Source organism: Aldersonia sp. NBC_00410 (genome assembly GCF_026342035.1).
In the GTDB taxonomy this organism is placed as follows: Bacteria; Actinomycetota; Actinomycetes; order Mycobacteriales; family Mycobacteriaceae; genus Aldersonia.
Window position 1 is genome coordinate 114,700 of sequence record NZ_JAPENM010000012.1, and the last position, 43,055, is coordinate 157,754.

General features: G+C 67.6%; 49 protein-coding genes (1 of these 49 running past the window's edge). 36 read left to right on the forward strand and 13 right to left on the reverse strand.

From position 1 onward, the window contains the following. The 4 genes from OG921_RS23685 to OG921_RS23700 form a co-directional block, all read left to right on the forward strand. Nucleotides 1-1,375 carry the 3' portion of a [protein-PII] uridylyltransferase gene (locus OG921_RS23685; RefSeq protein ID WP_266115007.1) on the forward strand. It extends 1,178 nt beyond the left edge of the window, so only the last 1,375 of its 2,553 coding nucleotides appear in the window; its start codon lies off the left edge, out of view; it ends in the stop codon at nucleotides 1,373-1,375. Between the two features lie 82 nt (nucleotides 1,376-1,457). Further along, complete coding sequence (ffh, locus tag OG921_RS23690; RefSeq protein WP_266115008.1) at nucleotides 1,458-3,038, forward strand: signal recognition particle protein; 1,581 nt, start codon at nucleotides 1,458-1,460, stop codon at nucleotides 3,036-3,038. 24 nt (nucleotides 3,039-3,062) lie between these two features. Next, on the forward strand, nucleotides 3,063-4,136 hold the full coding sequence (locus tag OG921_RS23695; protein ID WP_266115010.1) for an amidohydrolase family protein: 1,074 nt from the start codon (nucleotides 3,063-3,065) through the stop codon (nucleotides 4,134-4,136). Between the two features lie 122 nt (nucleotides 4,137-4,258). Next, nucleotides 4,259-5,242 (forward strand): LLM class F420-dependent oxidoreductase, encoded by a 984-nt coding sequence (locus tag OG921_RS23700; protein WP_266115011.1) that lies wholly within the window; start codon nucleotides 4,259-4,261, stop codon nucleotides 5,240-5,242. On the opposite strand, the gene OG921_RS23705 is transcribed toward OG921_RS23700, so the two are convergent. After that, entirely contained in the window at nucleotides 5,178-6,743 is a 1,566-nt protein-coding gene (locus OG921_RS23705) for an NAD(P)/FAD-dependent oxidoreductase (protein ID WP_266115013.1), read from the reverse strand. The genes OG921_RS23700 and OG921_RS23705 overlap by 65 nt on opposite strands. Then, nucleotides 6,740-7,657 carry a ferritin-like domain-containing protein gene (locus OG921_RS23710; RefSeq protein ID WP_266115014.1) on the reverse strand — a complete coding sequence of 306 codons (918 nt, stop codon included), beginning with the start codon at nucleotides 7,655-7,657 and terminating at the stop codon, nucleotides 6,740-6,742. Before OG921_RS23710 ends, OG921_RS23705 begins: the two co-directional genes overlap by 4 nt. A gap of 268 nt (nucleotides 7,658-7,925) precedes the next feature. On the opposite strand from OG921_RS23710, the gene OG921_RS23715 reads away from it, so the two are divergent. Then, the gene (locus OG921_RS23715) at nucleotides 7,926-8,837 is read left to right on the forward strand and encodes a MerR family transcriptional regulator (RefSeq protein WP_266115015.1); all 912 of its coding nucleotides are present in this window, start codon (nucleotides 7,926-7,928) and stop codon (nucleotides 8,835-8,837) included. 63 nt (nucleotides 8,838-8,900) lie between these two features. On the opposite strand, the gene OG921_RS23720 is transcribed toward OG921_RS23715, so the two are convergent. Together OG921_RS23720 and OG921_RS23725 are read right to left on the reverse strand one after the other, a co-directional pair. After that, complete coding sequence (locus OG921_RS23720) at nucleotides 8,901-9,614, reverse strand: response regulator (RefSeq protein ID WP_266115016.1); 714 nt, start codon at nucleotides 9,612-9,614, stop codon at nucleotides 8,901-8,903. Nucleotides 9,615-9,625: 11 nt separating this feature from the next. Further along, nucleotides 9,626-11,203, reverse strand: a complete 1,578-nt coding sequence (locus OG921_RS23725; protein WP_266115017.1) for an ATP-binding protein — start codon at nucleotides 11,201-11,203, stop codon at nucleotides 9,626-9,628. Nucleotides 11,204-11,325: 122 nt separating this feature from the next. Here OG921_RS23725 and OG921_RS23730 point away from each other — a divergent pair, with 122 nt between their 5' ends. The 14 genes from OG921_RS23730 to OG921_RS23795 all read left to right on the forward strand — a co-directional run bounded on the left by OG921_RS23730 (nucleotide 11,326) and on the right by OG921_RS23795 (nucleotide 22,654). After that, entirely contained in the window at nucleotides 11,326-12,312 is a 987-nt protein-coding gene (locus tag OG921_RS23730; protein ID WP_266115018.1) for a tripartite tricarboxylate transporter substrate binding protein, read from the forward strand. Next, nucleotides 12,309-12,842 (forward strand): tripartite tricarboxylate transporter TctB family protein, encoded by a 534-nt coding sequence (locus OG921_RS23735; protein ID WP_266115019.1) that lies wholly within the window; start codon nucleotides 12,309-12,311, stop codon nucleotides 12,840-12,842. Before OG921_RS23730 ends, OG921_RS23735 begins: the two co-directional genes overlap by 4 nt. A 1-nt stretch (nucleotide 12,843) precedes the next feature. Beyond that, nucleotides 12,844-14,376: a tripartite tricarboxylate transporter permease gene (locus OG921_RS23740; RefSeq protein ID WP_266115020.1), complete on the forward strand. Its 1,533-nt coding sequence runs from the start codon at nucleotides 12,844-12,846 to the stop codon at nucleotides 14,374-14,376. Then, entirely contained in the window at nucleotides 14,373-14,762 is a 390-nt protein-coding gene (locus tag OG921_RS23745; RefSeq protein ID WP_266115021.1) for a universal stress protein, read from the forward strand. The genes OG921_RS23740 and OG921_RS23745 overlap by 4 nt, the downstream gene beginning before the upstream one ends. Before the next feature lie 172 nt (nucleotides 14,763-14,934). Then, complete coding sequence (rpsP, locus tag OG921_RS23750; protein ID WP_266115022.1) at nucleotides 14,935-15,366, forward strand: 30S ribosomal protein S16; 432 nt, start codon at nucleotides 14,935-14,937, stop codon at nucleotides 15,364-15,366. After that, nucleotides 15,363-15,605 (forward strand): RNA-binding protein, encoded by a 243-nt coding sequence (locus tag OG921_RS23755; RefSeq protein ID WP_266115023.1) that lies wholly within the window; start codon nucleotides 15,363-15,365, stop codon nucleotides 15,603-15,605. Before rpsP ends, OG921_RS23755 begins: the two co-directional genes overlap by 4 nt. A 49-nt stretch (nucleotides 15,606-15,654) precedes the next feature. Next, nucleotides 15,655-16,173, forward strand: a complete 519-nt coding sequence (gene rimM / locus OG921_RS23760) for a ribosome maturation factor RimM (protein WP_266115024.1) — start codon at nucleotides 15,655-15,657, stop codon at nucleotides 16,171-16,173. Next, complete coding sequence (trmD, locus tag OG921_RS23765; protein WP_266115026.1) at nucleotides 16,173-16,883, forward strand: tRNA (guanosine(37)-N1)-methyltransferase TrmD; 711 nt, start codon at nucleotides 16,173-16,175, stop codon at nucleotides 16,881-16,883. Before rimM ends, trmD begins: the two co-directional genes overlap by 1 nt. Before the next feature lie 56 nt (nucleotides 16,884-16,939). Next, on the forward strand, nucleotides 16,940-19,282 hold the full coding sequence (locus OG921_RS23770; RefSeq protein ID WP_266115027.1) for a Tex family protein: 2,343 nt from the start codon (nucleotides 16,940-16,942) through the stop codon (nucleotides 19,280-19,282). Nucleotides 19,283-19,311: 29 nt separating this feature from the next. Further along, on the forward strand, nucleotides 19,312-20,178 hold the full coding sequence (locus OG921_RS23775; protein ID WP_266115029.1) for a hypothetical protein: 867 nt from the start codon (nucleotides 19,312-19,314) through the stop codon (nucleotides 20,176-20,178). 164 nt (nucleotides 20,179-20,342) lie between these two features. Beyond that, a complete protein-coding gene (rplS, locus tag OG921_RS23780) occupies nucleotides 20,343-20,684 on the forward strand; it encodes a 50S ribosomal protein L19 (RefSeq protein WP_266115072.1) in 342 nt (113 codons plus the stop codon). 114 nt (nucleotides 20,685-20,798) lie between these two features. Further along, entirely contained in the window at nucleotides 20,799-21,563 is a 765-nt protein-coding gene (gene lepB / locus OG921_RS23785) for a signal peptidase I (protein WP_266115030.1), read from the forward strand. A 9-nt stretch (nucleotides 21,564-21,572) separates the two neighbouring features. Then, nucleotides 21,573-22,352: a ribonuclease HII gene (locus OG921_RS23790; RefSeq protein WP_266115031.1), complete on the forward strand. Its 780-nt coding sequence runs from the start codon at nucleotides 21,573-21,575 to the stop codon at nucleotides 22,350-22,352. Further along, nucleotides 22,349-22,654 carry a DUF2469 domain-containing protein gene (locus OG921_RS23795; protein WP_266115032.1) on the forward strand — a complete coding sequence of 102 codons (306 nt, stop codon included), beginning with the start codon at nucleotides 22,349-22,351 and terminating at the stop codon, nucleotides 22,652-22,654. The genes OG921_RS23790 and OG921_RS23795 overlap by 4 nt, the downstream gene beginning before the upstream one ends. On the opposite strand, the gene OG921_RS23800 is transcribed toward OG921_RS23795, so the two are convergent. Next, a complete protein-coding gene (locus OG921_RS23800) occupies nucleotides 22,643-23,362 on the reverse strand; it encodes a DUF427 domain-containing protein (RefSeq protein ID WP_266115033.1) in 720 nt (239 codons plus the stop codon). The genes OG921_RS23795 and OG921_RS23800 overlap by 12 nt on opposite strands. Before the next feature lie 89 nt (nucleotides 23,363-23,451). Next, on the reverse strand, nucleotides 23,452-24,642 hold the full coding sequence (locus OG921_RS23805; protein WP_266115034.1) for an amidohydrolase family protein: 1,191 nt from the start codon (nucleotides 24,640-24,642) through the stop codon (nucleotides 23,452-23,454). A 107-nt stretch (nucleotides 24,643-24,749) separates the two neighbouring features. On the opposite strand from OG921_RS23805, the gene OG921_RS23810 reads away from it, so the two are divergent. From OG921_RS23810 to dprA, 5 genes are all read left to right on the forward strand, one after another. Next, nucleotides 24,750-25,640: an acyl-CoA thioesterase II gene (locus OG921_RS23810; RefSeq protein ID WP_266115036.1), complete on the forward strand. Its 891-nt coding sequence runs from the start codon at nucleotides 24,750-24,752 to the stop codon at nucleotides 25,638-25,640. A gap of 95 nt (nucleotides 25,641-25,735) precedes the next feature. After that, complete coding sequence (locus OG921_RS23815) at nucleotides 25,736-26,248, forward strand: DnaA/Hda family protein (protein ID WP_266115038.1); 513 nt, start codon at nucleotides 25,736-25,738, stop codon at nucleotides 26,246-26,248. Nucleotides 26,249-26,311: 63 nt separating this feature from the next. After that, nucleotides 26,312-26,677 (forward strand): YraN family protein, encoded by a 366-nt coding sequence (locus OG921_RS23820; RefSeq protein WP_266115039.1) that lies wholly within the window; start codon nucleotides 26,312-26,314, stop codon nucleotides 26,675-26,677. Beyond that, the gene (locus OG921_RS23825) at nucleotides 26,677-28,185 is read left to right on the forward strand and encodes a YifB family Mg chelatase-like AAA ATPase (protein WP_266115041.1); all 1,509 of its coding nucleotides are present in this window, start codon (nucleotides 26,677-26,679) and stop codon (nucleotides 28,183-28,185) included. Before OG921_RS23820 ends, OG921_RS23825 begins: the two co-directional genes overlap by 1 nt. Continuing rightward, nucleotides 28,182-29,330 carry a DNA-processing protein DprA gene (dprA, locus tag OG921_RS23830; RefSeq protein ID WP_266115042.1) on the forward strand — a complete coding sequence of 383 codons (1,149 nt, stop codon included), beginning with the start codon at nucleotides 28,182-28,184 and terminating at the stop codon, nucleotides 29,328-29,330. Before OG921_RS23825 ends, dprA begins: the two co-directional genes overlap by 4 nt. Nucleotides 29,331-29,509: 179 nt before the next feature. On the opposite strand, the gene OG921_RS23835 is transcribed toward dprA, so the two are convergent. Together OG921_RS23835 and OG921_RS23840 are read right to left on the reverse strand one after the other, a co-directional pair. Beyond that, nucleotides 29,510-29,842, reverse strand: coding sequence for a YnfA family protein (locus OG921_RS23835; RefSeq protein WP_266115043.1), 333 nt, complete (start codon nucleotides 29,840-29,842; stop codon nucleotides 29,510-29,512). Further along, complete coding sequence (locus OG921_RS23840) at nucleotides 29,839-30,540, reverse strand: Clp protease N-terminal domain-containing protein (RefSeq protein ID WP_266115044.1); 702 nt, start codon at nucleotides 30,538-30,540, stop codon at nucleotides 29,839-29,841. The genes OG921_RS23835 and OG921_RS23840 overlap by 4 nt, the downstream gene beginning before the upstream one ends. A gap of 152 nt (nucleotides 30,541-30,692) precedes the next feature. On the opposite strand from OG921_RS23840, the gene OG921_RS23845 reads away from it, so the two are divergent. The 3 genes from OG921_RS23845 (at nucleotide 30,693) to OG921_RS23855 (ending at nucleotide 32,601) form a co-directional block, all read left to right on the forward strand. Further along, a complete protein-coding gene (locus tag OG921_RS23845) occupies nucleotides 30,693-31,196 on the forward strand; it encodes a hypothetical protein (protein WP_266115045.1) in 504 nt (167 codons plus the stop codon). A gap of 78 nt (nucleotides 31,197-31,274) precedes the next feature. After that, nucleotides 31,275-32,198, forward strand: coding sequence for a tyrosine recombinase XerC (locus tag OG921_RS23850; RefSeq protein WP_266115046.1), 924 nt, complete (start codon nucleotides 31,275-31,277; stop codon nucleotides 32,196-32,198). Nucleotides 32,199-32,241: 43 nt separating this feature from the next. After that, entirely contained in the window at nucleotides 32,242-32,601 is a 360-nt protein-coding gene (locus OG921_RS23855) for a GatB/YqeY domain-containing protein (protein ID WP_266115047.1), read from the forward strand. A gap of 1 nt (nucleotide 32,602) precedes the next feature. Here the strand turns inward: OG921_RS23855 and OG921_RS23860 are convergent, their stop codons facing one another. From OG921_RS23860 to OG921_RS23870, 3 genes are all read right to left on the reverse strand, one after another. Then, complete coding sequence (locus OG921_RS23860; protein WP_266115048.1) at nucleotides 32,603-33,097, reverse strand: M23 family metallopeptidase; 495 nt, start codon at nucleotides 33,095-33,097, stop codon at nucleotides 32,603-32,605. Between the two features lie 113 nt (nucleotides 33,098-33,210). Next, nucleotides 33,211-33,534, reverse strand: a complete 324-nt coding sequence (locus OG921_RS23865; protein WP_266115049.1) for a DUF202 domain-containing protein — start codon at nucleotides 33,532-33,534, stop codon at nucleotides 33,211-33,213. Nucleotides 33,535-33,563: 29 nt separating this feature from the next. Then, nucleotides 33,564-33,923, reverse strand: a complete 360-nt coding sequence (locus tag OG921_RS23870) for a YidH family protein (protein ID WP_266115050.1) — start codon at nucleotides 33,921-33,923, stop codon at nucleotides 33,564-33,566. Nucleotides 33,924-33,985: 62 nt separating this feature from the next. Between OG921_RS23870 and OG921_RS23875 the strand changes: the two genes are divergently transcribed. From OG921_RS23875 to OG921_RS23905, 7 genes are all read left to right on the forward strand, one after another. Beyond that, complete coding sequence (locus OG921_RS23875) at nucleotides 33,986-34,861, forward strand: siderophore-interacting protein (RefSeq protein ID WP_266115051.1); 876 nt, start codon at nucleotides 33,986-33,988, stop codon at nucleotides 34,859-34,861. Nucleotides 34,862-35,101: 240 nt separating this feature from the next. Next, a complete protein-coding gene (gene rpsB / locus OG921_RS23880; protein ID WP_266115052.1) occupies nucleotides 35,102-36,022 on the forward strand; it encodes a 30S ribosomal protein S2 in 921 nt (306 codons plus the stop codon). Nucleotides 36,023-36,061: 39 nt separating this feature from the next. After that, entirely contained in the window at nucleotides 36,062-36,886 is an 825-nt protein-coding gene (gene tsf / locus OG921_RS23885; protein ID WP_266115053.1) for a translation elongation factor Ts, read from the forward strand. 163 nt (nucleotides 36,887-37,049) lie between these two features. Further along, the gene (gene pyrH, locus OG921_RS23890) at nucleotides 37,050-37,778 is read left to right on the forward strand and encodes a UMP kinase (RefSeq protein ID WP_266115054.1); all 729 of its coding nucleotides are present in this window, start codon (nucleotides 37,050-37,052) and stop codon (nucleotides 37,776-37,778) included. Between the two features lie 90 nt (nucleotides 37,779-37,868). Then, complete coding sequence (gene frr, locus OG921_RS23895; protein ID WP_266115055.1) at nucleotides 37,869-38,426, forward strand: ribosome recycling factor; 558 nt, start codon at nucleotides 37,869-37,871, stop codon at nucleotides 38,424-38,426. 171 nt (nucleotides 38,427-38,597) lie between these two features. Next, a complete protein-coding gene (locus OG921_RS23900) occupies nucleotides 38,598-39,488 on the forward strand; it encodes a phosphatidate cytidylyltransferase (RefSeq protein ID WP_266115073.1) in 891 nt (296 codons plus the stop codon). Nucleotides 39,489-39,553: 65 nt separating this feature from the next. After that, the gene (locus OG921_RS23905) at nucleotides 39,554-40,225 is read left to right on the forward strand and encodes a class I SAM-dependent methyltransferase (protein ID WP_266115056.1); all 672 of its coding nucleotides are present in this window, start codon (nucleotides 39,554-39,556) and stop codon (nucleotides 40,223-40,225) included. Here OG921_RS23905 and OG921_RS23910 read toward each other — a convergent pair. Then, nucleotides 40,179-40,544: a lipopolysaccharide assembly LapA domain-containing protein gene (locus OG921_RS23910; protein ID WP_266115057.1), complete on the reverse strand. Its 366-nt coding sequence runs from the start codon at nucleotides 40,542-40,544 to the stop codon at nucleotides 40,179-40,181. The genes OG921_RS23905 and OG921_RS23910 overlap by 47 nt on opposite strands. 92 nt (nucleotides 40,545-40,636) lie before the next feature. Here OG921_RS23910 and rlmN point away from each other — a divergent pair, with 92 nt between their 5' ends. Further along, entirely contained in the window at nucleotides 40,637-41,749 is a 1,113-nt protein-coding gene (gene rlmN / locus OG921_RS23915; RefSeq protein ID WP_266115058.1) for a 23S rRNA (adenine(2503)-C(2))-methyltransferase RlmN, read from the forward strand. 33 nt (nucleotides 41,750-41,782) lie between these two features. Here rlmN and OG921_RS23920 read toward each other — a convergent pair whose 3' ends face one another. After that, nucleotides 41,783-42,052 (reverse strand): DUF2631 domain-containing protein, encoded by a 270-nt coding sequence (locus OG921_RS23920; protein WP_266115059.1) that lies wholly within the window; start codon nucleotides 42,050-42,052, stop codon nucleotides 41,783-41,785. A gap of 126 nt (nucleotides 42,053-42,178) precedes the next feature. Here OG921_RS23920 and dxr point away from each other — a divergent pair. Then, a partial coding sequence (gene dxr, locus OG921_RS23925; RefSeq protein ID WP_266115060.1) for a 1-deoxy-D-xylulose-5-phosphate reductoisomerase occupies nucleotides 42,179-43,055 on the forward strand: 877 nt, incomplete at its 3' end.

The following is a 43,055-nucleotide window of genomic DNA, read 5'->3' on the forward strand; positions in this document are numbered from 1 at the left end:
CGCGCAGACCGCGCTGCCGATGTCGGCCATGACGTTGAACAGGCTTTCCGAGGCTGCGCCGGAACTGCGTGAGCCGTGGCCGAAGGAAGCGGTCAACGATCTACTCGTCATGCTCGGCTCGGGGCGTGGACTCGTGGCGGCCGTCGAGGCGCTGGACCGGACCGGGCTGTGGGGACGGTTGATCCCGGAGTGGGGCGCGGTCCGTGACCTCCCCCCGCGCGATGCGGTGCACACGTGGACGGTCGACCGGCACATCGTGGAAACGGTCGCGAACGCCAGCACGCTCACCACCCGGGTTGCCCGGCCCGACATGCTGATGCTCGGGGCGTTGCTGCACGACATCGGTAAGGGCAGGGGCGGAGACCATTCGGTCGTCGGCGCCGACCTTGCCACCCAAATCGGCAATCGGCTCGGATTGTGGCCCACGGATGTCGCGCTGCTGTCCGCGATCGTCCGCTACCACCTGCTGTTACCCGAGACTGCGACCAAGCGTGACCTCGACGACCCGGCCACCGTGCAGCGTGTCGTCGATGTGCTCGGCGGGGACTATGTGCTGCTCGAACTGCTGCACGCGCTGTCCGAGGCGGACTCGCTCGCCACCGGGCCAGGGGTGTGGGGCGAGTGGAAGTCGTCGCTGATCGGTGAACTGGTGCGCCGCTGCCGGTTGCTGATGGCCGGGGACTCGCTGCCCGAACCGGATCCGGTCGATCCGGCGTTGCTGAAGCTGGCCGCCGACGGTGAAGTGCACGTCGAACTGACGGCCGACGGGCAGCACACCCATCGCGTCACCGTCGTCGCGCCGGATGGGGCAGGCGTGCTGTCCGATGCCGCCGGGGTGCTCGCATTGCATTCGCTGCGGGTGCTGTCCGCGTCGGTGCGCAGTGAGCGCGGGTTCGCGGTGAACTCGTTCCTGGTGTCGCCGCGCTTCGGTTCGCCGCCGGATGTCGGACTGTTGCGCCAGGACATCATCCGCGCGACGGCCGGGCAGCTGAACCTGGAGAAGGCGCTGGTCAAGAAGGAGCGCGATCTCGCTGCGTTGCGGCCCGAGTCGACCGGCGAGAAGGGCATGCCGATCACCTACTCGCAGGCTCCGCCGAAGCTGATCTGGTTCGAGGGCACGCAGCCCGGCGAAGTACTGCTCGAGGTGCGTGCCGAGGACCGGTTGGGCCTGCTCAGCCGGGTCGCCGCCGCCCTCGAACGAGTCGGCGCGGATGTGCGCTGGGCCAAGGTGGTCACCCTCGGGTCCGCGGTGATCGACTCGTTCGGGCTGCGGATCGACAGCGGCGACAGCGCTGCCGGGCGTGCTCGCGTCGAAGCAGCGGTACTCGAAGTACTGCCGCACACCGCCCCGAAGGCGCCGCCGGACAGTGCCTGATCGGTGCTCGCGCGATGGCTGCACGACGATGCCATTACCCTGGTAGCGACGTGCGTACATAACGAGCTCAGGAGCGCGATCGGTGTTCGAATCCCTTTCCGACCGGTTGACCGGTGCCCTCAAGGATCTGCGTGGCAAGGGTCGACTGTCGCCAGCGGACATCGACGCGACCTGCCGCGAGATCCGGCTCGCGCTGCTCGAGGCCGATGTCGCGCTGCCCGTGGTGCGCAGCTTCATCGCGCGCATCAAGGAGCGCGCCAAGGGCGCGGAGGTCTCCGGCGCGCTCAACCCGGCGCAGCAGGTCGTCAAGATCGTCAACGAGGAACTCGTCGGCATCCTCGGCGGTGAGACCCGCCGAGTCAGCCTGGCGAAGACCCCGCCGACGGTGATCATGCTTGCCGGCCTGCAGGGTTCCGGTAAGACCACGCTGGCGGGCAAGCTGGCGCGCTGGTTCAAGAACCAGGGTCACACGCCGCTGCTCGTGGCCTGCGACCTGCAGCGCCCGGGCGCGGTCAGCCAGCTGCAGATCGTCGGTGAGCGAGCAGAATCAGCCGTTTTCGCGCCGCATCCCGGCACCTCCATCGGCGGTGGCGAGAACGCGCTCGGCGTCACCGCAGCCGATCCGATCGAGGTCGCGCGGGCCGGTGTCGCCGAGGCGCGGTCGAAGCACTACGACGTGGTCATCGTCGATACTGCCGGTCGTCTCGGCATCGACGAGGAGCTGATGCGCCAAGCCGCGGGCATCCGTGACGCGGTGGAACCGGACGAGACACTGTTCGTGCTCGACGCGATGATCGGTCAGGACGCGGTCAGCACCGCGGAGGCCTTCCGTGACGGTGTCGGATTCACCGGCGTGGTACTCACCAAGCTCGACGGCGATGCCCGTGGTGGTGCCGCACTTTCGGTCCGCGAGGTCACCGGGCAGCCGATCATGTTCGCCTCCAGCGGTGAGAAGCTCGAGGACTTCGACGTCTTCCACCCGGACCGGATGGCGAGCCGGATCCTCGGCATGGGCGATGTGCTGACGCTGATCGAGCAGGCCGAGCAGGTCTACGACGAGCAGCAGGCGCAGGCAGCCGCAGCCAAGATCAGCTCGGGCGAGCTGACGCTCGAGGACTTCCTCGAGCAGATGATGGCGATCCGGAAGATGGGTCCGATCGGCAATCTGCTCGGGATGCTGCCCGGTGCGGGCCAGATGAAGGACGCGCTCGCGCAGGTCGACGACAAGCAGCTCGACCGAGTCCAGGCCATCATCCGCGGCATGACGCCGGCCGAACGCGATAACCCGAAGATCATCAACGCGTCCCGCCGGCTGCGCATCGCCAATGGCTCGGGTGTCAAGGTGTCCGAGGTGAATCAGCTCGTCGACCGGTTCTTCGAGGCGCGCAAGATGATGGCGTCGATGAGCCGACAGATGGGCTTCCCCGGTTCCAAGCGGGGGCAGCAGCGCTCGAAGAAGGGCAAGAAGGGCAAGAAGGGCGGACGCGGTCCGACGCCGCCGAAGGTGCGCGGCGGAATGCCCGGAATGCCGGGGATGCCCGCCGGGATGGGCGGGATGCCGGCCGGTATGCCCGATCTGTCGAAGATGCCCCCGGGGCTCAACGAGTTGCCGCCGGGTCTCGAGGGCTTCGATCTGTCGAAGTTCAAACGACCCGAGAAGTAGCCGCCCGGCACTAGCGTTGGTGTGGTGGAGTCACTGCATCTGCGCGGCATCGGACTGCCGGACGAGGAGCCGCTCGAACTCTGGATCCACGACGGACTGATCTCGTTCGAGCCCGTCGCGTCGGCGACCACGATTCGCGATTCCGGCTGGATCGTGCCGGGCCTGGTTGATGCGCACTGCCATGTCGGGATCACCTACGGCGGGGGACACGAAACTGCGGCCGGGGCGGTCGGGCAGGCCGAGACCGAGCGCGAGGTCGGGGCGTTGTTACTGCGTGACGCGGGCTCGCCGATCGACACCCGGTTCATCGACGACCGCGAGGACCTGCCGAAGATCATCCGGGCCGGCCGGCACATCGCCCGGCCCAAGCGATACATCCGTGAGCTGGGCATCGAGCTCGACGACGAGCGGACCCTGCCGGAAATCGTTGCCGAGCAAGCAGAATTCGGCGACGGCTGGGTGAAGCTCGTGGGGGACTGGATCGACCGGTCGGTGGGTGACCTCGCGCCGCTGTGGAGCGACGACGTGCTGAAGCAGGCGATCGACGCCGCACATGCGCACGGTGCGCGGGTGACCGCGCATGTTTTCGGGGAGGAAGCGTTGCCGGGCTTGATCGAGGCGGGCATCGATTGCATCGAGCACGGCACGGGACTGACCGACGAGACTGTCGAGCTGATGGTTCGGCACGGTACTGCGCTCGTGCCGACGCTGATCAATATCGAAACGTTCCCCGGTATCGCGGCCGGCGCAAGCAAATACCCGGCGTATCAGCGGCACATGCTCGATCTGCATGCGGGGGTGAAGCGGACGGTGGCGAACGCGCACGACGCCGGGGTACCGATCTTCGCCGGCACCGATGCCGGCGGATCGATCGTGCACGGCCGCATCGCCGACGAGGTCGCCGCGCTCGCCACCGCCGGCCTGTCGCCGACCGAGGCGCTCGGTGCCGCGAGCTGGACCGCACGCAGCTGGCTGCGCCGACCGGGCATCGAGCATCGCGCGCCCGCGGATCTGCTGTTTTACCAGGAGGATCCGCGCACCGGACCCGAGGTGTTGTCCACGCCGGATCTGGTCGTTTTGCGCGGGCGGGTGTACTGACGCTGTCGATGGAGTGAATGTGCCGTTCGTTGCGTTGAGCGGAGTGAACGATTCCATTCACTCCGCCTGACGCACCGGATCTTCCATTCATGCCGAGCTTTCGCGGAGTACGGTCGATCTACGTGAGCATTCGACTCGGATACCAGATCCCGAACTTCAACTACGGCACCCCGGTCGCGGAGTTGTTCCCGACGGTGATTGCGCAGGCCCGCGAGGCCGAATCTGCAGGGTTCGACGCGGTTTTCGTGATGGACCACTTCTACCAGCTGCCCGGTATCGGCACGCCCGACGAACCGATGCTGGAGGCGTACTCGGCGCTGTCCGGGATCGCGACCGCGACCGAGCGCATCCAGCTCTCGGCGCTGGTCACCGGCAACACCTACCGAAACCCGGCAATGCTGGCCAAGACCGTCACCACGCTGGATGTCGTCAGCGGCGGGCGGGCCGTCCTCGGCATCGGTGCGGGCTGGTTCGAGCTCGAGCACAATCAGCTCGGCTACGAGTTCGGCACCTTCACCGACCGCTTCGAGAAGCTCGACGAGGCGTTGCAGATCATCGATCCGATGCTGCGCGGGCAACGGCCCACCCTCTCGGGCAAGTGGTACCGCACCGAGAACGCGATGAACGAGCCGCGCATCCGCGACGATCTGCCGATCCTGATCGGTGGCAGCGGCGAGAAGAAAACGTTCGCGCTCGCGGCGCGCTATGCCGAGCACCTCAACATCATCTGCGGGCCCGACGAAATTCCCCGCAAGCGCGCCGCCCTCGATCAGCGACTCGCCGAGGCAGGGCGCGAGCGCATCGAGACGAGCTATCTGGCGTCGGTGATCGTTGATGAGGACGGTGACCGTGCACGCCGGATTCAGCTCGACGGCCTGCGCGCCCGCGGCGTCGATGTCGACAAATTGACCGCCGACGAGCGGGCCAAGCTCGATCCCCGCCTGACTCGGACGTTCGTCGGTTCACCCGAAGAGGTGGCGCAGCAACTGCAGGAGCGCGTACTCGATCAGGGTATCGACGGACTGATCATCAACATGATCGCTAACGGGCACGAGCCGGGGATCGTGGAATTGGCGGGCAAGGCGCTGGCACCACTCGTCGGCTAGGCCCGGCATCGCGACTGCGGGATTTCTGCTCATCGGAGCCGCGGGCGATCGCGCGGAAATCGCGAGTGAAGTCGATCCCGCGCATCTGCGCGATGTACTGGCTGGCAAAGCCGGGGAACATCGTGGCGTTGAAGCCGTCCTCGGTGAGATACCAACTCCGGCAACCGGAGTTCCAGGTCGTGTCCCGCAGGCGTCGCTGCAGTCGCTCGTTGAACGTGCGCTGGGCGGGCTCGAACACGTCGAGCGAATGCAGATCGCGATCGAGGATCAGTGAGATCGCGGTGACGATCGCGTCGATCTGTGCCTCCATGTAGACCAGCGCGGAATTGTGGCCCGGGCCGGAGTTGGGTCCGAACGTGAAGTACAGGTTCGGATACCCGGACACCGCGAAGCTCTTGTAGGCGTACGCGCCGTGCGACCATTCCGCGGCCAGGTTCCGACCGCGCCGCCCGGTGACCGGAATCGGCGTGCCCTGCTTGGACACCTCGAAACCGGTGGCGAACACGATCGCGTCGAATCGGCGTTCCACACCTTCGGCGGTGCGGATCCCGTTCTCGCAGATCCGGGCGATGGGCCAGGTGACCAGCCGGCAGTTGTCGCGTTGCAACGCCGGGTAGTAATCGTTGGTCATCAGCAATCGTTTGCAGCCGGCGCGGTAATCGGGGGTGAGCTGGCGGCGTTGCCACGGATCGCGGACTTGGTTGCGCAGATGCGCTTTGGCGACTTTCTCGACAAGGCGGGTGAGCGGCGTATTCCACACCACGCCGAGCGCGATCGATTCGTGGCCGAAATACCAGCCGGCGCGAGCGACCGATTGGGCGCCGGGCACGGCCCGGTACAGGTGCTTCATCGGCGGCGAGATCCGGCGGTTCAGTCGCGGGAGAACCCAACCCGGCGTGCGTTGGTACACGGTGACATGGCCTGCGGTGCGCACCAATTCGGGAATGATCTGCACGGCGCTGGCCCCGGTGCCGATCACTGCGATCCGCTTCCCGGCGAAGTCGTAGCCGTGATCCCACTCGGCGGAGTGCATGCGCTTGCCGGTGTAGGTCTCGATACCCTCGATCGCGGGAAAGCCGGGGGTCGAGAGCGGCCCCGAGGCGAGCACGACGGTGCGTGCGTAGAGCGGCGCGCGGTCTGCGAGACTCACCTCCCATGCCCCGGCGAGCTCGTCGTAACACAATCCGCTGACATTGTGGCCGAATCTGATTCGCCGGTGCAGGTCATGTGCGCCGATCATCGATTCGATATAGGCGAGGATGTCGGCGCTACCCGAATAGGTATGCGGCCAGTCCGGATTAGGGGCGAACGAATACGAGTACAACCGAGAGGGTATGTCGCAAGCCGCACCGGGATAGGTGTTGTCGCGCCAGGTGCCGCCCGCCCGGTCCGCGCGCTCGAGAATGACGAAATCATCGATTCCACTCTGCTGCAACCGAATCGCTGCGCCGATACCGGCAAAGCCCGCGCCGATGATGACCGTCGAGACCGGCTCGTTCACGCGACCGCCTCGTAGGTAAGTTCCTTCGACCAGCTCGGTTGCGGTCGGAGCAGCCGTTGCGGGTAGTGGTCGGTCAGGCGAACCATGGCATCGGCGAACAGATGGTACGGATGTCCGCGGTCGATTACCCAGCCCGCGTGCAGCTTGAGCACCTGATAGGTCAGGATCCGGGTCCCTTGCCCGCGTTCGCCGTTGCGCTTGAAGCGTTTCATCGCCTCGTAGAGGCGGTCTTCGCTCAGCCCCATGTCGACGATGTTGTCGCGCACCTTGTTCAGCAGCGGCACATACATCAGCGCGCCGATCAACAGACCGGGCGAGACAAAAGTGCCCGCGGTCTGGATGAGCAGGCTCCGCAACCTGGCCTGGCCCAACAGATCGAGCACATGGAAGTCCACGGCGATATGGCGTGACTCGTCGGCGTTGATCTTGCGGAACGCGGCATGGCAGACGGGGTCATGCACCTCTTCGAGGAGGAACTTCAGCAAAGCGCCGTCGAGCGCGACCTCGAGCATGGGAATGACGGTGCCGAGCACCGACAGTGACATCCGGTCGGCGAAGGTGTCGAGCCATTCGATCGCCAACCGGATGTTGACGTTCGGCTCCGGCACCTCGTCGTCGGCGAGCATGTCCCACCGGTGCATCAGCGCCAGTTCGGCATTCGCATGCTTCTGCTCCTCGGCATGGAAATACCGGAAGATCTCGGCGAGGGTGGGGTCGGGCGCCTTCTTCGCCATGGCCGCGAACCCGCGGGCGCCGATGTTCTCGATCCACACCAGATCGGCCATGAACGCCTTCAGCTTCGGCTTCTGCTCCTCGGTGATCAGTTCGGCACCGGGCGCCGCCCAATCGATATCGGCCAGCGCCCACTGGCGTTCCTTGATCGTGGCCAGCATGTCTTCGAGCACGATGGGCATCGTCGGACTCCGATCTCGGTGGGGGCGAACTCGGCAGCGGTGGCTGGGATTCGAGGACTGTGACGGCGTCTGCCGGGCCTCCTCCAGCGGGAGCAGCATCAACCGGCACCGGTCGCGACCGCGAGTGATCCGAACGAGGTCGTCGTCACACTGACAACACCATCACCAAAGCTGCCAGTTGTCAATGGCACAGTTGTGACTGGGGTTCAACCTGGCCATACGACTGCTCGTCCCGCATACTTGGACCGGCAAGAGCGAGGGGGACCCCATGCAGCGACAATCGTCGGGACACGGTGGCAATCTGGTGACCGGCATCCTCGCGTCGCTGCGGCGCGGGCCCCGCCGCCTCGGCAGGCAGTCGCGCGAGCTCGAGGTCGCGGTCACACAGCTCATCGACGCCGCCCTACGCCAGACCCGGACCCCGCGCGGGGACGCCACCGCGGAGTACCGGATCGACGACCTCGCCCGGCAGGCCGGGATGACGACCCGCAACGTCCGGGCCTACCGGGAGCGTGGCCTGTTGCCGCCGCCCCGCCGGGTCGGTCGCGTGACGCTGTACAACGACACGCACCTGTCCCGGCTGAAGCTGATCGCGTCGATGCTCGACCGTGGGTACTCCATCGCGCATATCGATGAGCTGCTCACGGCCTGGGCGGCGGGCAAACAACTCGGTGACATTCTCGGCATCGAATCCACGCTGACGGCGACATGGTCGGCATCGGAGTCGCAGGTCACCTCGTCGGCGGAACTGTCTCAGCGCGGTGTCGGCGACATCGACGTCGAACGGTTGGTCGCGATGAAGGTGCTCGATCGTTCGGGCGACACGGTGACGGTGCTGCGACCCGATCTGATGGATGCGCTGCTTGCGATGCACCGGGCCGGCGTCGGGATGGACGTGGTGCTCGACGTTGCCGACCGGGTGGCGCCCGCCGTCGACGAACTCGGCGCGACCCTGGTCCACGCCGCCGACGATCTGGTGAAACCCGTTGTCGCCGCGCACGCTCAGGTCGACGATGCCGACTTCGCGGAGTTGATCGTCACCCTGGTGCATTTCCGGTCGTTGGCAACGGCCGCGGTCACGGCGACGCTGCACGCGTCGATGCAGTCGACGATCGAGGGGCTTGTTGCCGACCACCTCGGCGAAAAGCCTGGTGTCACAGGCGAAGCGGAATCGGTCTGACCCGACGCGAGCGCGGGATCAGGTTTGCATCGGCTACATCCGGAGCGGGGCAGTTGATGGAGATCAGCGGGCGGCAGTCCGGTAGCGCCGCTCGGGGCGTCCGGCCCGCCCGTACTGCAGCCGGATCGCCAATTCGCCCTGCTCGAGGTAGTACTCCAGATACCGTCGTGCGCTGACGCGGGACACGCCGACCAGGTCGGCGCACTCGGTCGCCGAGAGTTCGCCGTGCTCGCCGACCGCCGCGAGGACCACCTTGCCCGTTTCGGCGCTCAGCCCCTTCGGCAGCGGTTTTTGCGGCTCGTGCGCCGGTGCCGCGGGGGTGGATCCAAACAAGCTGTCCACCAGGGACTGATCCGCGCTGCCTGCCTCCAGCGCGCTCACCCGCGCGGCGAACGCCGCCAATTTCTCCTGCAGCGCTGCGAATTCGAACGGTTTGATCAGGTAGTCCGCCGCCCCGCCGTGTAACGCCGCGCTGACCGTGTCGAGTTCGCGGGCCGCAGTGATCATGATGACGCCCACCGAATTGCCCGCGGCGCGAAGTCGTCTGAGCACCTCGAGCCCAGTGAGGTCGGGCAGGTACACGTCGAGCAGGACCAGATCGGGGTGTAGGTCGCGCACGGCGGTCAGCGCCTCGGCACCGGTTCGCGCCACTCCCAGCGCGCGGAAGCCCGGTGTCTTGTCGACGACGCGACGATGGATGTCGGCGACCATGAAGTCGTCGTCCACGACCAGCACGCCGAACGCCCGATCGCCCGGTGTCAGCGGACCGCCAGTCATCGGACCGCCGGTCATCGGAGGGCGCCGATATCGGAGCGGGGCATCCGGACCGTGAAAACCGCTCCGCTCGAAGCAGAGTCGGTATCGGCGACGGAAACGCTCCCGCCGTGCTGTGCACTGACCAGACGTACAAGCGCCAGTCCGATGCCGCGCCCGCCCGGCACATCCGGCTTCGAGGTGACGCCGCGGGCGAAGATGGTGTCGCGCGCGTTCGCAGGGACGCCGGGTCCGGTATCGGTGACTTCGACAAGCAGTTCGTCGTCGTCGCGCACCCGCACCTGCACCGTCGACTCGGTGCTGCCCTCACTGACGTCGACGGCGTTGTCCACGAGGTTACCGAGGATGGTGATGACATCGGTGGACAGGGCGGGTTCGAGCGCGCCGAGCCGGGAATCCGCGGTGAGTTCGAGGGCCACCCCGGACTCCGCGGCCAGCGACGTCTTCGCGATCAGCAGCGCCGCGACCGCCGGGTCGGCGATGCGGCGGGTGACCGCGTCGCTGATTTCGGCCCGTCGCCGGGTCAGGGTGCCGACGAAATCCGTCACTGCGTCGAACTCGCCGAGTTGGGTGAGGCCGGAAATGGTGTGCAGCTGATTGGCGAATTCGTGGGTCTGTGCCCGCAGCGTGTCGGTGACGCTCTTGTGCGAGGTGAGCTGGCTCTGCATTGCGGCCAGTTGCGTGGAATCGCGCATCGTCGTCACCGTGCCGATCCGCCGGCCGCGGCTCGACGCCGGCTGCCGGTTGAGCGCCAGCACGTGGTCACGGGTGGAAAGCACCACGTCGTGCTCGCTCGCCTCCGAGAGCAGAAACTCGCGAACCGTCGGATCCACGTCCACCTCGGTCAGATGCCGGCCAACCGCGTCGGTGGGTAACCCGAGCAGCTCCTGCGCGCTGTCGTTGAGCACGGTGATGCACCCGGCGTTGTCCACTGCCACCACGCCCTCCCGGATGCTGTGCAGCAACGCCTCACGATGGTCGGCGAGGCTGGCGATCTCGGCGACCGCGAGTCCGCGGGTGTCGCGTTCGAGCCGCCGGGCCAGCAGATACGAACCGATCAGTCCGAGTGCCGCGCCGATGCCGAGGTAGAGCAGCAGTTGCGCGCCGCCCGCGGTCAGCAGCTGCCACAACGACGGATAGCCCTCGCTGACCGCAACGACCGCAAGCACATTCCCGTCGATGTCCAGCACCGGAACGTGCCCCGCGATGGAGTGCACGTCATCCACGTCGAGATCACCGGACCACGCCCGCCCGGTGGTCACATCGCTGCGTCCGAGATCGGCCGGCTCACCCCAGCGCGACGGGTCCGACGAAACCAGCACCGTCGCATCCGGTGTGACGATCTCGGCGAGGTCGGCGCCCGACAGGTCCACGGCACGGTCCACCTCCGGCGCGAGGACGCGCTCGGCGGCCGGGTTGTCGAGCTGATCGCGGACGATCGGGGTCGAGGCGAGGTTCTCGGCGACCGAGAGCATCCGCTGCGCCCGGATATCACCGAACTCGCTGGTCGACAGATGTACCGACACCGCGCCGACGGCACCGAGCACCACCGCGAGCACGACGATCTGGAGCAGCAGGAAGCGCGTCGCCACTCCGCTACCGATGAGCCGTGACCACAAAGAACTCTACTTTCATTGCGTCCGCATTAGTGACCTACATCACTGACACCTTCAGTATTGCCTCTAGATCACACTCTGCGACGAAAGAGGAAGCTATGTCGAGACGCAGACGCAGCGTCTGGCTCACCGCGGTTCTCGCGCTGGTCGCGGTCCTGGTCGGTGGCTGCGGCGTCACCCGCGGCGACGACGAATCCGGCCTGCATCGGCTGCGCATGATGGTGCCGAACAGCCCTGGCGGTGGCTACGACCTGACCGCGCGCACCGGGGTGAAGATCATGGAGGAAAACGACATCACCGGCCGGGTCGAGGTGTTCAACGTGATCGGCGCCGGCGGCACGGTCGCGATGGCGCGGTTGATGAACGAGCGCGGCAACGACGACCTGATGATGATGATGGGTCTCGGCGTGGTCGGCTCGGGCTACACCAACGGCGCGACGAATCGCGTCACCGACGCGACAGCGCTGGCCAAGGTGGTGGAGGAGCAGGAAGGCATTCTGGTCCCGGCCGACTCGCCGTACCAGACGGTCGGCGACCTGATCGCCGCGTGGAAGGCCGACCCGTCGTCGGTCACGATCGGCGGTGGCTCCTCACCGGGCGGACCGGACCACCTTTTCCCGATGCAGACCGCGCAGGCGGCCGGCATCGATCCCAAGTCGGTCAACTTCGTCTCCTACGACGGGGGCGGTGATCTGCTCACCGCGCTGCTCGGTCAGAAGATCGATGCCGGCACGTCCGGTCTCGGCGAATACGTCGACCAGATCGAGGCAGGCCAGGTGCGCGTGCTCGCCGTTTCCGGGGCCGAGCGGGTGCCCGGCATCGACGCCCCCACGCTCACCGAGGCCGGCGTCGACCTGCAGTTCACCAACTGGCGCGGAATCCTCGCTCCGCCCGGCATTTCCGACGAAGCGCGGGCAGCCATGGTCGATGCGCTCACCGAGCTGCACGACACCCCCGAGTGGAAGGAGGCGCTGGTGAAAAACGGTTGGACCGACGCGTTCGTCACCGGGCCCGAATTCGAACAATTTCTCGTCGAACAGGATCAGCGGGTCGGGTCCACGCTGACGGAACTGGGGTTGGCATGAGCGCACCGACGCACGACCGGATCGAGCCGCAGGAACCCGAGCCCAAGGTGATCGACAAGGCGCAGTTCGTCGTTTGCGGGGTGCTCGCCGCGGTGGGGACCTTTCTCATCGTCGACGCCGCCTCGCTGACCAACGCCTTCGCCAAGGTGGATCCGGTTGGCCCCAAGCTCTTTCCGATGGTGATCGGCATCGCGATGCTGATCTGCGCCGTGGCGTTCGCGGTCGCGATCATGCGCGGTTCCACCGGTGCGGCCGAGGAGGGCGAGGACATCGATCTGTCCGAACCGAGCGACTGGCGCACCGTCGGCCAGCTGGTAGCGATCTTCGTCGCGACCATTCTGCTGATCGACTCACTCGGCTGGGCCATTACCGGAACATTCCTTTTCGCCGGTGCCGCAACGGTTCTCGGCAGCAAGCATTACGTGCGCAATATCGCCATCGGCGCCGTGCTCGCCTTCGGCAGCTTCTACATCTTCTACGTCGGGCTCGGCATCCCGCTGCCCGCAGGCATTCTCGACGGGATCTTGTGACATGGACAATCTGAGTTGGCTGCTGGAGGGCTTCTCCCAGGCAGCGACGCCAATGAACCTGCTCTACGCCTGCCTCGGCGTGCTGCTGGGCACCGCGGTCGGCGTGCTGCCCGGCATCGGGCCGGCGATGACGGTGGCGCTGCTGCTGCCGGTCACCTACAACGTCAGCCCGAGCGCGGCGTTCATCATGTTCGCCGGTATCTACTACGGCGGCATGTACGGCGGCTCCACGACCTCGATCCTGCTCAACACCCCGGGCGAGTCCTCGTCGGTGATCACCGCGATCGAGGGCAACAAGATGGCCAAGGCGGGCAGAGCGGCGCAAGCGCTCGCGACCGCGGCGATCGGTTCGTTCGTCGCGGGGTCGATCGGCACGATGCTGCTGGTGCTGTTCGCGCCGTGGGTGTCGAGTTTCGCGGTGACGCTCGGGGCGCCGTCGTATCTGGCGATCATGCTGCTCGCGCTCGTCGCCGTCACCGCGATTCTCGGTAGTTCCAAGCTGCGTGGCGTCATCTCGCTGCTGCTCGGTCTCGCGATCGGCCTGGTCGGCATCGACTTCCTCACCGGGCAGCCGCGCGCCACGTTCGGCCTCCCGCAACTCTCCGACGGCATCGACATCGTGATCGTCGCGGTCGCGGTCTTCGCACTCGGCGAAGCGCTCTGGGTGGCCGCGCATCTGCGCCGCCGTCCGGTCGAGGTGATCCCGGTCGGCCGGCCTTGGATGGGGCGCAGCGACTGGAAGCGGTCCTGGAAGCCGTGGCTGCGCGGCACTGCCTATGGTTTCCCGTTCGGCGCGCTGCCCGCCGGTGGCGCGGAGTTGCCGACCTTCCTGTCCTACATCACCGAGAAGAAGCTCTCCAAGCACAAGGACGAGTTCGGCAAGGGCGCGATCGAAGGCGTCGCGGGTCCGGAGGCGGCCAACAACGCCTCCGCCGCGGGCACCCTGGTGCCGATGCTGTCGCTCGGTCTGCCGACCAACGCCACCGCCGCGGTGATGCTGACCGCGTTCGTCTCCTATGGCATCCAGCCGGGCCCGACGCTGTTCGAGAAGGAACCGCTGCTGATCTGGACGCTGATCGCGAGCCTGTTCATCGGCAACTTCCTGCTGCTGGTGCTGAACCTGCCGCTGGCCCCGCTGTGGGCGAAGCTGCTGCGCACGCCGCGGCCCTACCTGTACGCGGGCATCCTGTTCTTCGCCACGCTCGGCGCCTATGCGGTGAATCTGCAGCCGCTCGACCTCGCGCTGCTGCTGGTGTTCGGCCTGCTCGGGCTGATGATGCGCCGCTTCGGACTGCCGGTGCTGCCGCTGATCATCGGCGTGATCCTCGGACCGCGGATCGAGCGGCAGCTGCGCCAGACCCTGCAGCTCGGCGGCGGCGACTGGAGCAGCCTGTTCAGCGAGCCGGTCGCGGTGATCGTCTACGTGCTGATCGTCGGGTTGTTGGCCCTGCCGGCAATCGTGCAGCTGATCCGCCATCGCCGCCCGGAGGCGACGGTGCAGGAAATGATCGAAAGGGAGCGTGAGGACGCATGATCGTCATCGGATTCAGTGCGGACGAGTACGGCTCAGCCGCCCTCGAGCACGGCATCGCCGAGGCGAAAGCGCGCGGGACCTCGCTGCGGGTGATCAACTCGTCCAAGGGCGACTCGTGGTCCGACCCGAAGTTCGCCTCGCACGACGGCGTGGCCCGGCTCGAGGAGGCGCTCGCCGCCAGCGGCGTCCCGCACGAGATCCACCAGGAGGTGGGTTTGGACGTGGTGGACACGTTGCTCCATGCAATGACTGCCGACGACGCCGAACTGCTGGTCATCGGCATCCGGCACCGCACCCCGGTGGGTAAACTGCTGCTCGGCAGCACCGCGCAGCGTGTGCTGCTGAATTGTCCGAAGCCGATCCTGGCGGTGAAGCCGGCGGACTAGCGGTGGGCGATTTCCTGCCCGAGCACGGCGTCTGGCACAATGGAACGCTGTTCGCCCGTCTCCGGTTCCGTACCGCGCGGCGGTCACAACACCCATCTCAACGCAAAACCGGGCACGCATGCCATGCGCGCCGCCGAATTGCGCCGTGACCAACCAAAAGGAAGCGCCACTCATGGCTGTCAAGATCAAGCTCACCCGTCTCGGCAAGATCCGCAACCCGCAGTACCGCGTCGTCGTCGCGGACTCGCGCACCCGCCGGGACGGCCGGTCCATCGAGACCATCGGCAAGTACCACCCGAAGGAAGACCCGTCGCTCATCGAGATCGATTCCGAGCGCGCCCAGTACTGGCTCGGTGTTGGCGCCCAGCCGACCGAGCCGGTGCAGCGCCTGCTCGAGATCACCGGTGACTGGCAGAAGTACAAGGGCCTCCCGGGCACCGAGGGCACGCTGCGCAAGGCGGCGGAGAAGCCGAGCAAGCTCGATCTGTTCAACGCTGCGCTCGCGCAGGCCGATTCCGAGCCGGCCGCCGCTGCGACCACCCCGAAGAAGAAGTCTGCGAAAGCCGACGAGGCCACCGAGGGCACCGAGGCTGCACAGCAGTGAGCACCGTTGTCGCCGACGCTGTAGAGCATCTCGTTCGCGGTATCGTCGCCAACCCCGATGACGTTCGCGTCGAGCTGATCACCGGCCGTCGCGGCCGCACCATCGAGGTGCACGTCCACCCGGACGACCTCGGCAAGGTGATCGGTCGCGGCGGGCGCACCGCCACCGCGTTGCGCACCCTCGTCTCCGGTATCGGCGGACGCGGGATTCGCGTCGACGTCGTCGATACCGACCGCTGACCAGGCAAGCACCCGACGACGGGGGCTCGAGGACTAGGGGACAGCGCCGATGGAACTCGTAGTCGGCCGTGTCGCCAGGTCGCACGGCATTCGCGGCGAACTCGTCGTGGAGATCCGCACCGACGAGCCCGAACTGCGCTTTGCCGTCGGCACGGTGCTGCGCGGCCGGAAGCCGAAGTCGGCGCAGACAACCGAATACACCGTCACAGCCGCCCGGGAGCATTCCGGGCGGCTGTTGCTGTCCGTGGACGGTGTGGTCGACCGCAACACCGCCGACGAACTGCGTGGGACGTTGTTCGTCGTCGATACCGCGGATCTGCCGCAGGGCGATGATCCCGATGCTTTCTACGACCACGAGCTCGAGGGACTTGCGGTGCGCCTCGTCGACGGAACCGCGCTCGGCACCGTGACCGAGGTGCTGCATTCCGCGGCGGGGGAGCTGCTTTCGGTGCGGGCCGCCGGCGACGGTCGCGAGATCCTGATCCCGTTCGTCACCGACATCGTGCCGGAGGTGTCGCTGGCCGACGGCGTCGTGGTCGATCCCCCCGATGGCCTGTTGGACGTCTGATGCGTCTCGACGTCGTCACGATCTTTCCCGAATATCTCGAACCACTGCGAACGGCGTTGCTCGGCAAGGCAATCGAACGCGGTCTGATCCAGCTCGGGGTGCACGATCTGCGGCGCTGGACGCACGATGTGCACAAGGCGGTCGACGACTCGCCGTACGGCGGCGGCCCCGGAATGGTGATGAAGCCGACCGTCTGGGGCGATGCACTCGACGAGGTCTGCACCGCGGAGACCCTGCTGGTCGTGCCGACCCCGGCGGGCGTGCCGTTCACCCAGGCGACGGCGCAGCGCTGGACCGGCGAGCAGCACATCGTCTTCGCCTGCGGGCGGTACGAGGGCATCGATCAGCGGGTGTTCGACGACGCCGCGCGGCGCATGCGCGTCGAGGAAGTCAGCATCGGTGACTACGTGCTGATCGGCGGCGAGGCGGCGGTGCTCGTGATGACCGAGGCCGTCGTGCGGCTGCTGCCCGGTGTGCTCGGCAATCAGCTGTCGCATCAAGAGGATTCGTTCGCCAGTGACTCCGCTCTCGGCGGCCTGCTGGAAGGGCCCAGCTATACCCGCCCGGTCAGCTGGCGCGGCCTCGACGTGCCCCCGATTCTGCTGTCGGGCGACCACGCGAAGGTGGCCGCCTGGCGCCGCGAACAGTCCGTGCAGCGCACCGCGCAGCGCAGGCCCGATCTGTTGCGCGACGATCCGCACACCGACTGACCCCGTACCCATCGCGGCGCCCGGACTGTCCGCCGTCGCCGGTAGTGTCTGACCGCGTGACGACAGCGCTACAGAGTGTGAACAGCCGGATCGCCGAGGAACTCGCGGTCGGGAACGATCAAGTCCGTGCCGCGGTCGACCTGCTCGATGCCGGCTCGACGGTGCCGTTCATCGCCCGCTACCGCAAGGAAGCAACGGCGGGCCTCGACGACGCTCAGCTGCGGCAGCTCGAAGAGCGGCTGCGCTATCTGCGCGAGCTCGACGAGCGTCGCTCGACGATCCTCGAATCGATCGCGTCCCAGGGCAAGCTCGACGATGTCCTGCGCGGACAGCTCATGGCCGCCGAGACCAAGGCCCGACTCGAAGACATCTATCTGCCCTACAAGCCCAAGCGGCGCACCAAGGCGCAGATCGCACGCGAGGCGGGACACGAGCCGGTCGCGGATGCACTGATCGGCGATCCGACCACGGAGCCGGCCACCTTCTCCGCCGAACAGCTCGACGGCGCGCGGGCGATCCTGGTCGAGCGGTTCGCCGAGGATGCCGATCTGGTTGGTGAGCTGCGCGAAACCATGTGGCAGCGTGGGCAACTGCGCTCCGCGGTGCGGGCAGGTAAGGAGGAGGCGGGCGCGAAATTCGCCGACTACTTCGACTTCGCCGAGCCGTTCGCCTCGCTGCCGTCGCATCGCATCCTGGCGATGCTGCGCGGCGAGAAGGAGGAGGTGCTCGCCGTCTCCCTCGATGCGGACACCGAGGAACCAGAACCCGGTACCAGGACCGTCTATGAGCAGCGCATCGCGGCGCGCTTCGGCATCGCCGACCGCGGCCGCGCCGCGGACGGGTGGCTGCTCGACACGGTGCGCTGGGCCTGGCGCACCAAGTTCTCCATCGGTCTGGGCGTCGACATCCGGATGCGGTTGCGACAGTCGGCGGAGAAGGACGCGGTCGACGTATTCGCGGCGAACCTGCGCGACCTGCTGCTCGCCGCGCCGGCCGGGACGCGCACCACGATGGGTCTCGATCCGGGCTACCGCACCGGTGTCAAGGTGGCCGTGGTGGACGGCACCGGAAAGGTGCTCGCCACCGAGGTCATCTATCCGCACAAGCCGCAGGGGCAGACGGAGAAATCGCTCGCCGTGCTGGGGGCGATCGTCGCGCGCTTCGGTGTCGAGTTGATCGCGATCGGCAACGGCACGGCCTCGCGCGAGACGGACGCGCTTGCCACCGAGCTGATTTCGCGGATGCAGAGCGCCGGCACCGAGCAGAAGCTCAGCAAGATCGTGGTGTCGGAGGCCGGCGCGTCGGTGTATTCCGCCTCCGCGTACGCCACCCGCGAGCTGCCGGACATGGATGTGTCGTTGCGCGGTGCGGTGTCGATCGCGCGGCGCCTGCAGGATCCGCTGGCCGAGCTGGTGAAGATCGATCCGAAATCGATCGGTGTCGGCCAGTACCAGCACGACGTGTCCGAGTCGCTGCTCGCCCGGTCGCTCGGCGCGGTCGTGGAGGACGCGGTGAACGCCGTCGGCGTCGACGTCAACACCGCTTCGGTGCCGTTGCTCGCGCGAGTGTCCGGCATCGCCGAGGGGCTCGCCGAGAGCATCGTCGCGCACCGTGACCAGAACGGTGCGTTCCGTGACCGCAAGGGCCTCAAGGACGTGCCCCGGCTCGGTCCCAAGGCGTTCGAACAGTGCGCGGGCTTCCTGCGGATCGGTGACGGCGCCGACCCGCTCGACTCGTCGGCGGTCCACCCGGAGGCCTATCCGGTGGTGCGGCGAATCGTCGCGGCCACCGGCGCCGGCGTGCGGGATCTGCTCGGCAACAGTGTGGTGCTGCGCGGACTGTCGCCCGGCGATTTCACCGACGAGCGGTTCGGTGTGCCGACGGTCACCGACATCATCGCCGAACTGGAGAAGCCCGGCCGTGACCCGCGACCGGAGTTCAAGACGGCGACGTTCGCCGCGGGCGTAGAGAAGGTCGCCGACCTGTTGCCCGGCATGACGCTGGAGGGCGTGGTCACGAACGTGGCCGCGTTCGGTGCGTTCGTCGACGTGGGTGTGCACCAGGACGGGCTGGTGCACGTCTCGGCGATGTCGCACAACTTCGTAAAGGATCCGCGCGAGGTCGTGAAGTCCGGTGACGTGGTCACCGTGAAGGTGCTCGACGTGGACGTGGCTCGCCAGCGCATCTCGCTGACGCTGCGGCTGGACGACGAGGTGGGCGCGGGTAAGCCCGCCGCGGGCGGCGGTGATCGGCAGGCACGGCGACCGGGCGGGCGACGTGCGGACGGGCGCAACGTCGCCAAGGACGGTGGCAAGCGCAAGAGCCCGTCCGGAGGCGACCGCCCCTCGGCGACCGGTTCGATGGCCGATGCGCTCCGCAAGGCCGGTTTCGGGCGGTAGCGTCAGCCCAAGCGGAGCGGGAGTCGGCGATGCACAATTGGCTTCACGATGAGGTGATTGCGCACGGTCGGCTCCCGCTGTTGTTCTTCCTGCTCGGGTTTATCGGCGGATTCGTATTCATCCGGCTCAGCGTGCGGATGATTCGTGCCCAGGTGAAGTGGTGGCCGGGAAACGTCACGCCGGGTGGTCAGCACATTCACCACGTCGTCTTCGGCGTGGTCACGATGCTGTTGTCCGGCGGTGCGCTGATCGCGGTGTACGAGGACGGCACCCGGACCACCGGCGCGATCCTGGCGGCCTGCTTCGGGGTCGGCGCTGCGCTCGTTCTCGACGAGTTCGCGCTGATCTTCTATCTGCGCGACGTCTACTGGGCCGAGCAGGGCCGGGCCTCGGTGGATGCGGTTTTCGCTGCGATCGCGGTGACGGGTTTGGTCCTACTCGGCTTGCACCCGGTCGAATTCATCGACGTCGCCTCGTTCCGGGAAACGAACAGCGTGCCGGTGCGCGTCGTCCTCGGGTTGTTCGCCCTGATGAACCTCGCGGTTGCCGCGGTGGTGATCCTGAAGGGCAAGATCTGGACTGCGCTGGTGGGTCTGTTCGTGTTTCCGGTGCTCCTCGTCGGCGCGATCCGGTTGAGCCGGCCGGGTGCGCCGTGGTCGCGCTGGCGCTACACCGCCCGCCCGAAACGGATGGAGCGGGCGATTCGCCGCGAGAAGCGTCTGCGCCGCCCACTGATCCGGGCCAAGATCTACGTGCAGGATGTGATTGCCGGGCAGCCGAGTGTCGCGCACGCGAAGTCCGCCACCGAGGCCGAACTCGACCGGATCGTGCGTCCGGCACCGGCGCCGCACAGCGCTGCGGACCCGCAGCCGCGCGCGGCCGCCGGTCGGCAGTGAGCGAGCCGGTGACATGCGATTTCGTCTCGCAGTGCCTCGTCTGGCACAATTGACGGGTTGCCTGTATGGGCACACCGACCTATCAGGGGTACGAACCGGTCGAGCGCTGCGCTTATGCGCGCCGCCAGGTTCCTCTACTCGAGCGAAACGCAAGGATGGAATCGATGAACACCCTGGACTTCTTGGACAAGCAGTCGCTGCGCAGCGACATTCCCGAGTTCCGCGCCGGCGACACGTTGAACGTGCACGTGAAGGTTATCGAAGGCTCGAAGGAGCGCGTCCAGGTCTTCAAGGGCGTCGTCATCCGTCGCCAGGGTGGCGGCATCCGCGAGACCTTCACCGTCCGCAAGGTCTCCTTCGGTGTCGGCGTGGAGCGCACCTTCCCGGTGCACAGCCCGAACGTCGACCACATCGAGGTCGTGACCCGCGGTGATGTACGTCGCGCGAAGCTGTACTACCTGCGCGACCTGCGCGGCAAGGCCGCCAAAATCAAAGAGAAGCGCTGAGCTAGACCTTCGGGTCGTTCCGCAAGCTCCACTCCGGTCGGGCCTAACGCCCGTATCGGACAGTACGAACCACGGTGAAGCCCGGCGCCTCGGCGCCGGGCTAACCTGTCTTCTGTGACGGACGAGGCCCCACCGGTGAACGAAGCGACCGACAGCGATACGAAACCGAAGAAGAAGCAACGCCCCTTCTGGCGCGAACTCCCCATTCTCATCGTGGTGGCGCTGCTGCTGAGTTTCCTGCTGCAGACCTTCATCGCGCGGGTCTATCTGATTCCGTCGGAGTCGATGGAGCCCACCCTGCACGGCTGCGCCGGGTGCACCGGTGACCGGATCCTCGTGGAGAAGCTGAGCTACACGTTCGGCGATCCCAAGCCGGGCGATGTCATCGTCTTCCTCGGCCCCGACTCGTGGAGCGCCGATTACCAGTCGATCCGGTCCGACAATTCCGTTATCCGCACCATGCAGAACGCCGGATCCGTGTTCGGCGTAGTGCCGCCGGACGAGAACGATCTCGTCAAGCGCGTCATCGCCACGGGTGGGCAGACCGTCGAATGCTGCGACGACCAGGGTCGGGTGATGGTCAATGGCAAACCACTCGACGAGCCGTACGTGGTCAACGACTTCCCGTTCGTCCCCGGCCAACTGACCTGTGATACCGAGCGCAAATCCGGGCGCTGCTTCGGTCCGGTGACCGTGCCCGACGGCAACCTCTGGATGATGGGCGACAACCGCAACAACTCCGCCGACTCGCGCTACCACGTGGGCGACGAGCTGCAGGGGACCGTGCCGGTGGACAACGTCCGGGGCAAGGCGGTGTTCATTATTCTGCCGCCGGGCCGAATGGGCACGATCAGCTCGCCGGACATTCAGTCGAACTAGGGCAGCTGTATGGGTTCCTGGCCGCCGCGCACCGTCATCCGCAAGTCTGCGGGCCTGCGCACGCTCGAATCCGCTCTGGTCCGCGGCGGGCTCGGTCCGGTCGCGGGCGTCGACGAGGCGGGGCGTGGTGCATGTGCCGGGCCGCTGGTCGTGGCGGCGTGCGCGCTCGCCCCGACCCCGATGGCGTCGCTTGCCGGACTCGACGATTCGAAGAAACTCACCGAGCGGGCGCGCGAGCAACTGTTTCCGGTGATCAAGCGTCGTGCGCTGGCGTGGCACGTGGTGTGTATCCCCGCCTGGGAGATCGACGAGATCGGCATCCACGTCGCCAATATCGAGGGCATGCGCCGCGCGGTCGCGGGTCTCGGCGTGGTTCCGGGCTACGTGCTCACCGACGGGTTCCGGGTGCCGGGCATCCCGGTGCCGTCACTGCCGGTGATCGGGGGCGACGCGAACGCCGCGTGCATCGCGGCCGCGAGCATCCTGGCCAAGGTGACGCGGGACCGGATCATGGTCGAACTCGATGGGACGCTGCCCGGCTACGGCTTCGCCGCGCACAAGGGCTACAACACGCCGGTGCATGTCGAGGCGCTCGGCCGGCTCGGTGCCACCAGTGAGCACCGCCGGTCGTGGCGGAACGTGCCGCAGATTCCGGCCGGCGCCGACGACACCGTCATCGACCCGGCCGCCCTCGACGATGGGGCGGTGAGGCGACCCGATGGCGACCCGAGTGCGGAGTGCGACATGATGGCAGGAACCCCACGACGAGGAGGAATCCGCACCCGATGAGCGCCGAGGATCTCGAGAAGTACGAAACCGAGATGGAGCTCTCGCTGTATCGCGAGTACAAGGACATCGTCGGACAGTTCTCGTACGTCGTGGAGACCGAGCGCCGTTTCTACCTGGCGAATTCGGTGGAGCTGCTGCCACGCAACGCCGACGGCGAGATCTACTTCGAAGTGCGGATGGCCGACGCCTGGGTGTGGGACATGTACCGCCCGGCCCGGTTCGTCAAACATGTCCGAGTCATCACGTTCAAGGACGTGAACATCGAGGAGCTCGACAAGCCGGATCTGCGCCTACCGGACTGAGCTACCGGGACCGAAATCGGCTGCAACGACGACGGATTCGGGTAGCTCGGCGATCACCTCGGCGCGGGTGGCGTCGAAGCTGAGAAAGCCCTTGATCTGCATCGTTTCCGGCATCGGGTCCGCGTAGCTCCACGCCACGTCCGGCACGACCGCGTCGTCGACGACCGCGGACCAGTACGTCGCAAGGCCCTTGTAATTGCAGTAGGTCGTGGTCTCGGTGCGCTGCAGCAGGTCCGTCCGGACGTGCGCGGGATCGACGTAGAGCCGCGGCGCGAGCGATGTCTCGAACAGGATGATCGTGTCGTCGGTATCCACGAGCGTGGTGCCGGCGACCTCGACGCGCAGCCGCCGCCGGGTCGGGCGGCAGTCCACCCGGTGATAGGGATTCGGCGGGTAGTGCACGAGCCGGCGGCCCTCCTCGAACCAGGTGTCGACCGCGTCCCACGGCACGCCGACGTATCCGGGGGCGTATGGCTCCGGTTCGCCGGGCAGGTCACCGATCTCGTCGGCGGGGAACACATAGCTCAACGGGCGACCTTCGCGATGCACCATCAGTGCGTGCTCGGTGTCGATCACGGTGTCGCCGTTGCGCACCGCCCGAATACGTCGCGGATGCGGCTCGACGTACACGACGCTGTCCGGAACCGGAGGCGAGAACCACCCGGCCCGGTGCGAGCCGAACGGCCCGCGTCCCGCTACCAGACTCATCGATCACCCTCCTCGACTCTGCACTCGGCCTACAACGCACAGCGTCCCGACGGCCCACCCGAACCATCGGGACGCTGCAAGCGCACGGATCAGGCGGTTACCTGCTGCTTGATCTTGAACAGATCCAACATGTTGCCGCCCATGATTTTCGCCTGATCGGCCTGTGAGAGACCGGAGATCTCGTCGACGAAGTTGCGTGGCTCTGCCATGCCCTCCGGATGCGGCCAGTCCGAGCCGAAGACGACGCGGTCGGCGCCCATGATGTCCACGACCTCGGCGAAGTTGTCCTCCCAGAACGGGGCGACGTAGACCGCGCGCTTGAACGCGGCGATCGGATCCTCGGCGAACTCCTGCGGCATCTTGCCGTAAACATCGGCGAACTGCTTGAGCAGATGCGAAACCCACGAAGCGCCGTTCTCGATGGACAGGATGCGCAGGTCCGGGTTACGGGAGAGTGCGCCGTGGGCGACCAGGGCGGTCATAGCGTCCTCGATGGGGCGCTTGCCCATGGCGATCATCCGGAACGCGTTCGGCTTGAACGGCAGGTACTCGTCGCCCGGTTCCCAGACGTTGAGCATCTCGGCATAGCCGGAATCCGAGGCGTGCATCGACACCGGGATGCCCGCGTCCACACAGGCCTGCCAGAACGGGTCGAACTCGGGCAGGCCGAACGAACGGCTGCCGCGGAACCCGGGCACGGGCGCCGGGCGGACCAGCACGGTCTTCGCGCCGCGCTCGAGGCACCATTCGAGCTCTTCGAGCGCCCGATCGACGATCGGCAGCGTGATTACCGGGGTGGCGAAGATGCGGTCCTTGTAGTTGAAGGACCACGTCTCGTACATCCACTGGTTCAGCGCGTGCACGACATCGTGAATCGCCTCGGGATCATCCTTGAGGCGCTCCTCGACCAGCGAGGCGAGCGTCGGGAACATCAGCGCGTAGTCGAGACCGAGCTCGTCCATCACCTCGAGCCGCGGTCCGGGCTCGCGGAAGGCGGGAATCGAAGGGATCGGCTTGCCCATGATTTCGCGGTAGGACTTACCGCCACTGCCGCTGCGGTAGTACTCCTCCTGCGCGCCCGGACGGGCGACCACGTCGAACGTCGGGTTGGGGATGTACTCACTGATTTGGCCGCGCACGACGATCTTCGTGCGACCGCGCACCTCGACGTAGTCGATCAGTCGCTTGCGATTCTCCGGCAGGAACTTCGTCAGCGCTTCCCGGGTTTCGTACAAATGATTGTCGGCATCGAAGACCGGGAACGGTAACTCGCGGGGCATGACGATCCTCCACCATGGTGTTAGGGAACTTCTCCTAATTAGAGCGTGACATTCTCGTTTTCGGTTGTAAAGCTTCAACCTTGTAAACATGGAGAGGATTGCGACGGATGGCAGCGGATTCGCAGGATGTGGAAACGACCCCCTGGTCGGTGACCAAATTGCTCGACATGTTCGACGTGGCGCCGGACGGGCAGGACCGGTTCATCGGTGAGACCGGCATCGACGACGGCGAGGATCGGCTGGTCGTAGAGGGCACCCAGGTGCTGTCACAGGCCGTAGTGGCCGCAGCGAAGCGGTTTCCGGACAAGTCGGTCCGGTCGGCGCACGCGGTGTTCAGCCGGCCGATCGTCGTGGAAACGCCGGTCGAGCTGGTGCTCGACGTCGTGCACGAGGGTCGGTCGACCGCTACCACGCTGGTCTTCGCGCACCAGAACGGTCGCCGGTGCGCCTCGATCACGGTGCTCTTGGACGTGCCGTCGGCGGACGTCATCCGCCACCACGCGCCGCTGCCCGATGTCGCGGCACCCGCCGAGGCCAACGACTCGCCGATGCCGATGACCGGTCGCGAACTGCGTCTCGTCGACGTCCTCGACGTGAACAGCCCCGACGAGGTGGGCCCACCCGAGCTGTACGCCTGGCTGCACTACGAGTCCATCCCGCAACGCGACGACCTGGCCAAGGCGCTGCTGGCGTACTTCACCGGCCACCTGTCGATCTCGACCACCATGCGGGCGCACGCGGGCATCGGCACCAGCCAATCGCACTACACCGTCTCGACCGCGCCGATGACGGTGACGGTGAGCTTCCACGAGCCGGTCGCATGGGACGGCTGGCTGCTCTACAGCCACGAGAGCACCCAGGTTGGCGCGGGCATGTCCTACGTGCGTGGGCAGGTGCACACCGAGGCGGGCCAGTTGATCGCCTCGTTCGTGCAGGAGGGTTTGATCCGGCCGCTGCGGACCACGGACAGCACGATCGAGGTGCGCGCCAGGTTGTGACGGCGTGTCGCGCGGCGTGTCACGGGCGTTGGCGGGTGTGAACCGTTGCGCGGGCGGAGAATTGCGGGCATCCCGATCCGAAATGTGAGGCTGCCATGCCCGCAACGCACCCGCGCACGTTCGACACTTTCCTGGTCGCGCCCAACAACAGGTTCGCGCGTACCGCCGCTCTCGCAGTTGCCGAAGTTCCCGCGCGGACCTACGACCCGCTGTGGGTGTGGGCGGCGAAACCGGTCGGTAAGACGCATCTGCTGCGCGCGATCGAGGACTACACCAGGCGCATCCACACCGATATGGCGGTGCAATACCTGGGGGCAGCCGAATTGGCCAGGTACCCGGACCTGGTAGCGCCGTCGGTGTTGTTGATCGACGACCTCGACGAGCCTGCGGTCGATCTTGCTGCCGTACGCGAGTTGCTGGCCGAGCGGGTTGCCGCGGGCAGGCAGACGGTGCTGACCAGCCGGGCGTACCCGAAGACGATGCCGGTGGTCGAACAGTTCGTCTGCGGTCGGGGTTTGATCTGCGATATCGGGCCGACGGAGGACGGTGCGGGCGGCGATCGAGACGATGCCCCAACGGCGCCGAACTCGGGTTATCCACAGGCGTGAATTCGCTAACAGGCCCGGGCATATGCCCAGGGCGTTCGCCCGGCCACGGTCGGCGCCCGGGTCATGCTCGTCGACGTGGGGGACAACAAGGCGCTCGGCGCCCGGGGTGAAGAGCTGGCGGCGGACTTCCTCGAAGCCGCCGGGCTGCGGATTCTGTGCCGGAACTGGCGCTGCCGCTACGGCGAACTGGATCTGATCGCGCGCGACGGTCCGGTAGTGGCGTTCGTCGAGGTGAAAACGCGATCCGGTCGCGGGTTCGGGCTGCCGGCCGAGGCGGTGACATTCGCCAAGCAGGCCCGCATCCGTCGGCTGGCGGGGCTGTGGCTCGCCGAGCAACCCGGTTGGGTGGATGTCAGATTCGACGTCGTGTCGGTGCTGCTTCGCAAGGCCGCCGACCCGGCGATCGAGCATCTGCGGGCGGCCTTCTGATGGCGCTGGGGCGGGCACATTCGGTCGCCGTGTCCGGGGTGGACGGGCACCTCGTGGAGATCGAGGCCGATATCGGGCGCGGGTTGCCGGGCGTACATCTGGTCGGGTTGCCCGATACCGCGCTGCAGGAGTCGCGCGATCGGGTGCGTGCGGCGGTCACCAACTCCGGCGAGGAGTGGCCCGACCGGCGCGTCATCCTCGCGCTGTCGCCGGCCACGCTGCCGAAGGTCGGCTCCGTCTACGACGTGGCCCTGGCTGCCGCCGTTCTGGACGCGGCCGGCACGGTGCCGCGGTCACCGCTGGACAAGACCGTGCTGCTTGGCGAACTCGCGCTCGACGGGCGCATCCGGCCGGTGCGCGGGGTGCTTTCGGCGGTGCTCGCGGCGCGGCACTCGGGGCGCCCGTGCGTGGTGGTGCCCACGATGGGGCTGGCCGAAGCGGGCCTCGTCGAGGGCGTTGAGGTGCTCGGCGCCGACCACCTGCGCGACGTGCTGAGCTGGCTGCGCGGGAAAGGAGAACTCGCCGCACCCCCCGCGCGCGCCGCGGACGACGGCGGGGTCCGCGCGGACCTGAGCGAGATCGTCGGCCAGGAGGAGGCGCGCTGGGCGCTCGAGGTCGCGGCCGCTGGTGCCCACCATTTGATGCTCACCGGTCCCCCCGGCGTGGGCAAAACGATGCTCGCGCAACGGCTGCCGGGCCTGCTCCCGCCGCTGAGCGAGCAGGAGGCGTTGGAGGTCACCGCTATTCACTCGCTGGCCGGGCTGCTCCCGGACGACAACCCGCTCATCACCGTGCCGCCGTTCGTGGCGCCGCACCACAGCACCTCGGTGAGTGCAATGGTCGGCGGCGGCTCGGGGATGGCGCGTCCCGGCGCGGTCAGCCGAGCCCACCGGGGTGTGCTGTTCCTCGACGAATGCGCCGAGATCGGGGCGAAGGTGCTCGAATCGCTGCGCACCCCGCTCGAAGAAGGCGAGGTCCGCATCGCGCGCCGCGACGGCGTGGCCCGCTACCCGGCACGATTCCAGCTCGTGCTCGCGGCAAATCCGTGCCCGTGCGCGCCCGCCCGCGACATCGACTGCGTGTGTCCGCCGACCGCGCGCCGCAGATATCTCGGCAAATTATCCGGCCCTTTGATGGATCGCGTCGACCTGCGGGTCGTACTGGCGCCGATCGCCACCGGCTCCTATTCGGGCGACGTCGCCGAAAGCAGCGCGGTGGTGCGCGAGCGGGTCGCGGCAGCGCGGGCGGCGGCTGCCGAACGGTGGCGCGGGCACGGCTGGCGTACCAACGCCGAGGTCCCCGGGCATGTCCTGCGGCAGCGATACCGGCTGCCGCGCAACGCATTGCACGCGGTCGAAGACGCGCTACGGCGCGGCAGCCTGACCGCGCGGGGTGCCGATCGCGCGATCCGAGTCGCGTGGAGCCTGGCCGATCTGCGCGGCGCGGTGCTGCCGGAAGCGGGGGATGTCGCGGCGGCACTGAACTTCAAGGAAAGGCGAGGCCGATGAGCGCCGTCGACGTTCGGCGCCGCGCCTGGGCGTATCTGTCTCGGGTGGCGGAGGGGCCGTGCGCACCGCTGATCGAGCTGATCGAGGCGGTCGGCGTGCTCGAAGCCGCCCGTGCCGTGCGTGATTGGGACCTGCCCGAGGTGTTGCGCCGACGCACCGCGGCGCGGCGCCACCTCGACACCGCCGAGCACGACCTCGACCTGGTTGCGCGAATGCGTGGTCGCCTGGTGACACCCGACGACGACGAGTGGCCGGCATGGCGAATGCTCGCGTTCGCACCCGCCGCGCGCGAGGCCGCCGGGCCGGTCACGCGGGAATGTGCTCCGCCGCTGGCATTGTGGGTACTCGGGTCGGCATCGCTGTCCGCGCTCACGGATCGCGCGATGGCCGTGGTCGGGACGCGCGCGCCGAGTCCCTATGGCGAGCATGCGGCCGGTGAACTCGCCGGGGGACTTGCCGGCCGTGGCTGGACCGTGGTCTCCGGTGCGGCGCTCGGCATCGACGGCGCGGCCCACCGCGCGGCGCTGTCGGCCGGTGCGGCCTCGATTGCGGTGTTGGCCTGCGGAATCGATCAGTCCTACCCGGCGCAGCACTCGCGACTGCTCGCCGAGATCGTGCGCGACGGTCTCGTGGTCAGCGAGTACCCGCCGGGCGTGACCCCCGCCCGACACCGCTTCCTGACCCGTAATCGCATGGTGGCGGCGCTCTCCGACGCGGTGGTCGTCGTCGAGGCCGGTCGACGCAGCGGCGCTCGCAACACCGCGGGATGGGCGCGGCGCCTCGGCCGCCCGGCGCTGGCCGTGCCCGGCCCGATCACGTCGGCGACCTCGGTCGGGTGTCACCGAATGATCCGGGACGGCGAGGCCCGGCTCGTTTCCTGCGCCGACGACATCCTCGACGAAGCGGGGCCGCTGACCCTGCCGATGGCAATTGGGCAGTCGGATACGCGAGCCACCGATGAGCTTCGCGGCGATCAATTGCTCGTCTACGAGGCGCTACCTGCGGCCGGTTCGCGTGGTCCGCGAGAATTGTCCGAATCGTCGGGGGTGGCACTCGCGGACGTGCGCTCGGTGTTGCCGCAGTTGGAGATCGCGGGTTTCGTCGGCGTCGACGAAACCGGCTGGTTCCGCGTATCGGCGCGTTGACCAGCGGTGGTGCCAATGTCGGAGTCGTAATGCCGGGGGCGAAGCACACCATCTCGGCCGCACCAACGCGGTGTCCACTTCGCGCGGCGATAAGATCGAATGCGTCTGCACCACCTGGAATTTCGAGCCGAACGCGGCGGTTGGTGGCAGTCTGCGGTGACCCGGCACCAGCCCGCTCGTCAGCCTCGTGGGGCGTACATGATGAGCGCGACCCCGGCGAGGCAGACGGCGGAGCCGATGATGTCCCAGCGGTCGGGCCGGAACCCATCGAACGCGACTCCCCACAGCAGCGAACCGGCAACGAACACACCGCCGTACGCGGCGAGGATCCTGCCGAAGTTCGCGTCGGGCTGCAGTGTCGCGACGAATCCGTAGGCGCCGAGCGCGAGCACGCCGAGGCCGACCCACAGGGCGCCACGATGTTCCCGGATGCCCTGCCAGACCAGCCAGGCGCCGCCGATCTCCGCCACCGCCGCAAGGACGAACAGCAGTAGCGATTTGGCGACCGTCACGGAGTCGAGTCGCCCGCACCCGCGATGGTGGCGAGGGTATCTGCCACGAACTGCTCCACCGCCGCGGCGTCGACGTCGAGGCCGGCAAACACATTCGAGTCGTCCGCGAGGAGTGCGAGCAGGATGTGTTCGGTGCCGATGTAGTTGTGCCCCAAGCGTAGCGCCTCCCGCACTGTCAGTTCGAGCACCTTCTTGGCCGCACTCGAATACGGAATCAGGGTGGGAAACTCGGCCTCCGGGTCGCCCTGTGGCGCGATCGACTCGAGGTGGGTGCGCAGTGCTTCGGGAGTGATACCGCGATCGGCCAGCGCCCGCAACGCGATTCCGCCGGTGGTGGCTAGCAGTCCCAGCCCCAGGTCGGCCGGCTCGATTTCGACGCGCTGACCCGCGCGGGCTTCCTCCATCGCCTGCACCACGACCTCGCGGGCTCGTGGCGTGAATCGGGCGAACATATTTGCGTCCGACTTGGGTGTAAATCTTTGTTGCGCTGCCTGTTTCGTTACGCCTAGGGCATTGCCGATCTCCGTCCAGGACGCACCGCTGCGCCGGGCCTGGTCGACGAAATGACCGATGAGGTGATCGGCGAGGTCGTCGAGGTGCTGTGCCGCGATGACGGCGTTGCTGAGTTGGTCGAGTGGTTGGTCCGGGTGTGCGATCCGGATGCCGTCGATGAGGTCGTCGAGCCGCAACTTTGCCATGCCGTCAAGGCTAGATTGACGACCAATAATCGTCAACCCTACATTGACGGCGCGCGCAAAGGTGGTCGCCGTGCGGCCGTGGCAGGTAGATTCGCCGCGGGCGAGACCATGCAGCGATACCCATGCATTCGAGGCGAGAGGAACACGCGGCGATGAGCCACCCGTATTCGAACAACCCGGGCGAGTACGGGAATCCGGGTGGCCGGCCACCGTATGTGCCGCCACAGCCCCAGCCCCACTCGTCGTTCGATACCAAGTCGTTCTTCGCCGGTGTCGCGGCGACCGCGCTGACGACGTTTCTGGCCGGCACGGTGGCCGCCGCCATAGTGCAGGCGATCTACCGCCGAATGGATACCCCGGTGGTGTGGATGTACGGCAACGACGCACCGTGGGTCGCCGGTGTGTGCGGCGCGATCGCCGCGCTGCTCGCGGGTGGGCTGCTGCTCCTGCTGTTCCAGGGCGTGCCTTCCCCGGGCACCTTCTTCAGCTGGATTTCCGGGCTGATCATCGTCGCCATCATCGTGCTGCCATTCCTCGCGGCAAACAGCCTCGCGTCTGCGGTCGGCGCCGCAATCGTGAACGGATTGATGGGCATCGTGATCGCCACACTGCTGTCCACCACCCGCGCGCGAACCTTCCGGGGGCGCGCGCACTGACGCGAACCTCGCCGTATCCGCGGAAACGGCCCGGCGCGTCCGCTTGCGCCCGACCATGACGCTCGCAACCGTGGTCACATGACGCAGCAGCGCGACGGGTTCGGTGCGGCACTCGACGCGTTCGCCGAGCATCTGCAGCTCGAGCGGGGACGCTCCGAGCACACCGTGCGTGCCTATCTCGCCGACATCCGCTCGCTGCTCGGGTACCTGCGCGAACAGGATCCGGACGCCGGCCTCGGCGCTATCGACTTGCCGTTGTTGCGTTCGTGGCTGGCCGCGCAGCAGCAGGAGGGCGCGGCGCGGACGAGCATGTCGCGGCGCACCTCGTCGGTGCGGACCTTCACCGCGTGGCTTGCCCACACCGGACGGATTCCGTCCGATCCAGGTATTCGGCTCGCGTCGGCCAAGCCGCATCGGACACTGCCCGCAGTGCTCCGCCGTCAGCAGGCCGCCGATATCCTCCGCGCGACCGACGCCGGCGCGGCGCAGCAGGATCCGATCGCGCTGCGGGACGCGCTCATCGTCGAGTTGCTGTACGCCACCGGGATCCGGGTGGGCGAGTTGTGCGGACTCGACGTCGGCGATGTCGATCACGAACGGATGCTGGTGCGCGTGCTCGGCAAGGGCGACAAGCAACGGGCGGCACCGTTCGGGTCGCCGGCCGCCGCCGCACTGCGCGCCTGGCTCGAGGTCGGCCGACCCGCGCTCGCCACCGACACGTCGGGGGCGGCGCTGCTGCTCGGCCGCCGCGGCCGACGCCTCGATCAGCGGCAGGCACGGACCGTCGTGCACGAGACCGTTTCCGCGGTGCCCGGCGCGCCGGATATCGGTCCGCACGGGCTTCGGCATTCCGCGGCAACTCACCTGCTCGAAGGCGGCGCGGATCTGCGCGTCGTGCAGGAACTTCTCGGGCACGCCAGCATGGCCACTACGCAGCTCTACACCCACGTTTCGGTGGAGCGGTTGCGCAAGGTGCACGATCAGGCGCACCCGCGGGCGTAGAAACGCACTCGACAAATCCATGCCGCCGAATACCATTCGGCCAATGAACCAGCCCAGCGAATTGCGTGGCCGGCTGCGCACTGCCCTGCGAGCGGCGATGAAGGAGCGCGATCGTCCCGCCGCGTCTGCACTGCGGTCCGCGCTCGCCGCCATCGACAACGCCGAATCGGTCGACGTCGCGGACGCGCGCCCGGCTGGTGCGATCGAGGACTCCGCTGCGGGACTCGGGGCAGCGGAAGCCGCACGCCGCCACCTCGACGCCGAGCAGATCGCGGCGATCGTTCGGACCGAAATCACCGAACGCCACGATGCCGCCGAAGAATACGATCGCCTCGGCCGCGGCGATCGGGCCGGCGAGTTGCGCCGCGAAGCGCAGGCGCTGAGCAGCCAACTCGACAGCTGACTCATCGCGCGACCACCGGCTTCAGTCGCAGCGGCGCCAGGTGCAGCAGTCCCAGTGGGTCGAGATACTGACGGTCGCGTCGTACGCCCCAGTGCAGGCAGGCCGGCAGGAGGCAGCCGGGATGCCCCGTCTGCAGGGTGCCGATCGCAGTTCCACGCATGACCCGGAGTCCGAGCGTCGCAGTCGCTTCCACCGGCTCGTAGGTCGTGCGGAGCCCGCCCGCATGCTCGATCGAGACCACGGGTTTGCCCGCGACCGTGCCGGTGAACGCGATGTAGCCATCGCCCGCCGCCAACACCGCTTGGCCCGGTGCACCGGCCAGGTCGACCCCGCGGTGCCCGGGTAGCCAGTTGTGTTCGGGTTTATCGAACGCACGCACCACCGCAGGCCGTGGACGCAGCGGCCAGTCGAATTCACCGGTAGGCGCGGCAAACGCGGGTGCCGTGCCGAGCAGCACGATGACCGTTCCGAGCAGGAGGACAATCCAGGTGCGCATGCATCCATGCTGTCCGCTCGGCGGAGCGCTGCCGGCGCGAAGTTGCTTGTTGTGGATAACTTTTCGGTTATCCCCAGATGGCCCTTGCCGGTATTGCTTCCGGCCGCCCTGGGCTAGGGTGCGACCACCAGCGCGGCGAGTTCCATCATCGCGAGCAGCGCGATCGCCAGTGCGAGTGCGCCATGGCTGCGGCCGCCGCGGGAGCGGGTGCGCGCCTGCGGCGCCGCGTCGTGCCGGTACCTGCTTCGGCTCTCCACGAGCACCCAGACACAGATCGGTATCGCCACGAGCAGTCCCACCAGCGCGAAAATTCCCAAACGGTGGAGTGTCATTCGAGTGACGACAGCGGCTCCGGCCAGCACCGCCAGCGCCGTCCGTTGCCACGCCAGTGCGGTGCGCTCGTTCTGTAGACCGGGCGACGTGCTGGGCGAAGTCATAGTCGATCAGACCAGGAAGTCACCGGCGATCAGACCAGGACGGCCAGGATCGCTGCCGCGATCACGATCACGGCCGCGACAAGTGCCGCACCGAAACCGAACGCGGGCAGGCTGTCGCCGGTCCGCATCGCCCGCTCGCTGCGGGCCCAGCGCACCCACGAGGCGACGGCGCCGAGTAGGCCGAGGACGACGAGCACGATCGCGATGCCGACCTGCAGCGCATCCGGCATATCCAACTCGACTGCGTCGAGCGCGACGCCGCCGGCGAGTAGGGCCAGTGCGGTCCGCAGCCAGGCCAGGAATGTGCGTTCGTTGGCGAGGGTGAATCGGTAATCGGGATCTTCGCCCGCGGCGTAGATCCAGTGCGGTCGGCGGTGGTCGTCGCTCACCACTCTCCTTTCGTCGCCCCTCCGACGGTACCGTGGTGAGGTATACCTAAATTGGAGGGCGCGTGGCGAAGCGTAGGACGACACTGACGGTCACCGGCAGCGAGTGGCTCAACAAGCATATGGTGCGGATCCGGTTCGGCGGGCCGGGCTTCGACGAGTTCGTGCCCAACGAATTCACCGATGCCTACGTCAAGCTCGTGTTCGAGCAGGGTGGCGGTCCCGATGGCCGCTCCGCAGGCTCCGCTCCTGCCGATGGTCGCTCCGCAGGCTCCGCTCCGGCCGATGGTCGCTCCGCAGGCTCCGCTCCTGCCGATGGTCGCTCCGCAGGCTCCGCTCCTGCCGAGGTGCTGCGCAGTTACACCGTCCGTTCGGTGGACCCGCAGGCCCGCGAGATCGCCATCGACTTCGTCGTGCACGGTGACGAGGGGATCGCCGGGCCGTGGGCCGCAACCGTCGCGCCGGGCGCGGTGATCGACATGCAGGGCCCGGGTGGCGCCTACACGCCCAACACCGATGCCGACTGGCATTTGTTCGCCGGTGACGAGGCCGCCATTCCGGCGATCGCGGTGGCACTCGAGGCGCTGCCCGACGATGCGGTCGGCGATGCCTTCGTGGAGGTGGATGGCCCCGAGGAGGAGTTCGAGTTGCGCAAGCCGGACGGCGTCCGGCTGACCTGGCTGCATCGGGACGGTGCGGGTTCGCCGCAATCACCACTGCCCGCCGCCGTTCGTGGGCTGGACTGGCGCCCGGGGAAAGTGCATGTCTTCATCCACGGTGAGGCGCAAACTGTCATGCAGGACCTGCGGCGATACATCCGTCGCGAGCGCGAGGTCCCCGCCGAGTGGGCATCCATCTCGGGCTACTGGCGCCGTGGGATGGCCGACGAGAGCTTCCGGGCGTGGAAGCGTGATCTCGCCGCGACCGAACAGGCGGGCTGACCGGCCCGGAGCAGTCGGCCGGCCTGCCGGCGGGCGGTTATGACCTGGGGCGTCGACCCCGTACACTGGCCGAGCGGTCTGTGCTAGCACAGACCGACTTCGCGCGCCCGGACCCCGAAGGTGATCTTCGGACCCGGCCGTCTGCTGGTCCCGCTTGCGGGTTCGGACGGTCCACGGGCGCCAGGGCAGCCGTCACACGACGCGCTGCGAGAACCGGCAACGAAAGCGAGACACACAGCCATGGCTGTCGTAACCATGAAGCAGCTGCTCGATAGCGGCGCACACTTCGGTCACCAGACCCGTCGGTGGAACCCGAAGATGAAGCGGTTCATCTTCACCGACCGCAACGGCATCTACATCATCGACCTGCAGCAGACGCTGACCTACATCGATCGGGCCTACGAGTTCGTCAAGGAAACGGTTGCCCATGGCGGCACCGTCCTGTTCGTCGGCACCAAGAAGCAGGCGCAGGAGTCCATCGCGGCCGAGGCCACCCGGGTCGGGATGCCGTATGTGAACCAGCGCTGGCTCGGCGGCATGCTCACCAACTTCTCCACCGTGCACAAGCGCCTGCAGCGCCTCAAGGAGCTCGAGGCGATGGAGCAGACCGGTGGCTTCGAGGGTCGCACCAAGAAGGAAATTCTCATGCTCACGCGTGAGATGACCAAGCTGGACCGCACCCTCGGCGGTATCCGCGACATGGCCAAGGTGCCCTCGGCCATCTGGGTCGTCGACACCAACAAGGAGCACATCGCCGTCGGCGAGGCCCGCAAGCTGAACATCCCGGTCATCGCGATCCTGGATACGAACTGCGACCCGGACCTGGTCGATTACCCGATCCCGGGCAACGACGACGCGATCCGTTCGGCCGCGCTGCTGACCAAGGTCGTCGCCTCCGCCGTCGCCGAAGGTGTGCAGGCCCGTGCCGGCCAGAGCACCTCCGACGACAAGCCCGAGGTCGGCGCAGGCGAGCCGCTCGCCGAGTGGGAGCTCGAGCAGCTCGCACAGGCTTCGCCGGCTGTCGAGGCGGTCACCGAGGCTGCTGCCGAAGCACCCGTCACCGAGGCGCCCGCCGCCGAGGCACCGGCTGCCGAAGCCCCCGTCACCGAGGCACCGACTGCCGAGGCGCCGGCCGCGGACGCCCCGACTGCCGACGCCTGATTCTCAGGACCACTTCTTCGTTAAGGAGGCTCGCCGATAATGGCGAACTACACCGCCGCTGACGTCAAGCGGCTCCGGGAGCTGACCGGCGCCGGAATGATGGACTGCAAGAACGCTCTGGCCGAGACGGATGGCGACTACGACAAGGCAGTCGAGATCCTGCGCATCAAGGGCGCCAAGGATGTCGGCAAGCGTGCCGAGCGCACCACCGCCGAGGGCCTGGTCGCCGCCAAGGGTGGCGTGCTGATCGAGATCAACTCCGAGACCGATTTCGTCGCCAAGAACGCCGAGTTTCAGGGTCTCGCCGAGCAGATCGTCACCGCTGCCGCGGAGGCGAAGCCGGGCGATCTCGAGACGCTCAAGACAGTCAAGCTCGACGCCCAGACCGTCGACGAGGCCGTGCAGGCCCTGTCGGCCAAGATCGGCGAGAAGCTCGAGCTGCGTCGTGTCGTGGCCTTCGACGGCCCGGTCGCGACGTACCTGCACAAGCGTGCTTCGGACCTGCCGCCGGCCGTCGGCGTGTTGGTCGAGTACGAGGGCTCGGGCGACGCTGCTGCCGAGGCGGCACGTGGCGCGGCCATGCAGATCGCGGCGCTGAAGGCGCGCTACGTCACCCGTGACGAGGTGCCCGCCGACATCGTCGAGAACGAGCGTCGGATCGCCGAGCAGACCGCGAAGGAAGAGGGCAAGCCCGAGCAGGCCCTGCCGAAGATCGTGGAAGGCCGCGTGAACGGCTTCTTCAAGGACGTCGTGTTGCTCGAGCAGTCGTCGGTCACCGACTCGAAGAAGACCGTGAAGGCGATCCTCGACGAGGCCGGCGCGACCGTGAAGCGCTTCGCGCGTTTCGAGGTCGGCTCCAACTAGGCAACACCTCAGCGGCCCCGCATCCGAACGGATGCGGGGCCGCTGTCGTTGCCTGGGCGACCGAAGCCACCCAAACCCACACCGAACCGCCAACCCCGCCCATCAGGTCAGTTGCGATGAGGCAGGATGGTACGCGCTGTAGTGGGGCCGACGAAGGAGACCGATGACCGACCCGGCGACCGAACGACATGGCTACAAGCGGGTGTTGCTCAAGCTAGGCGGAGAGATGTTCGGCGGCGGCACCGTCGGCCTCGACCCCGATGTGGTGACCACGGTGGCCGAGCAGATCGCCGAGGTGGTGCGTTCGGGTGTCCAGGTGGCCGTGGTGATCGGCGGCGGCAACTTCTTCCGTGGTGCCGAGTTGCAGCAGCGCGGTATGGAGCGGGCCCGCTCCGATTACATGGGCATGCTGGGCACCGTGATGAACAGCCTTGCTCTGCAGGACTTCCTGGAGAAACAGGGCGTACAGACTCGCGTGCAGACCGCGATCACGATGGGCCAGGTCGCCGAGCCGTACCTGCCATTGCGGGCCCGCCGGCATCTGGAGAAAGGCCGGGTGGTCATCTTCGGCGCCGGCATGGGCATGCCCTACTTCTCCACCGACACCACCGCGGCCCAGCGGGCACTCGAGATCGGTGCCGAGGTGGTGCTGATGGCCAAGGCGGTCGACGGTGTCTACACCGCCGACCCAGTGCATCATCCCGACGCCACCATGTTCACCGAGATCACGCACCGCGAAGTGATCGAACGCAGCCTCAAGGTCGCCGACGCGACCGCATTCAGCCTTTGCATGGACAACCGGATGCCGATGTTGGTGTTCAATCTCCTGACGAAGGGAAATATCGCCCGCGCGGTATCCGGTGAGAAGATCGGAACACTGGTCAAGTCCTGACCGGGTACGCGTTCGTGGCGCCCGATGCTGTCCGGGTTGGCACGAGCCAACAAAGACGATGTGCGCAGCGAAGACGATGGAGGAACAGCCGTGATTGATGAAGCGCTCTTCGATGCCGAGGAGAAGATGGAGAAGGCCGTCTCGGTAGCGAAGGACGATCTGGGTTCGATCCGGACCGGACGCGCGAATCCGGGCATGTTCTCGCGGATCGTCATCGACTACTACGGCGCCCCGACCCCGATCACCCAGATGTCGAGCATTGCCGTGCCCGAGGCGCGGATGGTGGTGATCAAGCCCTACGAGCCGTCCCAGCTCGGCCCTATCGAGACTGCGATCCGCAATTCGGATCTCGGCGTGAATCCCACCAACGACGGCAATCTGATCCGTATCTCGATCCCGCAGCTCACCGAGGAGCGCCGCCGCGAGATGGTCAAGCAGGCCAAGGCGAAGGGCGAGGACGCCAAGGTCTCGGTGCGCAACGTCCGGCGCAAGGCCATGGAAGAGCTGAGCCGGATCCAGAAGGACGGCGAGGCCGGCGAGGACGACGTGGTGCGTGCCGAGAAGGAACTCGAGCAAACCACCGCGAAATACGTTCATCAGATAGACGAGCTGGTCAAGCACAAGGAAGCCGAACTGCTCGAGGTGTGACAAACGTGGGTATGTGGATTGCAGGTGGCGGGGGATAGGACGGGCTGAGCAAACGTGACGGGGAGTGTGATTGTGCCGAGTCAGCAGGGAACGCCGAAGGACGCCGTTCCCGACGCCGCGGAACCGGATGCGGTGACGCCGGCGCGGGAGGCGGATTCGGCAGGTCCCGCTGTGCAGGATTCTGCGGCAACGCGGGACGAAACGCCCGCGCCGCCGCCGGCACCCGCCGCTCCAGGTGCCAAGACTTCGCGGGCCGGCCGGGATCTGCCCGCCGCCCTGGCGGTCGGCCTCGGCCTCGGTGTCGGGTGCATCCTGCTCCTCGTTTTCGCGCCCAAGGTGTTCCTCGGAGTGATCGCCGCGGCGATGGCGGTGGCGACGTGGGAGGTCACCAAACGGCTCATCGAGGCGGACGTCCTGGTGCCCCGCATTCCGATGCTGCTCGGCGGGCAGGCGATCATGTGGTTGGCGTGGCCGTGGGGACCCGAAGGGGTCGTCGGTGCGTTCGGCGTCACGACGGTCGTGATCATGGTGTGGCGGCTGTTGGGTCACGGTGCCGGCACTGCGCCGCGCAACTTCCTGCGAGACACCGCCGTCGGGATCTTCGTGCTCGCCTGGATTCCCTTGTTCGCGGCATTCGGCATCCTCACGCTGCTCGCCGACGACGGCAACCTGCGGATTCTGGTGTTCATGATCTGCGTGGTGTGCTCCGATGTCGGCGGTTACACGGCCGGTGTGCTGTTCGGTAAGCACCCGATGGTGCCGGCGATCAGCCCGAAGAAATCCTGGGAGGGCTTCGCCGGGTCTTTGCTGTTCTGCGTGGTCGGCGCCGTATTGACCACGATCCTGATCTTGGACGGCGACCCGGCGGTGGGCATCGTGCTCGGCGTCGCGCTCGTGCTGGCGGCCACGCTCGGCGACCTCATCGAATCGCAGGTCAAACGAGACCTGCAGATCAAAGACATGGGCACCCTGCTTCCCGGGCACGGTGGAATCATGGATCGGTTGGACTCGCTGCTGCCCGCTGCGGTGGTGTCCTGGCTGGTGTTCACCACTCTGCTGTGAAAGTCCGCGCGCGCACTGCCATACGGCCGAGCCCGAACATTTGGCACTGGCCGAAGATCTACGAGATGGAGAACCGCGCGCAGGACCGCGACGGCGCGGTGCTCGCGACGATCCGCGAACTGTGCGACTGGGCCGGCCGCGACGTCGTGGATGTGGGCTGCGGGAGCGGGTTTCACCTGCCGCAGTTCGCGCAGACCGCGCGTTCCGTCACGGGCGTGGAGCCCCACCCGCCGTTGACCCGGGCTGCCGCGCACCGGGTGCGCGACCTCCCGACGGTGCAGGTTCTGCGTGGTGCCGGGGAGCGGCTGCCGCTACCCGATGCCGCGGCGGACCTGGTGCACGCGCGGACCGCGTATTTCTTCGGCCCCGGCTGTGAACCGGGTATCGCCGAGGCCATGCGGGTGCTGCGACCGGGTGGCGCGTTGGTCGTCGTCGACCTGGACGCCACTGAAGCGCCGTACGGGCGCTGGATGTGCGCGGACCTGCCGCACTACGACGCGCGCCGGGCCGAACGCTTCTTCGCCGATGCCGGTTTCGGGCTGCGCCGCGTGGACACCAAGTGGGTCTTTCCGGACCGGGCCGCGTTGCGCGCGGTGCTCGGTATCGAGTTCGGGCCGGTGGTGGCCGAGCGCGCATTCGCCGAGACCGCCGGGGTCGTGCTCGACGTGCGCTATCGCGTGCACACGCTGGTCAAGCCTTTCGGGCTGACGCCTGCGGCCGCTTGGCGACCTTCCTGATCTGCATGATCCGCCATCCGCCGACGATCGCCATGATCACGGCGCCGGCGATCGCGGCCAGCAGGATGCCGACACCGAGCGGCAGGCTGAACTCCCAGAACAGCAGGCTGACCGTGGTGCTCTCCAGGTTCTGCAGGATGAAGATCAGCAGCAGCACCATGACGACGATGCCGACGATCAGCGCGATCCAGGCGGCGCTCACCCGGGTGCGCTTGATCTTGCGAATCGGGGGTGCCGTCGCGCTCGGCGAGCCCGGTTGGGGCGGTGTCGTGCTCGGTGCGGACCCGGGCTGCGCGGTGGGATCGGAATTGGTCGCCATGCTCGATGCATACCCCGTGGGCGGGATCACTGCACCCGGTTCGGGTCACAAATTCGCATGTCGCGGCGCTCGGGTGGGACACTGGGGACACTATGTCTGTCTCCCTCCCGCTCGTCTTCGATGCGCCGCGCCGCGGAATGCCGTCTCGCCATCTCGCCGATCTCGACGCCGACGGCCGTCGTGCCGCGGTAGCCGAGCTCGGTCTGCCCGCCTTCCGGGCCGATCAGTTGGCCCGGCACTATTACGGCCGGCTCGAGGCGGATCCGGAGAAGATGACCGACCTGCCTGCTGCGGTACGGGCGAAGATCGCCGAGGCGCTGTTCCCACCGCTGCTCACGCCGTTGCGGCATGTGGCCTGCGACGACGGCACTACCCGCAAGACGCTGTGGCGCGCGAACGACGGCACCCTGCTGGAAAGCGTGCTCATGCGTTACCCGGATCGGGCGACGCTGTGCATTTCCAGCCAGGCCGGCTGCGGGATGGCGTGCCCGTTCTGTGCGACCGGCCAGGGCGGGCTGAATCGCAATTTGTCGACCGCGGAGATCGTCGACCAGGTCCGGTCCGCGGCCGCCGCCATGCGTGACGGCGAAGTCGCCGGCGGGGCGGGCAGGCTGTCGAACATCGTCTTCATGGGCATGGGCGAGCCGCTCGCGAACTACAAACGCGTGGTCGCCGCGGTACGCCGGATTACCTCGCCCGCGCCGGATGGCCTCGGGATTTCGCAGCGGTCGGTGGTGGTCTCCACCGTTGGTCTTGCGCCCGCCATTCGCCGGCTCGCCGACGAGGGCTTGTCGGTGACGCTCGCGGTGTCGTTGCATACCCCCGATGACGAGTTGCGCGACACGCTCGTTCCGGTGAACAACCGGTGGCCGCTCGCGGAGGTGCTCGACGCGGCGCGGTACTACGCCGACCGCACCGGACGTCGCGTCTCGATCGAGTACGCGCTGATCAGGGATGTGAACGATCAGCCGTGGCGCGCCGATCTGCTCGGCAAGAAGCTGCGCAAGGCGCTCGGTTCGCTGGTGCACGTGAACGTCATCCCGCTCAATCCGACACCGGGCAGCGAATGGGATGCCAGCCCGAAGCCGGCCGAACGCGAATTCGTCCGCCGCGTCAACGAGCAGGGTGTGACGTGCACCGTGCGCGACACCCGTGGTCGCGAGATCGCGGCAGCGTGTGGTCAGCTCGCAGCCGAAGAGAAGTAGCTCGCGGCGGGCGCGCGCGGCGCGTCGGTGGCGCTATCGCGGGTGGCGGCTCAGGTACGAATCGCGCAGCAGGATGCCGACGATGATCGCGGCGAAGCCGATCAGGAAGATGTCTTCGACATGTCCGTGATGGTTGCCGATGTTCATCAGCACAAGGATGACCGCAACGGTCCAGCCCGCGACGCGGAATGTCTTGCGGGACTCGCCACTCCAGCCCCAGGCGGCGGAGGGAACTTCGGCGGTGTCCACGTTGGCGACGACGACGGGGTCGTAATGCGCGGGATCCAACTCCGTACCGGCCACGATCGCTCCTCATGTTCGAGAACTCCGAAGGATGTCGGGTCTTATCGTGGCATACGACCGGCCGTCGTACACCAGCAGGGCACACCCCGGACAGGGGCGGATCGCTGCGCGCAGCGATCGGCGACAATGAAGGACGTGTCAGACAAACTGCGCGTCCTGCTGCTCGGCAGCACCGGCTCCATCGGCACCCAGGCGCTCGACGTGATCGGTGCCAATCCGGACCGGTTCGAGGTGGTCGGTCTCGCCGCGGGTGGCGGTAAAACCGAGCTGCTGGCACAACAGGTCGCGGCCACCGGTGTCCGGCACGTGGCGGTGGCCGACCCGGTCGCGGCCACGCGACTGAACGACCCGTCGGTGCTGTCCGGCGACGGTGCGGTCACCGAACTCGTCCGCCGTTGCGAGGCCGATGTCGTGCTGAACGCGCTCGTCGGTTCGCTCGGCCTCGAACCCACCCTCGCCGCGCTCGAGTCCGGCGCCCGGTTGGCGCTGGCCAACAAGGAGTCGTTGGTCGCCGGCGGGTCACTGGTCACCCGAGTCGCCGCGCCCGGCCAGATCGTGCCGGTCGATTCCGAGCACTCCGCGCTGGCGCAATGCCTGCGGGGCGGGCGCGCCGACGAGGTCGCGAAGTTGGTGCTGACCGCCTCGGGTGGTCCGTTCCGGGGGGCGCGTGCGCGGGATCTCGAGGACGTGACACCCGAACAGGCCTACGCGCACCCGACCTGGTCGATGGGGCCGATGAACACCCTCAACTCGGCGACCTTGGTGAACAAGGGGCTCGAGCTGATCGAGACACACCTGCTGTTCGGGATCGACTACGACCGCATCGAGGTGACGGTGCATCCGCAGTCGATCGTGCACTCCATGGTGACCTTCACCGACGGTTCCACGCTTGCGCAGGCGAGTCCGCCGGATATGCGGCTGCCGATAGCGCTTGCGCTCGGCTGGCCCGACCGGGTGCCGGGAGCCGCCGCGGCGTGCGATTTCAGCAAGGCCTCGACCTGGG

Bases quoted from the DNA above. Each gene is read 5' to 3' on its own strand.
- OG921_RS23710 (WP_266115014.1), bottom strand. From the start codon at position 7,657: ATGCCCATCGTGCTCGAAGACATGCTGGCCACGATCAAGGAACGCCAG.
- OG921_RS23715 (WP_266115015.1), top strand. From the start codon at position 7,926: ATGCAGCGACAATCGTCGGGACACGGTGGCAATCTGGTGACCGGCATC.
- OG921_RS23720 (WP_266115016.1), bottom strand. From the start codon at position 9,614: ATGACTGGCGGTCCGCTGACACCGGGCGATCGGGCGTTCGGCGTGCTG.
- OG921_RS23730 (WP_266115018.1), top strand. From the start codon at position 11,326: ATGTCGAGACGCAGACGCAGCGTCTGGCTCACCGCGGTTCTCGCGCTG.
- OG921_RS23735 (WP_266115019.1), top strand. From the start codon at position 12,309: ATGAGCGCACCGACGCACGACCGGATCGAGCCGCAGGAACCCGAGCCC.
- OG921_RS23740 (WP_266115020.1), top strand. From the start codon at position 12,844: ATGGACAATCTGAGTTGGCTGCTGGAGGGCTTCTCCCAGGCAGCGACG.
- OG921_RS23745 (WP_266115021.1), top strand. From the start codon at position 14,373: ATGATCGTCATCGGATTCAGTGCGGACGAGTACGGCTCAGCCGCCCTC.
- rpsP (WP_266115022.1), top strand. From the start codon at position 14,935: ATGGCTGTCAAGATCAAGCTCACCCGTCTCGGCAAGATCCGCAACCCG.
- rimM (WP_266115024.1), top strand. From the start codon at position 15,655: ATGGAACTCGTAGTCGGCCGTGTCGCCAGGTCGCACGGCATTCGCGGC.
- trmD (WP_266115026.1), top strand. From the start codon at position 16,173: ATGCGTCTCGACGTCGTCACGATCTTTCCCGAATATCTCGAACCACTG.
- OG921_RS23775 (WP_266115029.1), top strand. From the start codon at position 19,312: ATGCACAATTGGCTTCACGATGAGGTGATTGCGCACGGTCGGCTCCCG.
- rplS (WP_266115072.1), top strand. From the start codon at position 20,343: ATGAACACCCTGGACTTCTTGGACAAGCAGTCGCTGCGCAGCGACATT.
- OG921_RS23790 (WP_266115031.1), top strand. From the start codon at position 21,573: ATGGGTTCCTGGCCGCCGCGCACCGTCATCCGCAAGTCTGCGGGCCTG.
- OG921_RS23795 (WP_266115032.1), top strand. From the start codon at position 22,349: ATGAGCGCCGAGGATCTCGAGAAGTACGAAACCGAGATGGAGCTCTCG.
- OG921_RS23800 (WP_266115033.1), bottom strand. From the start codon at position 23,362: ATGAGTCTGGTAGCGGGACGCGGGCCGTTCGGCTCGCACCGGGCCGGG.
- OG921_RS23805 (WP_266115034.1), bottom strand. From the start codon at position 24,642: ATGCCCCGCGAGTTACCGTTCCCGGTCTTCGATGCCGACAATCATTTG.
- OG921_RS23810 (WP_266115036.1), top strand. From the start codon at position 24,750: ATGGCAGCGGATTCGCAGGATGTGGAAACGACCCCCTGGTCGGTGACC.
- OG921_RS23815 (WP_266115038.1), top strand. From the start codon at position 25,736: ATGCCCGCAACGCACCCGCGCACGTTCGACACTTTCCTGGTCGCGCCC.
- OG921_RS23820 (WP_266115039.1), top strand. From the start codon at position 26,312: ATGCTCGTCGACGTGGGGGACAACAAGGCGCTCGGCGCCCGGGGTGAA.
- OG921_RS23825 (WP_266115041.1), top strand. From the start codon at position 26,677: ATGGCGCTGGGGCGGGCACATTCGGTCGCCGTGTCCGGGGTGGACGGG.
- dprA (WP_266115042.1), top strand. From the start codon at position 28,182: ATGAGCGCCGTCGACGTTCGGCGCCGCGCCTGGGCGTATCTGTCTCGG.
- OG921_RS23840 (WP_266115044.1), bottom strand. From the start codon at position 30,540: ATGGCAAAGTTGCGGCTCGACGACCTCATCGACGGCATCCGGATCGCA.
- OG921_RS23845 (WP_266115045.1), top strand. From the start codon at position 30,693: ATGAGCCACCCGTATTCGAACAACCCGGGCGAGTACGGGAATCCGGGT.
- OG921_RS23850 (WP_266115046.1), top strand. From the start codon at position 31,275: ATGACGCAGCAGCGCGACGGGTTCGGTGCGGCACTCGACGCGTTCGCC.
- OG921_RS23855 (WP_266115047.1), top strand. From the start codon at position 32,242: ATGAACCAGCCCAGCGAATTGCGTGGCCGGCTGCGCACTGCCCTGCGA.
- OG921_RS23860 (WP_266115048.1), bottom strand. From the start codon at position 33,097: ATGCGCACCTGGATTGTCCTCCTGCTCGGAACGGTCATCGTGCTGCTC.
- OG921_RS23865 (WP_266115049.1), bottom strand. From the start codon at position 33,534: ATGACTTCGCCCAGCACGTCGCCCGGTCTACAGAACGAGCGCACCGCA.
- rpsB (WP_266115052.1), top strand. From the start codon at position 35,102: ATGGCTGTCGTAACCATGAAGCAGCTGCTCGATAGCGGCGCACACTTC.
- tsf (WP_266115053.1), top strand. From the start codon at position 36,062: ATGGCGAACTACACCGCCGCTGACGTCAAGCGGCTCCGGGAGCTGACC.
- pyrH (WP_266115054.1), top strand. From the start codon at position 37,050: ATGACCGACCCGGCGACCGAACGACATGGCTACAAGCGGGTGTTGCTC.
- OG921_RS23905 (WP_266115056.1), top strand. From the start codon at position 39,554: ATGGAGAACCGCGCGCAGGACCGCGACGGCGCGGTGCTCGCGACGATC.
- OG921_RS23910 (WP_266115057.1), bottom strand. From the start codon at position 40,544: ATGGCGACCAATTCCGATCCCACCGCGCAGCCCGGGTCCGCACCGAGC.
- rlmN (WP_266115058.1), top strand. From the start codon at position 40,637: ATGTCTGTCTCCCTCCCGCTCGTCTTCGATGCGCCGCGCCGCGGAATG.